Here is a 43,421-nt window from a genome sequence, read left to right on the forward strand (position 1 = left end):
GCGACATGCACGACGTGCTCGGCCACTCGCTGACCGTGGTGACGGTCAAGTCGGAGCTGGCCCGCCGGCTCATCCCGGTCGATCCGGGCCGCGCGGAGGACGAGTTGGCCGACATCGAGCGGCTCACGCGGTCGGCGCTCGCCGACCTCCGCGCGGCCGTCGCCGGCTATCGCGAGATGAGCCTCTCCACCGAGCTCGCGGCGGCGCAGGCGGGGCTTGCGGCGGCGGACATCCAGGCGCACCTCCCGCGCAACGGCGAGGAGGTCGCCCCCGAACTCCGTGAGCTGTTCGCCTGGGTGCTGCGGGAGGGCGTCACCAACGTCATCCGCCACTCCGGGTCGCGCAACTGCTGGGTCACCGTCGAGCCCGACGTGCTGCGGATCGAGGACGACGGCCGTGGACCGGCGCCGTTCGGCTCCGACCGTCGCGACCTCGTGCGCGGCTCGGGCATCGCCGGGCTCGCGGCCCGCGCGGAGGAGTCGGGCGCGGAGCTCACCGTGGAGGCCGGGCCGCGCGGCGGCACATTGCTCACCGTCCGGAGGCTGCCATGACCATCCGCCTGCTGCTCGCCGACGACCAGGCGCTGGTCCGCGGGGCGCTCGCCGCCCTCCTCGACCTCGAGCCCGACCTGGAGGTCGTGGCCCAGGTGGGGCGCGGAGACGAAGTGCTCGACGCGGCCCGCGCTGCTGCGGCCGACGTCGCGTTGCTCGATGTCGAGATGCCGGGCCTCGACGGCATCCAGGTGGCGGCGCAACTGCAGGCCGCGCTGCCGACGTGCCGCTCGCTCATCGTGACGACGTTCGGGAGGCCCGGCTACCTGCGCCGGGCGATGGAGGCCGGGGCCGCCGGATTCATCGTGAAGGACACCCCGTCGGGCCAGCTCGCCGACGCCGTGCGGCGGGTCGCTTCGGGCCTCCGGGTCGTCGACCCCGCGCTCGCCGCCGAGTCGCTGGCCTCCGGGGCCTCGCCGCTGACCGCGCGTGAGGCCGAGGTGCTCTCGGTCGCCGGGCAGGGCGGCACGATCACCGACATCGCCCGGCGACTGCACCTCAGCGACGGCACCGTGCGCAACCACCTGTCGAACGCGATCGGCAAGACGGGCGCACGCAACCGCTCGGAGGCCGTCGCGATCGCCACGCGTCAGGGATGGCTGTAGCGCGACTGCGGGGTCAGCGCGCCGCATTCATGACGAATGACGCATACGAGCGGACGTGGGCGACATTCGTGATGAAGTCGCCTCCCGCCGCAGTCGCCGTTCAGGCGCGCTTCGGCGTCTCGGTCTCGGTGTCTTCGTAGTCCTCGTCGCCGTCGTCGTACTCGTCGGCGCCCTCGGGCTCGTAGTCGGCCCACGCGTCGTACTGGTGCTCGTCGTCGTGGTGGGAATGCCCGGTCAGCTCGCGCTCGAGCGCGTCGTAGTTGACGTTCGGACTGAACGACTTCAACTGGCGAGCGATCTTCGTGTGCTTTGCCTTTTGACGGCCGCGCCCCATGCGTGACCCCCTTTTGGTCGTGCCCGGGGAATGGCACCCGGGGATCCAACAGAAATAGTGAAAACTAGCGTCGAGTTTAGCATGGTGGCCCCTATGGACCCCGAGATGTCGCACAGCGTCGGATGATGGAATGAGCGCGTGATCAGTGGAATGACCGAGACCCAGGTGGTGATCGTCGGCGCCGGGCAGGCAGGGCTCGCGGTCGCCTACTACCTGCGCCGGTTCGAGCTGACCCCCGGCGAGGATTTCGTGGTCCTCGACCGCGGTCCCGGCACCGGGGGAGCGTGGCAGCACCGCTGGGACGCGCTGCGTCTCGGCAGCGCCCACCACGTGAACGACCTTCCAGGGATGTCGGAGCTGGGTCTCAGCTTCGACACCGCCGACCGCACCCTCCCGGCGAAGGACATCGTGGGCGGCTACTACCGTCGCTACGAGGACCATTTCGGCCTCGCGGTGCAGCGGCCGGTCACCGTCTCGCGGATCTTCGACCGCGGCGCCGACCTGGTCGTCGCGCACGACCGGGGCGAGACACGCACCCGCATCGTCGTCAACGCGACCGGCACCTGGGGCGCCCCGTTCATCCCGTGGTATCCGGGCATGGGCGACTTCGCCGGGCGGCATCTCCACACCTCGTCGTACGCGTCGGCCGAGGAGCTCGCGGGGCAGTCTGTCGTGGTCGTCGGCGGCGGCACCAGTGCGATCGGCTTCCTCCTCGAGCTGGAGGGCGTGGCCGGCGAGCTGACCTGGGCGACGCGGAGGCCGGTGGACTTCCGCGATGAGTCGGAGCTCACGATAGAGGGCGGCGTCGCGGCCGTCGCCGCGCAAGACGCCGCGGCCCGTGCCGGGCAGGCCCTCCCGAGCATCGTCAGCGGCACCGGCGTGCCGCGCACTCGGCGTATCGCGGCGGGCATCGACCGCGGCCTCCTCGTGGAGCGCGGGATGTTCTCCCGCATCGAGCGCGACGGGGTCGTCTGGGACGACGGGTCGACCACGCGCGCCGACGTGATCATCTGGGCGACGGGGTTCCGGCCGGAGCTGCGGCACCTCGCCCCGCTCAAGCTGCGCGAGAAGGCCGGAGGCCTGACCGTCGCGTCCGGGGCCTCCTGGCAGGACTCGCGGATCTTCCTGGCCGGCTACGGGCCCCAGGCGAGCACCATCGGCGCCAACCGCGCCGGCCGCGTGATCGCCCGCCAGATCATGGCGCAGATCTGACGCGCCCCCGTCGAGCAAGCGCGGGATCGAGGGGGCACGTAAGCGCCCCTACCCGCGCTCCTTTCGGGCACTTACGTGCCCCTCGCGCCGCGGGAGACCCACGAGGGGCACGTTGTTGTCGCTTTCGGGGCTAAAAAGTGACAACTACGTGCCCCTCGCGGGTGCGCGGGCGGGTTGCGCGGGCGCGGGGTTCGCGGCGCGTCAGACCTCGATGTCGCGAGGTGCGCCCGCGAAGCGGAGGCCACTCACGCTGATGCTGCCCGCGCCCGGACTCGGTCGCACGTCGAGCGAGCCGGCCTGGGCGTCCGCGCGGAGGCCGAGCCGGGCGGCGAGCACAGCCACGGCTGCCGCCGCCGACCACGCCTGCGGCCGGCACGCCGCGGGATACGGTACAGGCGACCCGGTCTCGGCGTCCGAGTCGCCCGAGTGCAGCTCGGGCATCCGATAGCCGAAGCCCGACGCGGCGGCCAGGAGGCCATCGGCCAGCTGGTCGGCCTCGGCGACGTGGCCGTCGCGCGCGAGCCCGGTGATGGCGATCGCCGTGTCGTGCGCCCAGACCGAACCGCCGTGGTAGCTGAGCGGCCAGTAGCCTCCCGCGTCGGTCGACATGGTGCGAAGGCCGTAGCCGGACGACAGCTCGGGCGACGCCAGCCGGCGCGCGATCAGCTCGGACTGCTCGGGCGTGAGGATGCCGGTGCCCAGGAGGTGGCCGATGTTGCTGGTCACCGTGTCCACCTTGCGCTTGGCGGCGTCGAGCGCGACGGCCGGGTAAGCGCCGGCGGGGTCGTCGATCCAGAAGGCGTCGGCGAAGCGCGCCTTCAGATCAGCGGCCCACGTCCTCCACTCGTCGGCGCCGGGCAGCCCGAACGCCTCCAGCAGCTCGGCGCCGCCGACCGCCGCCTCGTAGGCGTATCCCTGCACCTCGCAGAGCGCGATCGGGCCGTCGGCGAGCGTACCGTCCTTCCACTGGATGGAGTCTCCTGAGTCCTTCCAGCCCTGGTTGGCGAGACCGTGCCCCGTGGTGTCGACGTACTCGAGGAAGCCGTCGCCGTCGCTGTCGCCGTAGTCGCGCATCCAGGCCAGAGCGGCCTGCATCGCCGGGAGGAGGTCACGCACCTCGTCGTCGGGCAGGCCCCATTTCCACGCGTCGTGCAGGAGGCCGATCCAGAGTGCCGTCGCGTCGACCGTGCCGTAGTACAGCGGAGGCAGCACGACGCCCTCGCCGGGAATGGTCAGCGCGGCCGGCCGCAGCTCGTGCATGATCTTGCCGGGCTGCTCGGCGGTCGCGGCGACGTTCTCGGCGCCCTGGAAATGCGCGAGCACACGCAGCGTGGAGGCCGCGATGTCGGTTCCGAGCGGCAGCAGCATGCGCGCCGCCCAGAGCGAGTCGCGCCCGAAGAGGGTGAAGAACCACGGTGCGCCCGCCGCGAGGAACACGTCGTCGGGTCGTGCCGTGGTCGACATCCGCAGCGACTGGAGGTCGGCCAGCGCACGGTCGAGCCACGACGCGAGCCGGGAGTCGCCAGTGGTCGCCCGGAAGGCGGCCCAATCGGCCGACGGCGCCGCACCCGCCACGACCGCGGTCGGGTCGTCGACCTCGACCGTCCACTCCAGCGCGACCTGACCGTGGGCCGGTACCTCGACGTCCCAGTCCATCCAGACGTCCGCGTCGTCGAGCGCGACCCGCGCGCCGACGGCGGTCAGCCGCGCGGTGACCTGACCCGACCGGAACTCGACACCGTCGTCGACCGCGGAGAGCGATACCGGGTGCTCGGCGCCGCTCAGCCCGGCCTTGATCGTCTGCATGGGCGTGAAGTCGCCGCGCACCGACACCGTGACGGTCGTCGCGATCGGGCTGCCGAGCGCGTTGCGGAGTTCGATGCGCTCATGCAGCCTCCCCTCGCGCACCGTGCGGGTGCGGTCGACGCGGACGCGCGGGTCCGCCCCCGCGTCGTCGATGCGCCGGGCCAGCGCGGTGAAGACCGCCGTCGCCGCGTCGGGTCCCGCCGTCGCGATGTGCTCGGGCTGGTCTCCCCCGATGGTCAGGAGGACGCGGTCGAGCACGCGCAGGTCGGAGTGGTAGAACCCGTGGATCCCGTTGCCGTCGATCGTGCCGTCCGCAGCGGACCAGGCTTGGCTGGGCGCGGTGAGCAGAACGACGCTGTCGTGCAGCAGGGGTTGGAGCGGCTGGGTCATCGTGGCGTTCGCGCCTCCTCGATCGTGGTGGTGATTGGAAACGATTCGTCCCGACGCGCCGTGTCGGCGGGGGTCGTGACGGCGTGTTGGGACGGATGGTTCGTGGGGGCGAGGACTCGTGGGGTGATGCGGGTCTCGTGGGCGGAGGAGGCGTCGCGCGTCACGCGCCAGACGGTGGCACCGTCGCGCTCGGCGACGACGTCGACGAGGGTGGTGCCCTGGTAGACCAGCCCGGTGCCCTCCTCGAGGGCGTAGCCGTCCGGCAGCTCCCCGGAGGCGACCGCCGTCTGGTGCGCGGGCCGTCGCCTCGGATCCGAGTCGTAGTGCACCGCCAGCGAGCCGGGCACGAGGCCGAGCCCGTCGCCGAGCGCCGAGATCTCCGGGCCGCGGGAGGCCGTGGTGCCGCCCTCGTGCCAGGAGAGCCCGCCCGCCGAGCCGCCGGCCAGCACGACTCCGCGCTGCCAGGCCTCGGTCAGGATTTCGTCCAGCCCGTGCGCCCGCCAGACCGCCAACAGGTTCAGGAGGCTGCCGCCGCTGACCCACACGACGTCCTGCGACAGCACGTGCGAACGGAGGTCCGGGATGTTCGGGTGCGGGAAGAACCGCACGTGGCTGGCGTCGACGCCGACCGAGCGGGCCGCCTCCAGCTCCGCGCCCTCCACGTGCCGCTGGTCGCCGCCCGCGGTGTTGATGTGGGTGACGCGCGGCCGTCGGTCGCCGACCTGCGCCAGCTCGATGGCGTGGTGGAGGAGTGGCCCGTAGAGGGAGTCGGTCCAGTCGCCTGCGACCAGCCCGCCGCAGGTGGCGAGGATCGTGGGTGCGATCGCTGTCACTCCTTCACCGCCCCCTCGCTGGAGTTCATGATCCGGCGCTGGAAGACGAAGAACAGCACCGCGACCGGGATGGTCATGATGGCCGCCGCCGCGAGCTTGAGCGGGTACTGACTGCCCTGGCTGAGCTGGCCGCTCGCGAGACCGGCGACGCCCTTCGTGAGGGTCGTGAGCGCCGGGTCCTGCGTCGAGATGATGAAGTGGGCCAGCTCGTTCCACGAGCCCTGGAACGACAGGATGATGATCGTGATGAGCGCCGGCCGTGCCATCGGCAGCACGATCGACCAGAACACCCGGAAGGTCCCGGCGCCGTCGATCCGGGCCTGCTCCTCCACGCTGGCCGGGATCGCCTCGAAGAACCCCTTCATGATGAACACGCCGGCCGCGTCGGTGAGCAGCGGCAGGATCATGCCGGTGTACGAGTCGTACATCCCGAGCTGGTTGATCACGAGGAACTTCGGGATGAGCAGTACGACCATCGGCACCGACATGACGGCCACCAGGGCCGCGAAGACGAAGCTGCGGCCACGGAAGTGCAGGCGAGCCAGGGCGTAACCGGCGAGCGAGTCGAAGAACACCCGGCCGAGCGTCACGAACACGGTGACGATCGCGGAGTTCATGAACCAGATCGGGAAGTCCGAGTTGAGGAACAGCTTCGTGTACGCGGCCGTGGTCCACACCTGGGGGATGAGGGAGACCGGGTTCGCCGTCGCGTCCGCGTCGGTCTTGAACGAGGTCAAGACCTGGATGAGGAACGGCATGATGTAGACGACGGCGAGCACGATGAGGACCGCGTAGGTGATCGAGGTTCCGACGATGCTCCCGGTCGACCGCCGCCGACGTCCAGCTGGACGCGGGGAGGCCGGGTGCGATGACGACTGTCGCGGCGATACGGCCTCAGGGATCAGTGCGGTGGTGCTCATCACAGGCCTCCCTTCGAGGCGGAGCCGGACGAATTGCCGGGGAGGGCGGAGGCGAGGGCGACGGCCTCGTAGGGCCGCATCCGCCGCTTGGACACCTTCCGCTCGCGCAGCACCCAGCGCTGGAAGATCGTGAACAGCACGATGATGACGAAGAGGATGAACGCGATCGCCGCGCCCTGGCCCCACTCCTGGTTGCCGAACGAGGTCTGGTACGAGAGGTAGGCCGGCGTCAGCGTCGTCTTGCTCGGCGCGCCCTTGCTGCCGGTGTAGATCTGGTCGAAGACCTGCCAGCAGCCGATGAGACCCAGCGTCAGCACGGTGAACAGCGTGGGCCGCAGCTGCGGGAGGGTGATCCGCCAGAACCGCTGCCAGCCGTTGGCGCCGTCCATCATCGCGGCTTCGGTGATGTCGCCTCCGAGGTTCTGGAGGGCCGCGATGAAGAGCAGCATGAACGTGCCGCTCGTGGTGAACACGGCCATGACGATGTATGCGGTCATGGCGACGGACGGGCCGCCCAGCCAGTCCCACCAGGAGACGCCGAGCAGCGTGTTCTGCGTGAGTGCCGCCGGGCCGGTGGTGACGCCGAAGAGGCCGAGGAAGTTGTGGATGATCCCGTTCGGGTCGTTGAACCAGTTGGGGCCGTTGACACCGAACCAGGCGAGCACCTGGTTGACGGCTCCGGAGGTGCTGAACAGGAACAGCCAGAGCACGGTGATCGCGACGGAGCTGGTCACCGAAGGGAAGTAGAAGGCGGTGCGGAAGAAGCCGCGGCCGCGGAGGATGGCCCGGTTGACGAGCACGGCGAGGAAGAGCGAGACGGCGGTCTGGATGGGGACGACCAGCACGACGTACCAGGCGTTGTTCTTCAACGACATCCCGAAGTCCTGCTCGGCGAGCCCGCCGCCGGCGAGCAGGGTCGAGTAGTTCTTGAGCCCGACGAAGTTCACGTCGGAGGAGAAGGGGCTGCCCCGCCCGCCCCAGTCGGAGAAGCTGACCCACAGCGCCATGAGCACCGGGATGACCAGGAAGACGCCGAGGAGCAGGATGACCGGGGCGGTGAACAACCACCCCGAGGCGGCCTCGCCGCGCCGGATTCCGGAACGGCGAGACCGACTCGTGGCTTGCGACATGGTGGCTGCGGTCCTTACTTCAGCAGCGCTTCGAGGTTCTTCTGCGTGGCGTCGAGGATCGTCTTGGGATCGCTCGTCGCCAGCGTCTCGAGCTTGCTGTTGAGGTCGGTCACGACGTCGGCGGAACCCTTGGCGGTCGGGACGCCCTTGGCGTAGTCCGCGGCGGACAGGAACGGGACGAGGTCGGGGTTGGCCGACTTCCACTCCGACGCGGCCGACTTGATCGACGGCATCGGACCGAAGGCCTTGGAGAAGGCGAGCTGGTCGTCCTTGCTGGTCAGCTTCTCGACGAGCTTGAGCGCGGCGGCCTGGTTCGGGCTGTCGGCGGCGATGCCCCAGCAGTTGGTGAACTGGAGGGTGCCCGCGCCGGCCGGGCCGGTCGGCAGTTCGGCGACCTGGTACTTGATGCTCGGGTAGTCCGACTTCATGGCGCCGGTGATCCAGTTGCCCTCGATTGTCATCGCGGCCAGGCCCTTGCCGAACGCCTCACCGCCCCAGCCCGCGCCGAGGTCCTTGGCGTACTTGAGGTCGCCCGCGGTGAGCATCTGCTTGACGAAGTCGAGCGCCTTGACGTTCGCGTCGCTGTTCGCGGTCGCCTTGGTGCTGTCGTCGTTCATGAGGTTGCCGCCCGCCTGAACCATGAAGGACCCGACGCGGGCGTACTCGCCCGAGATGCCGAGACCCACGTGGCCGTTCGCGGTCAGCTTCTTGGAGACGGCCTCCAGCTGGTCCCAGGTCTTGGGGATGTCGCTGTCGGTCAGGCCGGCCGCGCTCCACATGTCCTTGTTGATGATGAGCTGCAGGGTGGAGAAGTCCTTCGGCGCGCAGTAGAACTTGCCGTCGTACGTGAACGACTTGACGAGGCTGGGGTAGAAGTCGCCCTTGTTGGAGAGCTGGTCGCCGTACGCGAGCAGCGAGCCGTTGGAGGCGTAGCCGGCGAGAGCGTCGGTCGAGAGGTAGAACACGTCGGCCGGCTTCTTCGCCGCGAACCCCTGCGAGAGCTGCTGGTTCAGATCGCTGGCCGCCACCACGCTGGCCTTGGTGCCCGAGCTGTTCGACCAGTCGCTCACGGCGGACTTGACGGCGGCGGTCTCGGCGTCGCCGGACGAGCCGATCATGACCGTCAGCGCCTTGTTCGAGGATGTGAGCTTTCCGGTGTCGCTGCTTCCGCTGCCTCCGCTGAAGCCGGAGCCGCAGGCGGTGAGGGCGAGGGCGGCTGCGGCGGCGACGGCGCCGCCCGCGAGCCAGCGGGATGTGATTCTGCGCATGTGTTTCTCTCCTTGGTGTGAGTGTGCCCGAAGAGACGGGCCCACGCGGTCGGGGCGTGGAGGTCGCTCGTTTGAACGATCAAATTCGTCGATGCTACAGTGCACTTTGAACGATCAAACGGGAACGTTGTCACCATACGCACGGCCTTCGGGAGGTGTCAAGCGCGGCAGCGGACGAGCACGACGGCACGGCTGTAGGGTCTGAGACAGCGTTCTCAGGGCAGCGGGAGCGCGTCGGGGAGGGAGCAGCATGGGCGCACTGCCGACGGTCAGCGACGTCGCCGATGTCGCCGGTGTCTCGCGCCAGACCGTCTCCAATGTGCTGAACACCCCGGAGATCGTGCGACCGGAGACCCGTGAGCGCGTCGAGGCCGCCATCCGCTCGCTCGGCTACCGTCCACACGCCTCCGCCCGCCGCCTGCGCACGCAGAAGAGCTCGACCATCGGGATCCGGCTCGACCCGCTGACCCAGGACGGCATCTCGGGCAGCGTGCTCGATCGGTTCCTGCACGCCCTCACCGAGCAGGCCGACCGCAAGGGCCTCCGGGTGCTGCTGTTCACGGCTGCCGGCCCGGAGGACGAGATCGAGCAGTTCCGCCGGCTCTCGGAGGGCGCGGATGTCGACGCATTCGTACTGACCTCCACGTTCCACGGCGACCCGAGGACCGAGTGGCTCATCGAGCACGGCCAGCCGTTTGTGACCTTCGGCCGGCCCTGGGGCATCGACGACATGACCGACCCGCTGCACCTGTGGGTGGACGTGGACGGGCGCGCAGGCCTCCGTGACGCGACGCGGCACTTCCTCGACCTCGGGCTGACGCGCATCGGCTACCTGGGCTGGCCCGAGGGATCGGGCACCGGTGACGACCGCCGGGCCGGCTGGCTGGAGGCGATGACGGCGGCACGCGCGGTCGACGAGGCGACTCTCGTGGCGCTCGAGGAGACGGCGCAGGACGGCGTCACCTTCGGCGCGGCCGCGATGCGCCGGCTGGCCGACCGAGTGGAGGTCGAGGCTGTCGTGTGCGCCTCCGACTCGCTCGCGCTCGGCGCGCTCACCGCGACCGGCGGCCGGGTTCCCGTGATCGGGTACGACGACACCCCGGTCGCCGCCTCCCTCGGCTTCTCGAGCGTGCGGCAGCCGCTCGACGCCGTCGCCGCCGGCGTGCTGGACCTCCTGACCGGTGCGCACGGCGGCCGCGTCCGGCCCGAAGCGGGCGTCGACGACCCGCGCCACCGGCTGGTCGCACCACACCTGGTCGTGCGCGAGGGCGGCTCGCTGATCGGCCCCCGCTGACGGGTGTCGCCCGGGCACCGCGTCGCGAACGGAGGATATCCAACCCCGATCCTCGCCGATCTCCTCCGTTGGCCGCTTTCAGGCCGCCCTCGACGCCGGATCTCCTCCGTTTACTCCTCCCACCGCGAAACGCCCGCGTAACCCGCACCGGCGACAATGGAGGCATGACTCCACAAGAGCCGCACCTCACTGAGCCGACCCGCTCCGGGCCACAAGCACACACCCCGAGCCAGGCGCACCGCATCCCCGTCACCGTCTCCATCACCCGCCGCGTCGATCCCGGCCGCCTCGCGGAGGTGACCCACTGGGTGCAGGACGGCGTCAACCTCGCGAACACCTACGAAGGCTTCCTCGGTTCCGGATGGGTGCGGGCGCGAGCCGATTCCCGCGAGTGGCACATGCTGTACCGCTTCGCGGACGAGTCGTCGCTCGACGCGTGGGAGGCCTCCGACGCCCGCGCCGAGTGGCTCTACGAGGGCCGCGAGCTCGTGGAGGTGTCGCGCGTGGAGCGCCGCACCGGCATCGAGGGCTGGTTCGACGAGCCGCAGCCCGGTGTCCCGGCCGCTCCACCGCGCTGGAAGCAGGCGGTGACCATATGGCTGGGGTTCTTCCCGCTGTCGCTCGCTTTCACCTACATCACCTTCTATCTCGTGCCCGGCTGGCACCAGCTCTGGCCCCTGGCGACCGTGCTCATCACCACGCTCTGCCTGACGCCGACGATGACCTACTTCCTCCTCCCGTTCGTGACCCGCCTCCTTCACCCCTGGCTGCGCCGCTGAGCACGGCGGGTCGGGGATGTCCCTGAGCCGACCCTGAGATTCGGGCGAAGCGCTTGCGCTCCTCCAACTCGCGATATATCGTGAATACGTCAACATCGCGATATATCGCGAGTCACCGAGGGCTCCGCCGGAGCCTCACTGCACGAAACGACGCAAGGAGCGCGAGAACCATGGCACAAGAGAAGTGGCTGATCCAGCCGGGCGAGAGCCGCACGATCGACGTGGAGCTCGTCCGCTCCCTCAAGGTCGGGCTGCTCGGCGGCCAGGTCGACATCATCGGGCACGACGAACCGGGCGCGCGGGTGGAGGTCCACTCGGTCTCCGGCCGCGACCTCAAGGTCTCGGTCGACGGCGACCGCCTCGAGATCGACCACCCGCAGTTGCGATGGGACAACTTCATCGAGGTCTTCAAGTCGATGAAGTCGAGCGCCCGCGCCGACGTCAGCGTGCTGGTGCCGCGTGACGTCGCTCTCAAGTTCGGGGTCGTCTCCGCTGGCGCCCTGATCTCCGGGCTGAAGACCGACGCGCGCCTCAGCACCGTCTCCGGCGACATCGTCATCGACGGACTGGTCGGTGACCTCGAGCTCAACTCGGTCAGTGGGGAGCTGTCCGCGCGCGGCCACACCGGCCGCATCAGCGCGCACACGGTCTCCGGCGACATCACGGCCACCGGATCCATCCCGCGGTTCAGCGCCGACGGCGTCTCCGCCGACATCATGGTCGACATCTCGGGCACTCCCGACGAGATCCAGGTGAACACCGTCTCGGGCGACACGACCATCCGCATCCCGGAGGCTCTCGGCGCCCGGTACCGCGCCAACACGGTCTCGGGCCGCGTGCAGCTCGACAACGTCATGGTCGTCGGCTCCGCGGGCAAGGGCTACACCGCCACCACCGGCAGCCTCGACGGCTACTGGGTCGACATCTCGGTCAACTCGGTTTCTGGCGCTGTGTCGGTGCTCCGCTCCATCAGCGAGAAGGAGGCGTCGGCGTGACCCCCGCGGTCTTCGCGCACGGCAGCCTCCGCCTCTACCTGTTGAGCCTTCTCGCGGAGGAGCCGCGCCACGGCTACGAGCTGATCCAGGCGCTCAGCGACCGCTTCGGCGGCACCTATGTGCCCAGCGCCGGCACGATCTACCCGCGGCTGGCCAAGCTGGAGGAGGAGGGGCTCGTCACCAAGACGACCGACGGCCGCAAGACGGTCTACTCCATCACCGAAGCCGGCCGCGCCGAGCTCGCGGCGCGCGAGCACGAGCTCGACGCGATCGAGGACGAGGTCACCGACTCCGTGCGCCGGCTGGCCGACGAGGTGCGCGCCGGCGTGAACGACGCGATGCGCACACTGCGCGCCGAGCTGGCGTCGGCCGCTCGGGAGGCCAAGCGCGACGCGACGCGGGTCGACCCGCGACAGGAGGCTCGTGATGCGACTCGCGACGCCCGTGCGGCGGCCAACGCAGCAGCTCGGGAGGCCGAGGTCGCGATCAACGACTTCCGACAGCAGCTGCGCACCGACCTGCGTTCCCAGGCCGCTCGCGGCGCACTCCCGGCGAACGTGGTGCCGCTCCTCAAGGAGGAGCTCACGCGCGTGCGGCGGACGATCGCAGAGGCGATCGGCCGGGGTTAACTCGCCGGTGAGACCGGGTTTCCGAACGAACGCCAGAAAGTCTCAGGCCATGCTCATCTCACTCCCAGTGAGGCCGATGACGACCCGCCTCCCGCGAGATTCCGCGGCAACGGGCCCCTCTCGGGGAGCGGATCAAGTGTTGCCAGAATCACATCCTGGTGACGACGCAACGCGCCGACTTGACAGTGTTTTGGCAGCGAGTATTCTCGACCCTCGTGACAAATGAGGGGAGATCCCCGAAGCGGTGGTTGATCGGCGACCCGCTTCCGAGCGAGAAACTCGAAGGACAGCTACTCCCGAAGCACCTCGCGCTACCGATCTTCGCCTCCGACGCACTCTCCAGCGTCGCCTACGCTCCGCAGGAACTCCTGATGATCCTGCTGCTCGGCGGCCTGGCGTTCCTCTCGTTCGCCCCGTGGGTGGCCGCGGCGGTCGTCATCCTGCTCATCACCGTGGTGCTGAGCTACCGGCAGCTGGTCAAGGCCTACCCGTCCGGCGGCGGCGACTACGAGGTGGCGCACAAGAACCTCGGTGAGAAGGCCGGACTGGTCGTCGCCTCCGCCCTGCTGGTCGACTACGTGCTGACGGTGGCGGTGTCGGTCGCCTCCGGAGTCGACAACATCATCTCCGCTCTGCCGTTCCTCTCCCCCTGGCGCGTCGAGCTCGCGGTGATCTGCGTGATCGTCCTCGCGGCGGTCAACCTGCGCGGTGTGCGCGAGTCGAGCAAGGCGTTCGCCCTCCCGACCTACATCTTCATCGGCAGCATCTTCGTGATGATCGCCACCGCGCTCGTCCGTACGGCGCTCGGCAACCCGCCGGTCGCCGAGTCGGCGGCGTACTCGGTGCACGCCGCGAACATCGCGCAGGCGGGCGTGGTGCTGCTTCTGCTTCGCGCGTTCTCCAGCGGCTGTTCCGCGCTGACCGGTGTGGAGGCCGTGGCCAACGGGGTGCCGGCGTTCCGCACCCCCAAGATCCGCAACGCCCGCACCACGCTCGGCCTGATGGGCGGCATCGCGATCGTGCTCTTCGCCGGCCTGACCGCCACGGCGCTGATCAGCGGCGTGCACTACGCCGAGAACCCGTGCGACCTCCAGGGCTGGGCGCAGTGCGCGACCTCCCCGCAGCGCTCGCTCATCGCGCAGATCGCGGCGGCGACGTTCGGCAACAACACGATCTTCTTCTTCATCGTGCAGGCGGCGACCGCGGTCGTGCTGCTCCTCGCCGCGAACACCGCGTTCAACGGCTTCCCCCTTCTCGGGTCGGTGCTCGCGCGCGACTCCTACGCGCCGAAGGCCCTCAACACCCGCGGCGACCGCCTCGTCTACTCCAACGGCATGATCCTGCTGGCGCTGGCCGCGACGATCCTGCTGCTCGTCTACCAGGCGAACCTCACGCAGCTGATCCAGCTGTACATCATCGGCGTCTTCGTATCGTTCACCCTCGGCCAGTCCGGCATGGTGAAGCACTGGATCACGCTGCTGCGGGGAAGCGGAAAGGACGGCGCTGCGACCATCGGCTCGCGCGAGCGCAGCAGCATCGTGCGCTCGCTCTGCATCAACGCCTTCGGCGCGACGCTGACGTTCATCGTTCTGATCGTCGTCACGATCACGAAGTTCACCCACGGCGCGTACCTCGTGTTCATCTTCATGCCGATCCTCTGGTTCCTCATGCTCGGCGTGAACCGCTACTACCGCGACGTCGAGAAGGAGATCGAGGTCGACCCGACCACGACCTTCGGCAGCGTCGGCGACCACGCCGTCGTGCTGATCGGCAAGATGCAGAAGCCCGCCCTCAAGGCGCTCGACTATGCGATCGCCGCCCGGCACGACTCGATCGAGGCGGTGCACGTCTCCATCGACGAGGAGGCGACCCAGAAGCTTCAGCGCCAGTGGATCGAGCAGAACATCCACGTGCCGCTCACGATCATCGAGTCGCCGTACCGCGAGTTCGGCGTGCCGCTCATCAAGTACCTCAAGCACCGCCGCGAGGAGCACGGCTCCGAGGTCGTGACGGTCTACCTCCCGCAGTACATCGTCGGCCACTGGTGGGAGTCGCTCCTGCACAACCACCGTGCACGCCGGCTGAGCAAGCAGCTCATGCTGTGCCACGGCGTCACGGTCGCGCTCGTGCCATGGCTGCTCGACTCGTCGTCGCTGATCTACGGCCGACGGTCGCGCCCGCTTCCGGGCCAGGACCGACGCGGCGAGCCCACCCGACCGATCGCCCGCCGCCCGCTCGCCCCGGCCTCGGCCGCGCGTGCGCGCATCCACATCCACTCGACCCCGATCACGCTGGGCGAGCCGGAGGGTGTCCAGCGCGAGTTCGCCGCGCCGGGGGAGCTGGCTGTGCCGCCGGTGGGCGGGGCTGAGTCGGCGGCGTCCGCCACGGAGCCGCAGAAGGAGCCGGCGAAGGCGAAGCGTTAGCTGTACTGCTCAGGGAGTGTGATCGTCCCGCCCGAATGCCCTGCGGGTGGTGTCGGTAACTCCGGAGGTCGCGTGTGCCACGCCGAAGAACGCTCCGTAACTCCGGACATCCGGCGGAGGTCGCTGCAGTCCTCCGGATCTGCAGACGTGGTGCGAGCGCTCCGCCGGTGTCCGTAGCTCCGGAGTTTTTTGGTCGCGGCCACGACGATCTCCGGATTTACCGTACTCTCGGCGGCACATCGTCCGGGTCACCGGATGTGCCGACGGGACCGGCTCTACAGCCGCACCGCCGGCCCGTGCCCGGGCAGCACCCAGCGTGCCTCGCACAGACTGAGGCGTTGCGCGCTCGCCTGCGCGCCATCGGCGTCGTGGTGGAAGAACGACGGCAGTTGCTGCAGCTCGCCGTTCTCGGCGAGGAGGGCGTGTCCGGTCACGAGCGCATCGCCCGTGATCAGGGCCTCGGCCTCCGGTTCGAAGAAGCAGGCGTGCCCGGTCGTGTGGCCGGGCGTCGGCACGACCTCCAGCCGGTGCCCGGTCGACAGCTCGAGCACGTCGGCCGTGATCGCCTGCGCCGACGGGATTCCGACGTCGCCCAGGCCGCCGGCCCGGATGGCAGCGACCGCCCAGGGGATGGTGCCGCGCTTCAGGGCGACAGGCAGCAGCTCGCCGACGGTCACCTGCTCGGTGATCTCGCGGCGGACGTTCGGCAGCTCGCTCGCCGTCGTGAGCACCTCCACGCCGTAGCGCTCGCTCCACGCCCGGGCGGCGCCGAGGTGGTCGGAGTGGCCGTGCGTCACGATGATGCGGGCGAGCGCGGAGAGGTCGAGCCCGACCGCCCGGATCGACTCCTCGACCAGGAGGCGGTCGGCCGGGTAGCCGCAGTCGACCAGTTCGACGCTCCCGTTGCCGTGGAACACCGTCCAGTTGGAGGCCGGCCCTTCGACGAAGAGGATGCCGGGGGCCACGGGGGTCAGGGAACGGATCGAACGCACACGGTAGACAGTACCGTCTGGACTTGACCTTGACGTAACGTCAACCTTTAACGTGGTTCGCACAGCCCACGTGAGAGGGGAACGGACATGGTGGAGGTCGTCGCCGACTGGAGCATCCAGGACATCGCGCGCATCGCCGGCACCACGAGCAGGACACTGCGTCACTACGACGATCTCGGCCTGCTCGTGCCCAGCCGCGTCGGCGCGAACGGCTATCGCCACTACGACCGCGACTCCCTCGTGCGGTTGCAGCGCATTCTGCTGCTGCGCGACCTCGGCCTCGGCCTCCCGGCCATCGCCCGAGTGCTCGACGACCGGCAGGATGCGGTGCCCGCCCTGCGCGACCACCTCAGCTGGTTGCGCAGCGAGCGGCAACGGCTGGCGCGGCAGATCGCGTCGGTCGAAGCGACGATCCACGCAGTGGAGGAAGGAGAGGAGATCGTGGCGGAAGAGATGTTCGACGGGTTCGACCACACCCAGTACAAGGAGGAGGTCGAGCAGCGCTGGGGGAAGGACGCCTATGCGGCTTCCGACCGCTGGTGGCGCAGTATGACCGCGGACGAGCGCGCCGACTGGCAGCAGCGGCAGAAGCAGCTGGCCGCCGACTGGACGGGCGCCGCGGCGCGCGGGGTCGACCCGGCCTCCGAGGAGGCGCAGGAGTTGGCGCAGCGGCACTGGCAGTGGCTGGCCGACATCCCGGGCACGCCGGGTCACGGCCGAGGTGGGCCGCCGGCCGCCTACCTGACGGGCCTCGGCGACATGTACGTCGCCGACCCGCGCTTCGCCGCCAACTACGGCGGCGTCGAGGGCGCCGCTTTCGTGCGCGACGCCCTGCACGCCTACGCTGCGGCCCACCTCGCGTAGTCTCCCGCGAGCCCTCGGCGCGGCGCGGCTACGCGCGGCGCGGGTGCGTGCGTCGGGCGCGACCCGTGAGGCGGTCGTCGAGCCAGTGCGCGGCGACGAGTCGCGACGGGCGCGGAGTGCGCGGTTCGGTGGGCGCACGGTCGGGCTGCGGACCACGGACCAGCGGGGAGGCCGCCCGGTCGACGGCGCGCGAGCGCGTCGACGCGTCGGACTCGAGCAGGATGCCGTCTCGCACGTCGAAACGGACGGCATCCTGCTCTCCCGCACCCTCTCCACGGAGGCCGGGGCCTTGCTCCGCCGTGCCTTCGAGTTCGCCCTCCAGCTCGGCGTCCGCGGGCGCGGGCTGCGGGAGCCGGATGGCGAAGAACGGGAGGGTGAGACTGCAGAGCGGGCCGACCAGCAGCGCGAACGCGAGCGTTCCGATGCCGACGTCGCCGCCGAGGAACCAGCCGATGATCAGCACCGTGATCTCGATGGCCGTGCGCACCGCCCAGATCGGCCGGCCGGTGCGGGCGTGGAGGCCGGTCATCAGGCCGTCGCGTGGCCCCGGCCCGAGCTTCGGCCCGATGTAGAGCCCGGTCGCGATCGCCAGCAGCACCAGACCCGACGCGAAGAGCAGCACCTGCGCCCAGAGCTGGGTCTGCTGCGGGATGAGCCAGAGCCCGAGCTGCGCGCTCGGCCCGACCAGGAGCACGTTCAGCACGGTTCCGAGGCCCGGCTTCTGGCGCAGCGGGATCCAGAAGGCCAGCACCACAAGGCCGACGACGTTCGTCACGAGCCCGAACGGGATGCCGGTCTTGAACGAGACCCCCTGTGCCAGCACGTCCCACGGCGACACGCCGATCCCGGCGCGGACCATCAGCGCGATCGCGATGCCGTACAGGAACAGGCCGACCAGCAGCTGGCCGACGCGGCGGACGAGGAGGAACCGGGACATAGTGACAATCCAATCGCTCGATTGGCCTTACAACAAGATGCCAATTCGGATAAAGTGGCCCGCATGTCCGACGCGCACCTGACCGCCCGCTCCCTCGAATCGCTCCTGGGCGACTGGCGTGGTGCAGCGCCCGGCTACCAGTCGCTGGCCGACCGGGTGCGTCTGCTCGTGCTCGACGGCCGCATCCCGATCGGCACCCGTCTCCCGGCCGAGCGCGATCTCGCGTCGCGGCTCGACCTCAGCCGCACCACCGTCAGTGCCGCCTATCGACAGCTGCGGGAGGGCGGCTTCGTCGTCAGCGTGCGCGGCTCCGGGAGCGTCGCGCGTCTCCCCGGGCCGACGCTCGCGCTGCCGCTCGCCGGCGGCGAGGGGATGCTCGACTTCACGAAGGCCGCGCTGCCCGCCGCCTCGTCCCTGCCGGCCGCCGCACGCGCCGCCGCCGAAGAGCTCCCGCACTTCCTGCCCGACTCGGGCTACGACCCCGTCGGGCTGCCGCACCTGCGCCAGGCGATCGCCGACCGGTACGCCGAGCGCGGCCTTCCGACCTCGCCGGACCAGGTGCTGGTCACGGTCGGCGCGCAGCAGGCGATCGCGCTCATCGCGCGCACCTTCCTGTCGCGCGGCGACCGCGCACTCGTCGAGATGCCCACCTATCCGCACGCGACGGAGGCCCTCAAGCTCGCCGGGGCGCGGCTCCTCCCGATCACCGTGACCCCGCCCGTCGACGCGCCGCACGCGCTCGGGGCCGAGGCCGGCGACGGCTGGGACGCCGACGCCGCCGAGCAGGCGATCCGGCGCTCGAGCCCCGCCCTCGCCTACCTGATCCCGGACTTCCACAACCCGACCGGCGCCTCCATGTCGCCCGCCACCCGGGAGCGCCTGCTCGCCGCCGCGGCCGCCCACGGGACCATCGTGGTCGGCGACGAGACCACGGCCGAGCTCGACATCGACCGCGTCGGCGAATACCTCCCGCTGCCGGCGTATGCCCATCGCAACGCTGGCGACCCGCCGGTGCTGCTCATCGGATCGGCCAGTAAGAGCCTTTGGGGCGGACTCCGGATCGGCTGGATCCGTGCGGAGCGTCCGCTGATCCAGCGGTTGATCGCCGCCAAGCCGTCCACCGACCTCGGCACCCCGATGATCGAGCAGCTGGTCGTGGCGCGGATGCTCCCGCAGACGCGCGAGATCATGGAGGAGCGCCGCGTGCAGCTCGCCGCGGGACGCGAGACCGTTCGACGCTTTGCGGCGCAGGTCTTCCCGGAGTGGCGCATCCCGAGCCTCCACGGCGGCCTCGCCGCGTGGATCGGCATCGGCGCGCCGGTCAGCTCGGCGCTCGCCCTCGCGGCGCGCAATCACGGACTCCTCATCGCCGCCGGGCCGCGTTTCGGGCTCGACGGTGCGTTCGAGCGGTTCCTGCGCATCCCGATCACGTACTCCGAAGACGAGACGCAGCGGGCGTTCGTCGCTCTCGAGCGCGCGTGGGCGCTCGCGTCGGCGGAGCCCGCCCCCTACTTCGAGGCCGCTGCTCTGCCCAACGTGGTCTGATCGTCCACGCCCGTCAGCTCCGCGGCGACCGCCCACAGCGAGGCCGGGAGGTCACGCCCGCGGGCGCTGCGCGGCAGGCGCGCACGGTGAGTCGGTCCGACCAGGGCCATTCGCGACGGGCCGTAGTACGCGCCCTGCTCGGCGGCCGGGTCGGCCGCGGCGAACAGTAGCGGCTCCGCTCCCTGCTCGACGCCCTGCGACGGCAGGAGGGTGCGGCTCGCCGGTTGAAGCTGCTTCTCGCGCCCGAGGTTGCGCCCGGCGGTCTGGAGGTTGGTGCGCGTGTAGCCCGGGTGCGCCGCGGTGCTGAGCAGGCCCCAGCCGTTCGCCCGCGAGAGCTCCGCGAGGTGCAGCATCATGAGGAGGTCGGCGAGCTTGGACTGCGCGTAGGCTCGCGCCGCGCTGTACCGGCCCCGGAACTGCAGGTCGCGGAAGTGGATCGACCCGAAGTCGGCCGTGCCGCTCGACATTGTCGCGACGCGCGGCGCTGCCGACTCGAGAAGGCGGGGGAGCAGCAGGTTGGTGAGCAGGAACGGGCCGAGGAAGTTGCTCTGGAACTGGAGCTCGTAGCCGTCGACGGTCTCGTTGCGCGTGGGCGGGATCATCACGCCGGCGTTGTTCACGAGCGTGTCGATCGGCTCTGCGTCGGCGAGCATCCCGTCGGCGAAGGCGCGCACGGTCGCCAGGTCGGCGAGGTCGATCCTGCGCAGCCGGAGGTCGGCGCCCGGAACGCGGGTCAGGATCTCCGCCCGTGCGGTTTCGCCCTTGTCGAGCGAGCGGACGGCCATCGTGACCGTCGCGCCTGCCGCGGCGAGCCGGGCCGTGGCCTCCTTGCCCGTGCCGCTGTTGGCGCCGGTGACGACGATGTGATGTCCGGTCTGGTCGGGAACGGTGTACACGGTGTCCTCCGCAGGTCGTGAAATAATGAACCGATGGTCTGTTAGGGATCACGGTAATAGACCGACGGTCTGTTAGCAAGAGGGAGGGACATGTCCCAGGCGACGTTCAGCAGGGCACGCAGCGAGGAGCAGCGCGCGCAGCGCAGGGAGGACATCCTCGCCGCCGCCGCGGAGCTGCTGGCCGATACCCGTGTCGCCGACCTCAGCCTCAACGAGCTCGCGCGGCGGGTCGGCCTCGCGAAGTCGAACGTGCTCCGGTACTTCGAGTCGCGGGAGGCCGTGCTGCTGGAGCTCTACGGTCGCGAATTCGCCGCCTGGCTCGATGCGCTCGAAGCACGGCTCGCCGCGACCGCCGCGCGGACTCCTGAGGCGCTCGCCGCCGAGGTCGCGGACACCACGGCCGAGCGGCCGGTGTTCGCCGAGCTGTGCGCCGCTGCCCCCGGCATCCTCGAGCACAACATCTCCGGGCCCGTCGCCCGCGACTACAAGCGAGCGCTGCTGGCCCACGTCGCACGGCTCGGCGCCCTGGCCTCCCCGTGGATCGGCGACGAGCCCGCGGACGTGCTCGTCTTCGTCGGCACCGTCACGCTCGGGATCGGCGGCATCTGGTCGACCTGCCGGCTCTCGCCGGGGATGGCGGAGGCCTACCGTCTCGACCCCGAGCTCGCACGCTTCCGGGTGGACTTCCGCGAGAGCCTGGAGGCGCTGCTGGTCACCGTGATCCGCGGGATCCTGGCGGGCCGAAGTGGTACCACGGCATGAGGAATTTGCACAGCCTGCAATGAGAGACTTCTGCAGCGCCATCGCCGCCGTCTGACCTGCACCCACTTCCGCCGAGGGGATCCTCCGTGCACTATCTCGCCGTCCTCAGCATGAGGAACCGTGCTCTGATCGCACTCGTCACGATCGTCGCTGCGATCTTCGGCGGCATCGCGCTCACCAACCTCAAGCAAGAGCTCATCCCGTCGATCTCCTTCCCGCAGCTCGTCGTGCTGTCCTCCTACCCGGGCGCCTCGCCCGAGGTGGTCAACAACGACGTGAGCACCCCGGTGGAGGCCGCCATCCAGGGCGTGCCCGACCTCGACTCCACGTCGGCGGTCAGCAGCACGAACCAGTCGATCATCACCGCGAAGTTCACGTACGGCACCGACCTGGCGACGGCGGAGCAGAAGATCGACCAAGCCATCAACCGGATCAAGTCGACACTGCCCTCCGGCGTCGAGCCGCAGGTGCTCTCCGGCTCGATCGACGATCTCCCGGTCATCCAGCTGGCGGTCACCGGCGACACGGACCAGCGCACGCTCGGCGACGACATCACCAAGCTCGCGCTGCCCGACATCAAGAACGTGACGGGCGTCAACGACGCCCAGCTCGTCGGCGAGGTGGGCCAGCGCATCACGATCACGCCCGACCCGGCGAAGCTGGCCGCGGCAGGACTGAGCAGCTCGGCGATCAAGAGCGCCCTGCAGCAGAACGGCGTGCTGTTGCCGGGCGGTTCGCTGACCGAAGACGGCAAGACGCTCACGATCCAGTCAGGGTCGCAGCTGACCTCCGTGGCCGGCATCTCGGCCCTGCCGCTCGTGGCGACGCCGTCGTCGACGGGGGCTGGAGCGGCGGGATCGGCGGGCGCGGGCGGCGTGGGCGCGGCCCAGCAGAGCGCCACGACCCAGCAGGCGGCGGCGCAGAAGCCCGGGGCCTCCACCCCCGTCACGGTCGGCGACGTCGCCACCGTCGCTCAGACCGACGACCCGGTGACCTCCCTCTCGCGCGTCGACGGCAAGCCTGCGCTCACCATCGCGGTCACCAAGCTGCCGTCGGCGAACACCGTTGAGGTCTCGCACAAAGTCTCTGCTCTCATCCCGGACCTCGAGTCCAAGCTCGGCGATGGCGCCAAGATCACCGTCGTGTTCGATCAGGCGCCGTTCATCACGCAGTCGATCAACTCGCTCGCCGAGGAGGGCCTCCTCGGTCTCGCGATGGCGGTCATCGTCATCCTGGTGTTCCTGCTCTCGGTGCGCTCGACGCTCGTCACCGTGATCTCCATCCCGACCAGCGTGCTCATCACCTTCATCGTGATGTGGGCCAGCGGCTACACCCTGAACATCATCACGCTCGGCGCGCTCACGATCGCGATCGGACGCGTCGTCGACGACTCCATCGTGGTGATCGAGAACATCAAGCGGCAACTCGTGCCCGGAGCGGACAGAGCCGTCACGATCGTGCGTGCCGTGCGCGAGGTCGCCGGCGCGATCACGGCCTCCACCATCACGACAGTCGCGGTGTTCCTGCCGCTGGCGTTCGTGAGCGATGTCACGGGTGAGCTCTTCCGCCCGTTCGCGCTCACCGTCACCATCGCGCTGCTCTCGTCGCTGCTCGTCGCGCTGACGATCGTTCCCGTGCTCGCCTACTGGTTCCTGCGGGCGCCCAAGGCGCACAAGCACGAGGGCGGCGAGAACGACGACGCGGCCGCCCACCTCTCGGTGGCCGACGCGATCGCATCGGGCCACGACGAGCTCGAGCACCCGTCGCTGCTGCAGCGCGGATACCTGCCGATCATCCACTGGACCCTCAAGCACTCGGGGGTCACCATCATCGCCGCGGCGATCGTGCTGGTACTGACCGTCCTGTCGCTCCCGCTCCTGAAGACGAACTTCCTCGGCTCCAGCGGCCAGAACTCGCTGACCGTCACGCAGTCACTGGAGCCGGGCGCCAGCCTCCAGGCTCAGGACGACGCGGCGAAGAAGGTCGAGCAGAAGCTGCTCGACACCACGGGCGTCAAGACGGTCCAGGTGTCGATCGGCTCCAGCGGCTCGTCGCTGCGCGACGCGTTCACCGGCGGAAGCGGCGCGACGACCTTCTCGATCACGACCGACCCGAACGCCGACCAGGACGCGCTGCAGAAGACGATCCAGAACGAACTCGACGGAATCACAGACGCGGGCGACATCCAGGTGTCGGCCTCGAGCGGCTTCGGAGGCTCGAGCGACATCGAGGTCGACATCACAGCGAGCAGCAACGCCGACCTCCAGAAGGCCACCGACTCGGTCGTGGCCGAGCTGAAGAAGCAGAAGTCGCTCAGCCAGGTCACCGACAACCTGAGCGCATCGCTGCCCTACGTGGCCGTGACCGTCGACCGCACGAAGGCGGCCCAGGCCGGCCTCAGCGAGGTCGCCGTCGGCACGATCGTCTCGCAGACGATGCAGCCGACCCAGATCGGCTCGGTCGCGATCGACAACTCGACGCTCAAGATCTACCTGCAGAGCGACAACCCGCCGACCACGGTCGCCGGGCTCTCCGATCTGCCGATCCCGACCGCGGCCGGCGTCGTGCCGCTCAGCTCCCTGGCGACCGTCGCCGAGGCGAAGGGGCCGTCGACCGTCACCACCCAGCGCGGCCTGCGCACCTCCACGGTGACCGCGACGCCGGGCGACAACCTGACCGCCGCCAATCAGGAGGTCACCAAGGCGCTCGACGCGGCCGATCTGCCTGCAGGTGCCACGGCGAAGATCGGCGGTGTCTCGTCGAGCCAGTCGACCGCGTTCGGGCAGCTGGGGATCGCATTCCTGGCAGCGATCCTGATCGTCTACATCATCATGGTGGCGACCTTCCGATCGCTGCGTCAGCCGCTTCTCCTGCTGGTGTCCGTGCCGTTCGCGGCCACCGGAGCGATCCTCCTTCAGCTCGCCTCGGGGATTCCGCTCGGCATCGCCTCGCTCATCGGCGTGCTGATGCTGATCGGCATCGTCGTGACGAATGCGATCGTTCTCATCGATCTGGTCAACCAGTACCGCGCCAGAGGTCTCTCAGTGGCCGACGCGGTCGCCCACGGCGCCTCCCGTCGTCTGCGGCCCATCCTGATGACCGCGCTGGCGACGATCGCCGCCCTCACGCCGATGGCGATCGGCCTGACCGGCCACGGCGGCTTCATCTCGCAGCCGCTCGCGATCGTGGTGATCGGCGGTCTGCTCTCGTCGACGGTGCTGACACTCGTCGTGCTGCCGACGCTCTACAACCTGGTGGAGGGCGCCCGCGAACGGCGGATGGCCCGTCGCGCGGCCAAGGGCGGAGACGGCGCTGGTGGGTCCGGTGGCGACGGTGGCTCCGGCCCGGAGGGGTCGGGCCCGCGTGACGCGGGCGATGCGGACTCTCCCAAGCCTCCCGTTTTCACCCAGCCCGCGGGCGGCCAGCAGCTCTGAGTCGCTCGAGGGGCACGTGAACGCCCTCATTCCGCGCGGATGGGGGCGTTTACGTGCCCCTCGCTCGTGTCGGGCGGCCGGGTGTGTCTGGGATGGCAGACACGGGAGCCGGGACTTGGCGGTCCAGTCGGCGGGGGCGTTGCTAGCGTCGCCGGTATGAGCCTCTCCTCCGGTGCCCTCTCCATCGATCCGCTCTGGCCGCGAGCCGGCTCGTGGCCGTCGCTCGCGTCGCTGCCCCCGGGCGAGGCTGTCGATATGACGCTGGTCGGGCTCCCGACCTGGCGCACCTCCCTCTCGCCGACGGGCGCGCACGCGACGCCGGCGGCCGTGCGCGACGCCCTGCGACGCTATTCACTGCACGTGCCGGGCCTGGAGGTCGAGGCACTGAGCTTCGCCGACGCAGGCGACGTCGCGGAGCCGGACGGCGCCGACGGCGAGCAGCGAGCCATCGCAGCCGTTCGGGCGGCGGCGGAACGTTCGCGTGTGACCGTCGCCGTGGGTGGCGACAACTCCCTGACCGTGCCCGCTGCGCTCGGAGCGTGGGCCGAGCGGCTCCCGACCGCCGGACTGATCACCCTCGACGCGCACCACGACCTGCGCGACGGTGTCTCCAACGGCTCGCCGGTGCGCCGGCTCGTAGAGGCAGGGCTCGACGGGCGGCGGATCGTGCAGATCGGCATCGCCGACTTCGCGAACTCGGCAGCCTATAGCGCGCGGGCCGAGGAGCTCGGCATCACCGTCGTGCCGCGCGACGCCCTGCACGGCCGGCCGCTCGACGACGTGATGGCCGAGGCCCTGGAGGTCGCCGGGGCTGCGGGAGGCCCCGTGCACGTCGACCTCGACGTCGACGTCTGCGACCGATCGGTCGCGCCCGGCTGCCCGGCCTCCGTGCCTGGCGGTCTCGCCGCGTGGGAGCTGCGCCGCTTCGCCCGTCTCGCGGGCGCGTCCCCGCTGGTGCGCTCGATCGACATCGCGGAGGTCGACGCCACCGCCGACGCCGACGACCAGCGCACCGTGCGCCTCGCGGCGCTCCTCGTCCTCGAGGCCGCCGCCGGCCTCGCCTCCCGCTAGCCTCACGAGGCGGCGCATTCTCCACCGCCTCGCGTGCTCGCTCCCCATTTCGCGCCGTCTCGCGGCGCGCCCTGCGGCGCCGCCCGCGGGGCGGTCCGCGGCGCGGTCCGCGTCAGGCGACGCGGGTGCGGGCGACGAGGGGGACGCCGGGGCGGTAGGCGAGGTGCACGTACGACGGGGCGTCGAGAACGGCGTAGTCGGCGCGTGCGCCGGGGCGCAGGTGGCCGACGTCGTCGCGGCGCAGTGCCTCCGCGCCGCCGAGGGTGGCGGCTCGCAGGGCCTCCAGCACCGTCATGCCCATGTCACGCACCGCGACGGCGATGCAGAACGGCATCGACGACGTGAACGACGAGCCGGGGTTGCAGTCGCTCGCGAGCGCTACGCGCACGCCGGCGTCGATGAGGCGGCGGGCGTCGGGATAGGGGTGGCGGGTCGAGAACTCGACCCCGGGCAGAAGCGTGGCAACGGTTCGGGAGGCCGCCAGCAGGTCGACGTCGGCATCGGTCAGGTACGTTCCGTGGTCGACGCTGGCGGCGTCCAGCTCGACGGCGAGGGCGACGCCGTCGCCGGGCCCGAGCTGGCTGGCGTGCACGCGCACGCCGAGCCCGCGTTCGGCTCCGGCGGTGAGGATGCGGCGCGACTGCTCCACGGTGAAGGCGCCGGTCTCGCAGAACGCGTCGATCCATCGCGCGTGCGGGGCGCACGCGTCGAGCATGGCGCCGGTGACGAGGTCCACGTAGGCGTCGGGGCGGTCTGCGTACTCCGCCGGGACGACGTGCGCCCCGAGGAACGTCGTCTCGGGCGTGACCTCCCGGGCCAGGCGCACGATCCGCTCCTCGTCGTGCACGGTCAGCCCGTACCCGCTCTTGATCTCGAAGGTGGTCGTGCCTTGCGCGCGAAGCTCGGCGACGAAGCGTTCCAGTCGGGCACGCAGTTCGTCGTCCGACGCCTCCCGCGTGGCCGCCACCGTGCTGCGTATGCCGCCGGCGGAATACGCTCGACCGGCCATCCGGGCCTCGAACTCCGCCGACCGGTCCCCGCCGAACACGAGGTGCGTGTGACTGTCGACGAAGCCCGGGATCACCGTGGCACCCGCGGCGTCCACGATCTCGTCGGCGTCCGAGCGCGGCGCCGCCGAGGCGGGACCGGTCCACTCGACCCGCCCGTCGACCTCGAGCAGCGCGCCGTCGCGCACGACGCCGTTCGGCCCCTCGTGCGACGGGTCGAAGGTGACGAGCTCGCCGATCCCGGTCAGCAGCGTCGCGCGCGACATCAGACGGAGGCCTCCGCCGTCGTCGCCATCGGGCTGGGATTCATCGGGATGCGCAACCCGCGCTCCCGAGCGACCTCCGCCGCGTGCTCGTACCCCGCGTCGACGTGCCGCATCACACCGGTGCCGGGGTCGTTGGTCAGCACGCGCTCGATCTTCTCAGCGGCCAGCGCGGTGCCGTCGGCGACCACCACCTGGCCGGCATGGATGCTGCGGCCGATGCCGACCCCGCCGCCGTGGTGAAGCGACACCCAGGTCGCTCCGGAGGCGGTGTTGAGCAGCGCGTTGAGCAGCGGCCAGTCGGCGATCGCGTCCGAGCCGTCCCTCATCGCCTCGGTCTCGCGGTACGGTGAGGCCACCGAGCCCGAGTCGAGGTGGTCGCGGCCGATCACGATCGGGGCGGAGAGTTCGCCGGCGGTGACCATCTCGTTGAACTTCAGGCCGGCGAGATGCCGCTCCTTGTAGCCGAGCCAGCAGATGCGGGCGGGGAGGCCCTCGAAGTGCACCTTCTCGCCGGCCTGGGTGATCCAGCGGCGCAGCTTGTGGTCGTCGGGGAACAACTCGAGGATGGCGCGGTCGGTCGCGGCGATGTCGGCCGGGTCGCCCGAGAGCGCGGCCCAGCGGAACGGGCCGCGGCCCTCTTCGAACTGGGGCCGGATGTAGGCGGGCACGAAGCCGGGGAACGCGAATGCCCGGTCGTAGCCGCCGAGCTGCGCCTCGGTGCGGATGGAGTTGCCGTAGTCGAAGACCTCGGCGCCCGCGTCGAGGAACCCGACCATGGCCTCCACCTGCTTGGCCATCGACAGTCGCGCGGCGATGGTGAACGCCTCGGGGTCGGCGGCGGCGCGGTCGTGCCACTCCTCGACGGTGACGTCTTCGGGGAGGTAGCTGAGCGGGTCGTGGGCGCTGGTCTGGTCGGTCACGATGTCGATCGGCGCGCCCCGGCGCAGCAGCTCGGGGAAGACCGTGGCGGCGTTGCCGACCAGTCCGACCGAGAGCGCGCGGCGCTCGTCCTTCGCGGCGGTCACGCGGGCGATCGCGTCGTCGAGGTCGTCGGCGAGCTCGTCGAGGTAGCCGTGGTCGACGCGGCGCTGGAGGCGCGTGCGGTCGACGTCGACGATCAGCACCGCGCCGCCGTTGAGCGTGACGGCGAGTGGCTGCGCGCCCCCCATTCCGCCGCAGCCGCCGGTGAGGGTGAGCGTGCCGGCGAGCGACCCGGCGTACCGTTTGTCCGCGATCGCGGCGAAGGTCTCGTAGGTGCCCTGCAGGATGCCCTGCGAGCCGATGTAGATCCAGGAGCCGGCGGTCATCTGGCCGTACATGGTCAGTCCGAGCGCCTCCAGCCGGCGGAACTCCGGCCACGTCGCCCAGTCGCCGACGAGGTTGGAGTTGGCGATGAGCACGCGTGGCGCCCACTCGTGCGTGCGGAACACCCCGACCGGCTTGCCCGACTGGACGAGCAATGTCTCGTCGGCCTCCAGGTCGCGGAGGGTGGCGACGATCGCGTCGAAGGCCTCCCAGCTGCGCGCAGCGCGGCCGGTGCCGCCGTAGACGACCAGGTCGTCCGGACGCTCGGCGACCTCCGGGTCGAGGTTGTTCATCAGCATGCGCAGCGGTGCCTCGGTCTGCCAGCTCTTCGCGCTCAGCTCGGTGCCGCGCGGGGCCCGCACCGGTCGTGATCCCTGCATCGTGATGGTCCTTTCGTCGGCGGTTCAGTGGAGGGGGGTGACGGTGGAGGCGGCGGTGCGCGCGGCTCCGGAGGCGACGAAAGCGACGGCGGCCTCGATCTCGGGGGAGAGGTGGCGGTCGGGGCCGGGCCCGGGCACGGTGGCGCGCAGTGCTGCGGTCACCGCGCCGGTGGCCGGGCCCTGCTGCAGCGGTGCGCGCAGCTCGGCGCCGCGCGCGGCCGTCATCAACTCGATCGCGAGCACGCGGCCCAGGCCGTCGATGGCTCGGCGCAACTTGCGCGCGGCCGACCAGCCCATCGAGACGTGGTCCTCCTGCATGGCCGACGACGGGATGCTGTCGGCGGAGGCCGGCGCGGCGAGCCGCTTGAGCTCCGACACGATGCCCGCGGCGGTGTACTGGGCGATCATCAGCCCGGAGTCGACGCCGACCTCGTGGGCGAGGAAGGGTGGGAGGCCCTGGTTGCGCGCCTTGTCGAGGAACCGGTCGGTGCGACGCTCCGACATGCTCGCGACGTCGGCGACGACGATCGCGAGGAAGTCGAGCACGTACGCCACAGGCGCGCCGTGGAAGTTGCCGTTCGACTCGACGCGGCCGTCGGGCGTGAGCACCGGGTTGTCGATGGCCGACGCGAGCTCCCGCTCGGCGACGGTGGTCGCGTGGGCGACGGTGTCGCGCGCGCCGCCGTGCACCTGGGGCGCGCAGCGCAGCGAGTAGGCGTCTTGCACGCGGGTGCACTCCGGTCCCTTGTGGCTCGCGACGAGCGGGGAGTCCGCGAGCAGGGCGCGGAGGTTCGCGGCCGACACCGCCTGGCCGGCCTGGGGCCGCAACTGCTGGAGGTCGGCGGCGAAGACCGCGTCGGTGCCGAGCAGGGCCTCCACGCTCATCGCCGCGGTGATGTCGGCGGTGGCGAGCAGGGTGCCGAGGTCGCTCAGCGCGAGGGCGAGCATCCCGAGCATGCCGTCGGTGCCGTTGATGAGGGCGAGCCCCTCCTTCTCGGCCAGCACGACCGGCTCGATGCCTGCTTCGGCGAGTGCGTCGGCGGCCTCCACGAGGCGCCCGTCGACCCGCACCTGGCCCTCGCCCATGGCGGCGAGCGCGCAGTGCGCGAGCGGGGCGAGGTCGCCCGAGCAGCCGAGCGAGCCGTACTCCCGCACGATCGGGGTGATGTCCGCGTTGAGCAGCGCGGCGTACGTCTCGACCGTGCGCCGCTGCGCGCCGGTGCGGCCGGTCGCCAGCGTGGCCAGTCGCAGCAGCATGAGTGCGCGCACGACCTCCCGCTCGACCTCCGGCCCGGACCCGGCCGCGTGCGAGCGCACCAGAGAGGCCTGCAACTGCGCGCGGCGCTCCTCGGGGATGAACGTGGTCGCGAGCGCGCCGAAGCCTGTGGAGATCCCGTAGTGCGGCTCGACGTCGTCGGCGAGCGCCTCGATGATCGCGCGGGAGGCCTCGACGGCCTCAAGAGCACCGGCGTCGAGGTGCACGGGAGCGTCGTGGCGGGCGACGGCGACGACCTCGGCGATGGTGAGGGGGCGCGCACCGACGGTGACGGGCGCGGTGTCGCCGTCGGTAGGTCGGGTGGTTGCGGGGGTGGAACCGGTGGTGAGGGCGGACATGCTCCGATCATGCGCCGATGCGCCGTCTCTGCGCCCCGGGGTTAGGCTCTTCAGTGTCCGGGATACCAGACATGATCACGACGGGAGGCCTCATGAGCAAGGTCCCGGCCGCGGACAACACGCTGCGGATCCTCGCCTTCCTCGCCACCCAGCGCGGGCCGGTGCCGGCCGCCGCCATCGCGACCTCCCTCGACCTCCCGCGGTCGACCGTCTACCACCTGCTCACCGTGCTGGCCGAGCACGGCTTCGTCCTTCACTTCCCGGAGGCGCGGCGCTACGGGCTGGGCGTGGCCGCCTACGAGCTGTCGAGCGGGTTCTCGCGGCAGCAGCCGTTGAGCCGGCTCGGTCGCCCGATCGTCGCCGCGCTGGTGGACGCGCTCGGCGAGTCCGGGCACGTCGCGGTGCTGCACGGCCGCGACGTCGTCTACATCGTGGAGGAGCGGGCGCCGCGCAGGCCCAGGCTGGTCACCGACGTCGGGGTGCGGCTGCCCGCGCACCTGACCGCGAGCGGCCGCGCTCTGCTCGCCTCCCTGCCGCCGGGGCAGCTGCGCGCCCTCTACCCCGACACCGACGCGTTCGAGGACCGCACCGGCGCCGGCCCGCATTCCTACGCCGAACTGCGACGCCTGGTCGCGGAGGCGAGGGAGCGCGGCTACGCGACCGAGGACGGCGATGTCACCCCGGGCTTCGCGTCGGTGGCGGTGTCGGTCCGAGACCACGCCGGCTGGCCCGCCGCCGGCATCGCGGTCACCTTTCCTCGCGAGAACGTGCCGCCCGCCGAGTGGGATGCGCTCGCCGACCGGGTTCGGGAGGCCGCCGCCGAGCTCTCCCGCCGTATCCGCGGGAGCTGAGCCGAGCCCGCCCTGCGCCGAAGGGCACGTAGGTGCCCGTGAACCGCCGTCTGAGGGACGTTTACGTGCCCTTCGACGACCCGTCGCGGCTACTCGAGCGTGAGGGTGGTCGTGTGCGCGGTGCCATTACGGAGGTACTCGACCTTCACTTCGTCGCCGGGCTTGCTGGTCACCTGGATCGCGGTGAGCACGTCGATGTTCGACGCGGTGTGCCCGTTCACCGACGTGATCACGTCGCCGACCCGGAGGCCCGCCTGCTGCGCAGGACCGCCCGAGACGATCGCCTGCACGAACAGTCCGTCGGTCACTCCGAACGCGGCGGCCGCGGCCGGCGGGATCGGCACGACAGTGAGGCCGGCGCTGGGGTGCGCGACCTCGCCGTGCTCGATCAATTCGTGCGCGATCGGCAGGGCGAGCGACTCGGGCACGGCGAAGCCGATGCCGACGCTGCCCGTGCTGCTCTGCCCCGCGGCGCCCGGAACGGTCGCGATGGCGGTGTTGATGCCGATCAGGCGACCGCCGCAGTCGACGAGCGCACCCCCCGAGTTGCCCGGGTTGATGGACGCGTCGGTCTGGATCGCGCCGGCGAGCACCGCGTTCCGGTCGTCGTCGCTCGGAACCGGGACGGTGCGGCCGAGCGCGCTGACGATCCCCGCGGTCACCGTGCTCGAGAGTCCGAGCGGCGCGCCGAGGGCGACCACCGGCTGGCCCACCGACAGCGATCCGGAGTCGCCGGTGTCGATGACCGGGAGCGGTTCGTCGTCGGACACCTTGATGACCGCGAGGTCGGTCTTGGGGTCGCGACCGGTGAGCGTCGCGGGCAGCGCGTGCCCGTCGCTGAACCGGACCGTCAGCTTGGCGCCGGACGCCGCGTCGGCGATCACGTGGTTGTTGGTCAGGATGTAGCCGTCGTCGGTGATGACCTCGCCGCTGCCGTTGCTCGTGCCGCGCTCTCCGGCGACCGCGATCGTCACCACACTCGGGAGCACCCGATCGGCGACCCCTGCGGAGTCGCACGAGCCGCTGCGACCCGCGGACAGCGCGGCGACGGCGAAGGCCCCGGCGATCATCCCGCCACCGATGAGCACCAGCGCTGCGCCGACGACGAGCAGCGCGACGGTCCAGGAGCGCAGGGCGGGTTTCGTGTCGGTCACAGGCGGCCTCTCTCGACGGTGCAGACAGGTTAGCGGGAGCATCGCGGCCGCACCAGGACTGTTCTCTCGGCGCAGGGAGGCCGCTACCCTTCGTCCATGGTGAGATTCCTGATCCGTGCGGCCATCTTCGTGGTCACCGCTGCGCTCGGCCTCCTGGTCGCGTCGTGGCTCCTCCCCGGCTTCCATCTGGACTGGGAGGGCCTCCTCATCGCCGTTGTGGTCTTCGCCGCCGCGCAGAGCATCCTGGCGCCTTTCATCTTCAACCTCGCCCGCAAATACGCGTCTGCCGTCCTCGGAGGCATCGGCCTCGTCTCGACGCTGATCGCGCTGATCATCGCGTCGCTCTTCCCCGGCGGCATCCGGGTGGACGACTTCGTGACCTGGATCCTCGCCGCACTCGTGGTGTGGGTCGTCACGGCGCTCGGCGGCTGGCTGCTGCCGTTGATCTTCCTGAAGAAGAAGGTGACGGGCCGGGGCGCTCCGGCGCGCGGCTGAGGCGAGCTGTCAGCCGTCAGGCGGTGACGAGCGTCTTCGCGTAGCAGACCGAGTGCGGGTCGCCGACGTAGTCGCCGAAGTTCGGGATGCGCGCGTAGCCGCGGCTCTCGTAAAGGGCGATCGCGGCGTGCTGGAGCGGCCCCGTCTCCAGTTGCAGCACGGGGATGCCGGCGACGGCGGCCTGCGCCTCCACCGCCCGGAGCAGACCGGCGGCGAGACCGCGGCCGCGGGCGTCCGGGTGCACGAACATCCGCTTGAGCTCCGCGGTGCCGTCGCCGTTCTCGACCAGCGCGGCCATGCCCAGTGCCCGTCCGCCCTCGTCGCGGCCGACGAACACCGTGACGCTGTCCCGCTCCAGCTCGGAGACATCGAGCAGGTAGCAGCTCTCGGCCGGGTAGAGCGCGAACGTGAACTCGTCGCTCAACCGCAGCAGCTCCTCCACGCCGGGGGACCGGGCGGGCTCGACCGAGACACTCGTCATCATGCGGACGATGCTAGCGACCGCGTGTGTCGGGGAGGTTACGCTTCCGCCTTCGACTTCTGCCGGCTGATCCCCCGCGCCACCCATTCCAGCCGACGCAGCGCCTCCCGGTTGCGGATCCACAGGATCGGGTCTGCGATCGCCTTCGGGATGCGGGCGGCGATGCCGGTGATGGCCTCCTCCTCCATGCGCACCACGCAGCCGCTGCCCCGCGGTTGCACCTCGATCACGACGCGTTCGGTTCCGACCGGCCGCGTCTTCGCCTCGATCTGAAACCGTCGCGGCGGGTCCCAGACCTCGACCGACGTCTCGTCGTTCAGCACGAGCGGCCAGATCCCGATCGAGTGGTGGAGGCGCGACCCCGGCTCGGGGAAGTGACCGTCGGCGCCGCGCATCCGCGACGCCCCCACCACCCAGGTCGGGAACACCCAGGGATCCGCGAGCGCGGTGAAGACCTCCTCCGGGGTGCAGGCGAACCGGCGCACGTTGACGGACATCAGGCGACCTCCTCCTCGATCGACGGGCTCGCGGACGGGCTCGCCGCGGACCGCTCGGGGGCGAGCGACGGCATCCGCGTCACCCCGAACTCATGGCGCAGCGCACTGCGCGCCGCGTAGTAGCCGGCCAGCCCGTGGACGCCGGGTCCCGGAACCGCGGACGACGACGCCAGGTAGAGCCCGCGGCCGGGCATCCGCCACGGATCCGTCGACAGGACGGGGCGCATCACGAGCTGCGAGAGGTCGGGCATGCCCGACGAGATGTCCCCGCCGATGTAGCTCGGGTTGTAGGCCTCCATCTGGTGGGCGGTCTTGGTGGCCGTCGCGAGGATAAGGTCGCGGAAGCCGGGCGCGAAACGCTCGATCTGCGCGATGACGGCCTCGGAGCGGTCGGAGGTCGAGCCGCGCGGCACGTGCGTGTACGCCCAGAGCACGTGTTTGCCGGCGGGAGCCCGGCCGGCGTCGAAAAGCGTGGGCTGCGCGACGAGCACGTACGGGTCGTCGCTCTCGCGGCCGGCCGCGACGACGCGCTCGGAGCGGGCGATCGCCGACCGCTCGCCGCCGAGGTGCACGGTCGCGGTCTCCAGGAGCTCAGGGTTCGCCCACGGCACGGGGCCGGAGAGCGCGAAGTCGATCTTGAAGACGCCGTTGCCGTCGCGGAAGGCCGCGACCTTGCGCAGGTAATCGGCGGGGAGGCGGTCCTCTCCGAGCCGGGCCGCGATGGCCACGTGCGTGTCGAACAGCACCGCCCGGGCGTCGGGAAGCTCGCCGAGGGACTGGACCTCGGCGCCGGTGACGACCTCCCCGCCGTGCGCACGGAGGTCGGCGACCAGCGCGTCGGCGATCGACTGCGACCCACCGACCGGGATGGGCCAGCCGCGGCCGTGCGCGTATGTCGCGAGCGCGAGCCCGGCGGCGGCGCCGGCCAGGTTCGGCAGCGGGAGGGTGGTGTGCGCGATCACACCCGTCAGCAGCGCCCCGGGCTTCTGCGTGCGGAACGGGAGGTTCCACCAGGGGCCGCCCTGCGAGAGGGCGGCGAGCCCGAACCGGGCGGCGACGAGGGGATGCCGGGGGATCTGGAGCAGGTTCGACCCGGTGAACTGGGCCACCGCGTCGGCCCTGCGGGCCAGCGGGCCGAGCAGGGCGCGCCATGCCGGGCCGTCGGGGCCGAGCGCGTCGGCGGTGCGCTCTAGGTCGCGATAGGCGACGGCGACCTCGCCGCCCGGCAGCGGGTGGCCATAGGAGGCCGTCGGCGTGATGAAGGGGATCCGGTCGGCCAGCCCGAACCGCTGGAAGAACCCGGACGCGAACGCCAGCGGGTGCACCGCGGAGCAGATGTCGTGGCGGAAGCCGGGGAGGGTGACCTCCTCCGTCCGCATCCCCCCGCCCACCGTCGCGTTGCGCTCGTAGACGTGCACGCTCAGGCCGGCCCTGGCCAGCGTGACGGCGGCGGCCAGCCCGTTCGGTCCGGAGCCGATGACGATCGCGTCGACGGAGGTCATGCCTCTTGTATACCCCGCTCCGCGCAGCCCGACAGGGGTCGGCGGGATCGTCATCGTGTTCTCAGGCTTCTTCCTGTATCGTTGATCGGTCGGCTCTTGACACCGCGCATATTCGACGCGGATGGGTTTGTCAGTCAGGTGGGCCGGTTCCGCAGCCATTCGGCGAGCGGATTCATCACGATGTGAACGGCCCCGGGCGATGTCTGCCGGGGAATCTCCGGTGCGCTTCAGCGTGCCGCCGCGCATTTCTCAGAGCAACCCAGGAAGAACACGCATGCCCCCGTACAAGAAGACCGACCGACGATCCGCCCAGCCGCACAACGGCTCCTCCCACGGCGCCCCCAAGGGCGCCGGCAGCCGCAGCCCCAAGCACCGCGGCTACCGCGACGAGGCGCCGGCCGCCGGCAAGAAGGCCCGCTGGAGCGCCGAGGACCGCGCGGCCCGCGGCCGCGACACCTTCGGCAGCCGCGACTCCGGCCGCGGCGGCTCCGAGCGCGGCGGCTCGGCCGGGCGCAGCGAGCGCCCCAACTGGGAGCCGCGCGGCAAGGACGCGCGTCGCACCGAGCGCGAGTGGGACAGCCGCTCCCGCGCCGGCCGCGGCGATGACCGGCCGCGCCGTGACGACGACCGCCCGCGTCGTCAGTTCGACGACCGGGCCGAGCGCCCGCGCCGCGACTTCGACCGGGACGAGCGCCCGCGTCGTTCGTTCGACGACCGCGCCGAGCGCCCGCGCCGCGATTTCGACCGCGATGACCGCCCGCGTCGTCAGTTCGACCGGGATGACCGCCCGCGTCGTCAGTTCGACCGGGATGACCGCCCCCGTCGCGACTTCGACCGGGACGAGCGCCCCCGTCGTTCGTTCGACGACCGCGCCGAGCGTCCGCGTCGTGACGCCGACGACCGTCCGCGTCGTTCGTTCGACGACCGCGGCGACCGCCCGCGTCGCGATTTCGACGACCGCCCGCGTCGTCAGTTCGATCGCGACGACCGTCCCCGCCGTTCCTTCGACGACCGCGCCGAGCGTCCGCGCCGCGACTCGAACTTCTACCCGTCGCGCGACGACAAGCCCGCGTTCGACGCACAGGACGACGTCGTGCTCGAGCGTCTCCAGGCCGACGCCATCCAGGCCTCCGACGTCGAGGGCGTGACCTTCGCCGACCTCGGCCTCGGCGGCAACATCGTCCGCGCCCTGGCAGAGCTCGGCGCCGAGAGCCCGTTCCCGATCCAGGCCGCCACCATCCCCGATGTGCTCGCGAGCAAGGACGTCCTCGGCCGTGGCCGCACCGGCTCCGGCAAGACGATCGCGTTCGGCGCACCGCTCGTCGAGCGCCTCATGCAGCTGTGGGCCGAGCAGGGCAAGTCCGGCGGCAAGCGCCAGCTGGGCCGCGCGCCTCGCGCACTGATCCTCGCGCCGACCCGCGAGCTCGCCCTCCAGATCGACCGCACCGTGCAGCCGATCGCCCGCAGCGTCGGCCTCTTCACCACGCAGATCTACGGTGGCGTGCCGCAGGGCCGCCAGGTCGGCGCCCTCCAGCGCGGCGTCGACATCGTGATCGGCACCCCCGGCCGCATCGAGGACCTCGTGGAGCAGGGGCGCCTCGACCTCAGCGAGGTCGTCATCAGCGTGCTCGACGAGGCCGATCACATGTGCGACCTCGGCTTCCTGGAGCCGGTGCAGCGCATCCTCCGCGAGACGTCCGACGGCGGTCAGAAGCTGCTGTTCTCGGCGACCCTCGACACCGGTGTGGCGAAGCTTGTCGACGAGTTCCTCGTCGACCCGGCCGTGCACGAGGTCGCCGGCGAGGACCAGGCGTCCTCGACCATCGACCACCGTGTGCTCGTCATCGAGCACCGCGACAAGCCGGCCATCATCGAGCAGCTCGCAGACCGCGACGGCAAGACGCTGATCTTCGCCCGCACCCGCGCGTTCGCCGAGATGCTCGCCGACCAGCTCGACGACGCCGGCATCCCGGCCGTCAGCCTCCACGGCGACCTCAACCAGTCGCGCCGCACGCGCAACCTGGCCCAGCTCACCAGCGGCCGGGTGAACGTCCTGGTCGCGACCGATGTCGCGGCCCGCGGCATCCACGTCGACGACATCGACCTGGTGATCCAGGCGGACGCCCCGGACGAGTACAAGACCTACCTGCACCGTTCGGGCCGCACCGGCCGCGCGGGCAAGCAGGGCACGGTCGTGACTCTCATCCCGCGTCAGCGTCAGCGCCGCATGAGCGAGCTGCTGCAGCGCGCGGAGATCGAGGCCGACTTCGTGCCCGCGATCCCGGGCGACCAGCTGGTCACCGACCTCGCACTGGCGGCCACCGCCGCCGACGAGGCCTGAGCCGCCTCTTCCGCGAAGCCCCCGTCTCTGCAGCTCCGGCTGCAGAGGCGGGGGCTTCGTCGTCGGGGCTGCTGATTCTCCGCAGTGTCGCTTACGCGTCCTCGCTGAGCTGGTCGAGAGTGTGACGTGCCAGTGCCGCCATGCGCGGGTTGTCGTCGGAGGACGTCGCGAGAGCGCTCGCCATCGTGACGGCCCAGCCGCGAGCGCGGCGCCAGGTCGCAGCGTCCGGAGGCGTCGGCAGCGCCGCGCGGAACCGCTCCCGGGCCTCCGCGTCGAACGTCAGCCACGCGGTCGCCAGGTCGGTCGCCGGATCGCCGGAGGTGACGTCGCCGAAATCGAGGACGGCCGCCAGGCCGCCGTCCGGCGTCAGCAGCAGATTGCCGGGGTGGAGGTCGCCGTGCAGCAGGAGCGGCGGTCCGCTCCACTCGGGCGCGGCGAGAGCCTCCCGCCACGCCTGCTCGAGGTCCGCGACCTCCATGCGTCCGGACAGCGAGCGCAGCCGCGCCCGCACGGCCTCCGCCCGGGTCGAGAGCGGCACGCCGCGCACCGGATTGTGAGGTGCGTCGGGCGACGGCACGGCGAGTTCGCCGACGAACGCGGCCAGCGGCTCGGCCAGCCCCGAACGTCCATCCGCACTCACGGAGGCGCCATCGAGGCCGTCGATCCACTCGATGATGCTCCAGGGGAAGGGGAACGCCCCGGACGGAACCCCCACCCGCACCGGCACGGGCACGGGCACGTGCACACGGGCGGAGATGCCCGGCAGCATCTGCTGCTCGTGCTCGATGAGGTGCGCGGCGACCTCGCGCCGCGGGATGCGGACGGCGTGCGCGTCGCCCAGCCGATACAGCTGGTTGTCCCACCCGTCGGAGACGAGTCGCAACGGGCCGGCCAGGTCGGGATGCTGCGCCTTCACGAGCGCGTCGACGAGCGCGGCGTCGGTCGGGATGTCGGCGGCAGGCGTCAGAGGCACCGTGCGACCTTAGCGCACCAGCCCCCGCACCGCCCACGCGCGGGCGACCAACGCGATCGACCCGTCGGGTTCGCGAGGCAGCGTCGTGTCCAGCCGCCGGCGCAGTGCCTCTCGTGACTCTTCGTCGAGAGACATCGCGTAGGCCGGAGCCGGCCCCTGGCCGCCGAGGAACGGTTGCCAGTAGTCGTCGAAATCCGCGAAGGTCGTGGGCACATCGAGCCCGGTGACGTCGACTGCAGCACAACCCGCGTCGGTAAACAGCGCCTCCAGAGCGTGGGGATGCGCGAGCGGGAACCGCGGGCCTTCGTCGATGTCCTCGGCGGCCCGGTCGAGCGCGATCGCCGCGTCCCAGAATCGCCGCATCAACTCCATGCGCCCCGCGTAGTCCCAGACGTAGCCGGCGACCATCCCGCCGGCGCGCACGACCCGCAGCGCCTCGGCCAGAGCTGCGGCCGCGTCCGGGACGAAGTTCAGGACCAGTCCCGACACCGCGCAGTCGACCGAGGAGTCGGCGAGCGGGAGGTCGTCGGCGCCCGCGACCGAGAAGGTCGCGCGCGTCCCCAGCCGCTCCATGGCTGCCGCGACGAAACCCTCGGCCGGATCGACCCCGATCACCCGCGACGGCTCCGCCCGGTCGAGGATGCACTCCGTCAGCGCGCCCGTGCCGCAGCCCACGTCGAGCCACGTCAACCCGTGCGGGAGGTCCAGCCACTCCAGGAACAGCGGCGCGACCCGGCTGCTCCAGCGACCCACATAGCGCTCGTACGCGCGTCCGCGTCCCCAGATCCCGCTCGAGTCGGCCATACGCGCACCCTAGTGCGCAGCTAATACGCGCGGGCCGTCAAGAACGCGCAGAAAAGCTGCGTCTGCGGGCGGAAAGGTGATGGGGAGCCTGTGTCAGCATGGGAGCGGAGGCCCCATGACTACCGATTCCGCACGCATGCACAGCGTGACCGCCGAGACCAGCGAGCTGGTCGATCTCGTGCTCGACTACTCGCGCCGGCGCATCCTCGCCACCGACACCCCGCTCGACAAGCCGCTGCCGGAGTCGGAGCTGCGCCGGCTCGCCGGGCGCACCGTCTCGGAGAGCGGGATGGGCGCCGAGCGTGCGCTCGCCGTGTTCGAGCACGTCCTCGCCCCGGCCTGCATCACGACCGACCACCCGCGCTACCTCTCGTTCATCCCGACGGCGCCCACCAAGGCCGCCACGGCCTTCGACCTCGTCGTCTCGGCGAGCGCGGTCTACGGCGGCTCCTGGCTGGAGGGGTCCGGCGCCGTGTACGCGGAGAACCAGGTGCTCACCTGGCTGGCGTCGGAGTTCGGGCTGCCTCCGGAGGCCGGCGGCGTCTTCGTGCAGGGCGGCACGCTCGGCAACCTGTCCGCCCTCGTCGCCGCGCGCGACAGCGCCCGCGCCGAACGCGGAAACCCTCCGGGCAGCTGGATCATCGTCTGCAGCGCGGAGGCCCACTCGTCGGTCGCCTCGGCCGCGCGGGTGATGGACGTGGAGGTGGTGACCGTCTCGCCGGGGGAGTCCGGTGTGCTGACCGGCGACGCCGTGCGGCCGGCGCTCGCCGAGCACGGCGATGCGGTCTTCGCGGTCGTGGCCACCGCCGGGTCCACCAACTTCGGGATCGTCGACGACATCGCCTCCATCGCCGCGCTGAAGGACGAGTTCGGTTTCTGGCTGCACGTCGACGGCGCCTACGGCCTCGCTGGGATGCTGTCGCCGCTGGCCCGCCCGCGCTTCGCGGGCGTCGAGCGCGCGGACTCGCTCATCGTCGACCCGCACAAATGGCTGTTCGCGCCCTTCGACGCCTGCGCACTCCTGTACCGCGACCCGGAAGCGGGCCGCCGGGCCCACACTCAGCACGCCGAGTACCTCGACACGCTGACCGACACCGTGGAGTGGAGCCCGTCGGACTACGCCGCCCATCTCACACGCCGGGCTCGCGGCCTCCCGTTCTGGTTCTCGCTGGCCTCGCACGGCGCGGGCGCCTATCGCGACGCCGTCACCGCCTCGTTGCAGCTCGCCCGACGCATCGCCGACGAGATCGACCGGCGCGACGGCTTCCACCTGGTGCGGCAGCCGCAGCTCTCGGTGGTGGTCTTCGAGCGCGAAGGCTGGACCAAGGAGGATTATGCGCTCTGGTCGGCCCGCCTCCTCGACGAGCAGCGCGCGTTCGTGACGCCGAGCTCGCACGCCGGACGCCCCAACACCCGTTTCGCCGTGCTCAACCCGCTGACCACGTACGAGGACCTCGTGGAGATCCTCGACACCATGGAAGGCTGATCCGCTCGGGAGGACGAAGCCCGAACACCACGAAGGCCCCCGCCGTGCGGCGGGGGCCTCCGTGTTTTCCGGGGGGATCAGACGATGTCGTCGCTGTCGCCCACCCGGCGGGTGACACGCTCGCCGTTCACCGGGTCGACCGCGGTGCGCGTGGTCGCGACGGTACGGCGGCGGCGGGTCATCAGGATGATGCCGAGGATGATGCCCACGGCACCGGCGATCATCAGGATGTAGCCCACGAGATGGAGGTCGATCCAGCTGACCTGCACGTTCAGGGCGAACGCCAGGATGGCGCCGATGACGAACAGGACGATTCCGGTACCGAGGCTCATGGTGGGCCTCCCCTAAACTCGGCGGCTGCCGGTCAGCAGCCGCACCAGCCAGACGATCACAGCGAGGACGAGCAGGATGATGCCGACCCACAGCAAGAAGTTCAGGGACTGCACGAAGCCGCCGGTGAGCAGCAGGATGACCGCGATGATAGCGATGATGATGAGCAGGATGTTCATGGGAGGGGTTGTCCTTTCCTTGACGCACACCACAGAACAACTACTTCGGTTATCGAACAATCCCCTTGACGTCAGGTCCTTTCAGGCCTATTCGCGTGTCGTTCCGCGCTGATGCGGTCGACGGTCTCCCGCATCTTGGTGAGGAAGCGCGTGACGGTCTGGGCGTCCTCCTCGCTCAGTTCGGCCGCCTGCGCCGCGATCTGCTCCTGCGCCGCCACCATCGGGCCGGTGTCACCGAAAGCGGCGCGCGTCGGCACCAGGTCGACGGAACGCCGGTCGGCGTCGTTGGTCCGGCGCTCGATGAGCCCGGCTTGCACGAGCCGGTCGATCAATGCCGTCGTCGAGGCGCTGGAGACTCCGACATAGGCGCTCACGTCCTTGGCGGCGGTGCGACGGCCGCCCGCGGCATTGTCGAGGATGAGCCGGAGCGCGAGGAAGTCGTTCTCGCCGATGCCCATGGCCGCTCCGGTGCGTCTGCGCATCGCGGTCTCGGCAGCCCGATACACCTGGAGCGCCTCGAGCACGCCCCGATCGGGCGCCGGCACATCCGGGGGCGGGGCATCCGATCGTTCGCTCACTCCTCTCAGTCATCTCCCGCTCGTCGACGATTTCAACGGGCAATCCAATGACTTTCGGCGGATTCACGGCATCCCTCGGTGCGCGTATGCTCGCGGAGTGCTACCCGACACCGTCCTGCTCGACCGCTACGAACTTCGCGACCGCCTCGGCCGCGGTGGAATGGCGACGGTCTACCGCGCCTACGATCGCGAGCTGGAGCGGTACGTCGCGATCAAGGTGTTCGCGCGGGGGGAGGCCGACGACGACGCCCGCCGCCGGGGCGAGGCGACAGCGCTGGCGCGGCTGTCCCACCCCAACCTGGTGAGCCTCCACGACGCGCACCTCTCGTCGGGCGACGACCCGCAACCGAGCTATCTGGTGATGGAGCTCGTCGACGGGGAGGACCTGGGCACGAGGCTGGATCGAGGGCCGCTGCCGGGAGAGGAGGTCGCTGCGATCGCGTCCGGCATCGCGGAGGCGCTGGTGGTGGTGCACTCCGCCGGGATCGTGCATCGCGATCTGAAGCCGGGGAACATCCTCCTCGCCGACTCAGACGTGCCCGGCGCGTTGCCGCACGCGAAGCTGGCCGACTTCGGCATCGCTCATCTGATCGGCACCGAGCGCCTGACCACGGCGGGCACGATCATCGGCACGGCGGGCTACCTGAGCCCCGAGCAGGCGAACGGGAGCGAACCGGGTCCGTCCGCCGACATCTACTCGCTGGGCCTCGTTGTCCTCGAGTCGCTGACCGGTGTCCGGGAGTACCCGGGGACCCCCGTGGAGGCCGTGACGGCCCGGGTCGTGCGCGACCCTCGCCTTCCGGCGTCGCTCCCGGAGGACTGGCGCGGCCTCATCGGCGCCATGACGTCGCGCGACCCCCGCATCCGGCCGACGGCCCTGGAGGTCGCGGTCATGGCCCGGGAGCTGGCCCCGCAGTTGGATGGCTGGGTGGTACCGGACGATTTCGCCGAGCCGTCGGGACCGGGATGGAATGGTCCGACGGTGGCGATGACGCCACCGGCGCTGCCTGTCATCGGTGCGGAGCGGGCGATGCGTCCGCGACGGCGTGCTGGGGCGGGCGGAGGTCGACGGCGTGCGGTCGACGCTGTTCTCCTGGCGTCGGGCGCGACAGCGATCGTGGCTCTCGCGCTGAGCCTCGGAACGTTCCTGGCGCCCGCCTCCTCCGAGCCGAAGACCGAGCCGACGCACCGACCTACTCCGACCGTGACGGCTCCTCCGCAGACGGTCGTGCCGGCCGAGTCGACCGCACCGGCCCAGCAGGTGGAGCAGCAGGCGCCCGCACAGCAGGCCCCCGCACAGCAAGTCCAGCCTCAGCCGAAGCCGGCGCCGCCCAAAGTCGACAATCCCAACAAGGGGCCAGGGAAGAATAACGGGAACGGGTCCGGCAAGGGCAAGAAGGGCTGAGCGCTAGCGGCCGAGGCCGCGGAATTGCCAGCCGGCGGTGCGCCAGGTGTCGGGGTGGAGGGCGTTGCGGCCGTCGATGATGACTTTGTGGGTGACGAGGTCG

The 43,421-nt window shown here is 71.0% G+C and carries 39 protein-coding genes (1 of these 39 only partly in view); 18 read left to right on the forward strand and 21 right to left on the reverse strand.

Going from position 1 to position 43,421, the window contains the following annotated elements:
- On the forward strand, positions 1-551 hold the end of the coding sequence (locus tag AC0HS0_RS09365; protein WP_472963455.1) for a sensor histidine kinase. Its footprint begins 592 nt before the window's first position; only the last 551 of its 1,143 coding nucleotides appear in the window; the start codon falls outside the window, past its left edge; the stop codon is at positions 549-551.
- Positions 548-1,156 (forward strand): response regulator, encoded by a 609-nt coding sequence (locus AC0HS0_RS09370; RefSeq protein ID WP_472963456.1) that lies wholly within the window; start codon positions 548-550, stop codon positions 1,154-1,156. The genes AC0HS0_RS09365 and AC0HS0_RS09370 overlap by 4 nt, the downstream gene beginning before the upstream one ends.
- A 100-nt stretch (positions 1,157-1,256) precedes the next feature.
- On the opposite strand, the gene AC0HS0_RS09375 is transcribed toward AC0HS0_RS09370, so the two are convergent.
- A complete protein-coding gene (locus AC0HS0_RS09375; RefSeq protein WP_472963458.1) occupies positions 1,257-1,490 on the reverse strand; it encodes a DUF3073 domain-containing protein in 234 nt (77 codons plus the stop codon).
- Positions 1,491-1,640: 150 nt separating this feature from the next.
- Between AC0HS0_RS09375 and AC0HS0_RS09380 the strand changes: the two genes are divergently transcribed.
- Positions 1,641-2,702, forward strand: a complete 1,062-nt coding sequence (locus AC0HS0_RS09380) for an NAD(P)-binding domain-containing protein (protein WP_472963460.1) — start codon at positions 1,641-1,643, stop codon at positions 2,700-2,702.
- A 201-nt stretch (positions 2,703-2,903) separates the two neighbouring features.
- Here AC0HS0_RS09380 and AC0HS0_RS09385 read toward each other — a convergent pair whose 3' ends face one another.
- Genes AC0HS0_RS09385 through AC0HS0_RS09405 form a run of 5 tightly spaced genes read right to left on the reverse strand, consistent with a single transcriptional unit; the run spans position 2,904 to position 9,049 of the window.
- A complete protein-coding gene (locus AC0HS0_RS09385; RefSeq protein ID WP_472963462.1) occupies positions 2,904-4,898 on the reverse strand; it encodes an amylo-alpha-1,6-glucosidase in 1,995 nt (664 codons plus the stop codon).
- Complete coding sequence (locus AC0HS0_RS09390) at positions 4,895-5,731, reverse strand: Type 1 glutamine amidotransferase-like domain-containing protein (protein ID WP_472963465.1); 837 nt, start codon at positions 5,729-5,731, stop codon at positions 4,895-4,897. Before AC0HS0_RS09390 ends, AC0HS0_RS09385 begins: the two co-directional genes overlap by 4 nt.
- Positions 5,728-6,651 (reverse strand): carbohydrate ABC transporter permease, encoded by a 924-nt coding sequence (locus AC0HS0_RS09395; protein ID WP_472963466.1) that lies wholly within the window; start codon positions 6,649-6,651, stop codon positions 5,728-5,730. Before AC0HS0_RS09395 ends, AC0HS0_RS09390 begins: the two co-directional genes overlap by 4 nt.
- A complete protein-coding gene (locus AC0HS0_RS09400; protein ID WP_472963468.1) occupies positions 6,651-7,781 on the reverse strand; it encodes a carbohydrate ABC transporter permease in 1,131 nt (376 codons plus the stop codon). The genes AC0HS0_RS09395 and AC0HS0_RS09400 overlap by 1 nt, the downstream gene beginning before the upstream one ends.
- Before the next feature lie 14 nt (positions 7,782-7,795).
- Positions 7,796-9,049 (reverse strand): sugar ABC transporter substrate-binding protein, encoded by a 1,254-nt coding sequence (locus AC0HS0_RS09405; RefSeq protein WP_472963469.1) that lies wholly within the window; start codon positions 9,047-9,049, stop codon positions 7,796-7,798.
- A 250-nt stretch (positions 9,050-9,299) separates the two neighbouring features.
- Between AC0HS0_RS09405 and AC0HS0_RS09410 the strand changes: the two genes are divergently transcribed.
- The 5 genes from AC0HS0_RS09410 (at position 9,300) to AC0HS0_RS09430 (ending at position 15,169) form a co-directional block, all read left to right on the forward strand.
- The gene (locus tag AC0HS0_RS09410; RefSeq protein ID WP_472963471.1) at positions 9,300-10,343 is read left to right on the forward strand and encodes a LacI family DNA-binding transcriptional regulator; all 1,044 of its coding nucleotides are present in this window, start codon (positions 9,300-9,302) and stop codon (positions 10,341-10,343) included.
- Positions 10,344-10,507: 164 nt separating this feature from the next.
- Complete coding sequence (locus AC0HS0_RS09415; protein ID WP_472963473.1) at positions 10,508-11,122, forward strand: antibiotic biosynthesis monooxygenase; 615 nt, start codon at positions 10,508-10,510, stop codon at positions 11,120-11,122.
- A 170-nt stretch (positions 11,123-11,292) separates the two neighbouring features.
- A complete protein-coding gene (locus AC0HS0_RS09420) occupies positions 11,293-12,117 on the forward strand; it encodes a DUF4097 family beta strand repeat-containing protein (RefSeq protein ID WP_472963474.1) in 825 nt (274 codons plus the stop codon).
- A complete protein-coding gene (locus AC0HS0_RS09425) occupies positions 12,114-12,746 on the forward strand; it encodes a PadR family transcriptional regulator (RefSeq protein ID WP_472963476.1) in 633 nt (210 codons plus the stop codon). Before AC0HS0_RS09420 ends, AC0HS0_RS09425 begins: the two co-directional genes overlap by 4 nt.
- Before the next feature lie 248 nt (positions 12,747-12,994).
- The gene (locus AC0HS0_RS09430; protein ID WP_472963557.1) at positions 12,995-15,169 is read left to right on the forward strand and encodes an APC family permease; all 2,175 of its coding nucleotides are present in this window, start codon (positions 12,995-12,997) and stop codon (positions 15,167-15,169) included.
- A gap of 275 nt (positions 15,170-15,444) precedes the next feature.
- Here AC0HS0_RS09430 and AC0HS0_RS09435 read toward each other — a convergent pair whose 3' ends face one another.
- Positions 15,445-16,161 (reverse strand): MBL fold metallo-hydrolase, encoded by a 717-nt coding sequence (locus tag AC0HS0_RS09435; protein WP_472963478.1) that lies wholly within the window; start codon positions 16,159-16,161, stop codon positions 15,445-15,447.
- Between the two features lie 87 nt (positions 16,162-16,248).
- Between AC0HS0_RS09435 and AC0HS0_RS09440 the strand changes: the two genes are divergently transcribed.
- Complete coding sequence (locus AC0HS0_RS09440) at positions 16,249-17,025, forward strand: MerR family transcriptional regulator (RefSeq protein ID WP_472963480.1); 777 nt, start codon at positions 16,249-16,251, stop codon at positions 17,023-17,025.
- A gap of 28 nt (positions 17,026-17,053) precedes the next feature.
- Here the strand turns inward: AC0HS0_RS09440 and yczE are convergent, their stop codons facing one another.
- Complete coding sequence (gene yczE, locus AC0HS0_RS09445) at positions 17,054-17,962, reverse strand: membrane protein YczE (RefSeq protein WP_472963481.1); 909 nt, start codon at positions 17,960-17,962, stop codon at positions 17,054-17,056.
- Between the two features lie 63 nt (positions 17,963-18,025).
- Between yczE and yczR the strand changes: the two genes are divergently transcribed.
- Positions 18,026-19,507, forward strand: coding sequence for a MocR-like transcription factor YczR (gene yczR, locus AC0HS0_RS09450; protein ID WP_472963483.1), 1,482 nt, complete (start codon positions 18,026-18,028; stop codon positions 19,505-19,507).
- Here yczR and AC0HS0_RS09455 read toward each other — a convergent pair.
- The gene (locus AC0HS0_RS09455) at positions 19,471-20,403 is read right to left on the reverse strand and encodes an SDR family oxidoreductase (protein ID WP_472963486.1); all 933 of its coding nucleotides are present in this window, start codon (positions 20,401-20,403) and stop codon (positions 19,471-19,473) included. The two genes, yczR and AC0HS0_RS09455, sit on opposite strands and share 37 nt — an antisense overlap.
- Positions 20,404-20,493: 90 nt before the next feature.
- On the opposite strand from AC0HS0_RS09455, the gene AC0HS0_RS09460 reads away from it, so the two are divergent.
- The 3 genes from AC0HS0_RS09460 to AC0HS0_RS09470 all read left to right on the forward strand — a co-directional run bounded on the left by AC0HS0_RS09460 (position 20,494) and on the right by AC0HS0_RS09470 (position 25,670).
- Complete coding sequence (locus tag AC0HS0_RS09460; protein WP_472963489.1) at positions 20,494-21,165, forward strand: TetR/AcrR family transcriptional regulator; 672 nt, start codon at positions 20,494-20,496, stop codon at positions 21,163-21,165.
- Positions 21,166-21,251: 86 nt separating this feature from the next.
- A complete protein-coding gene (locus tag AC0HS0_RS09465) occupies positions 21,252-24,599 on the forward strand; it encodes an efflux RND transporter permease subunit (RefSeq protein WP_472963491.1) in 3,348 nt (1,115 codons plus the stop codon).
- 156 nt (positions 24,600-24,755) lie between these two features.
- A complete protein-coding gene (locus AC0HS0_RS09470; RefSeq protein WP_472963493.1) occupies positions 24,756-25,670 on the forward strand; it encodes an arginase family protein in 915 nt (304 codons plus the stop codon).
- A gap of 112 nt (positions 25,671-25,782) precedes the next feature.
- Here AC0HS0_RS09470 and hutI read toward each other — a convergent pair whose 3' ends face one another.
- Genes hutI through hutH form a run of 3 tightly spaced genes read right to left on the reverse strand, consistent with a single transcriptional unit; the run spans position 25,783 to position 30,242 of the window.
- On the reverse strand, positions 25,783-26,943 hold the full coding sequence (gene hutI, locus AC0HS0_RS09475; RefSeq protein ID WP_472963495.1) for an imidazolonepropionase: 1,161 nt from the start codon (positions 26,941-26,943) through the stop codon (positions 25,783-25,785).
- Positions 26,943-28,628, reverse strand: coding sequence for a urocanate hydratase (gene hutU, locus AC0HS0_RS09480; RefSeq protein WP_472963496.1), 1,686 nt, complete (start codon positions 28,626-28,628; stop codon positions 26,943-26,945). Before hutU ends, hutI begins: the two co-directional genes overlap by 1 nt.
- Before the next feature lie 24 nt (positions 28,629-28,652).
- Positions 28,653-30,242, reverse strand: coding sequence for a histidine ammonia-lyase (gene hutH, locus AC0HS0_RS09485; RefSeq protein WP_472963498.1), 1,590 nt, complete (start codon positions 30,240-30,242; stop codon positions 28,653-28,655).
- Between the two features lie 92 nt (positions 30,243-30,334).
- Between hutH and AC0HS0_RS09490 the strand changes: the two genes are divergently transcribed.
- The gene (locus AC0HS0_RS09490; protein WP_472963558.1) at positions 30,335-31,093 is read left to right on the forward strand and encodes an IclR family transcriptional regulator; all 759 of its coding nucleotides are present in this window, start codon (positions 30,335-30,337) and stop codon (positions 31,091-31,093) included.
- Positions 31,094-31,182: 89 nt separating this feature from the next.
- Here AC0HS0_RS09490 and AC0HS0_RS09495 read toward each other — a convergent pair whose 3' ends face one another.
- Positions 31,183-32,247 (reverse strand): S1C family serine protease, encoded by a 1,065-nt coding sequence (locus tag AC0HS0_RS09495; protein ID WP_472963500.1) that lies wholly within the window; start codon positions 32,245-32,247, stop codon positions 31,183-31,185.
- A 96-nt stretch (positions 32,248-32,343) separates the two neighbouring features.
- On the opposite strand from AC0HS0_RS09495, the gene AC0HS0_RS09500 reads away from it, so the two are divergent.
- The gene (locus AC0HS0_RS09500) at positions 32,344-32,742 is read left to right on the forward strand and encodes a phage holin family protein (protein WP_472963502.1); all 399 of its coding nucleotides are present in this window, start codon (positions 32,344-32,346) and stop codon (positions 32,740-32,742) included.
- A gap of 16 nt (positions 32,743-32,758) precedes the next feature.
- Here AC0HS0_RS09500 and AC0HS0_RS09505 read toward each other — a convergent pair whose 3' ends face one another.
- The 3 genes from AC0HS0_RS09505 to AC0HS0_RS09515 are packed head-to-tail and all read right to left on the reverse strand — an operon-like array spanning position 32,759 to position 35,222.
- Positions 32,759-33,226 (reverse strand): GNAT family N-acetyltransferase, encoded by a 468-nt coding sequence (locus tag AC0HS0_RS09505; protein ID WP_472963504.1) that lies wholly within the window; start codon positions 33,224-33,226, stop codon positions 32,759-32,761.
- A gap of 35 nt (positions 33,227-33,261) precedes the next feature.
- On the reverse strand, positions 33,262-33,720 hold the full coding sequence (locus AC0HS0_RS09510) for an SRPBCC family protein (protein WP_472963506.1): 459 nt from the start codon (positions 33,718-33,720) through the stop codon (positions 33,262-33,264).
- Positions 33,720-35,222 (reverse strand): phytoene desaturase family protein, encoded by a 1,503-nt coding sequence (locus AC0HS0_RS09515; RefSeq protein ID WP_472963507.1) that lies wholly within the window; start codon positions 35,220-35,222, stop codon positions 33,720-33,722. Before AC0HS0_RS09515 ends, AC0HS0_RS09510 begins: the two co-directional genes overlap by 1 nt.
- A 274-nt stretch (positions 35,223-35,496) precedes the next feature.
- Between AC0HS0_RS09515 and AC0HS0_RS09520 the strand changes: the two genes are divergently transcribed.
- On the forward strand, positions 35,497-37,563 hold the full coding sequence (locus AC0HS0_RS09520) for a DEAD/DEAH box helicase (RefSeq protein WP_472963508.1): 2,067 nt from the start codon (positions 35,497-35,499) through the stop codon (positions 37,561-37,563).
- Between the two features lie 91 nt (positions 37,564-37,654).
- Here the strand turns inward: AC0HS0_RS09520 and AC0HS0_RS09525 are convergent, their stop codons facing one another.
- Together AC0HS0_RS09525 and AC0HS0_RS09530 are read right to left on the reverse strand one after the other, a co-directional pair.
- The gene (locus AC0HS0_RS09525; RefSeq protein WP_472963509.1) at positions 37,655-38,536 is read right to left on the reverse strand and encodes an aminoglycoside phosphotransferase family protein; all 882 of its coding nucleotides are present in this window, start codon (positions 38,534-38,536) and stop codon (positions 37,655-37,657) included.
- A 9-nt stretch (positions 38,537-38,545) separates the two neighbouring features.
- Positions 38,546-39,340 (reverse strand): class I SAM-dependent methyltransferase, encoded by a 795-nt coding sequence (locus AC0HS0_RS09530; protein WP_472963510.1) that lies wholly within the window; start codon positions 39,338-39,340, stop codon positions 38,546-38,548.
- Between the two features lie 115 nt (positions 39,341-39,455).
- Here AC0HS0_RS09530 and AC0HS0_RS09535 point away from each other — a divergent pair, with 115 nt between their 5' ends.
- The gene (locus AC0HS0_RS09535) at positions 39,456-40,826 is read left to right on the forward strand and encodes a pyridoxal phosphate-dependent decarboxylase family protein (RefSeq protein WP_472963512.1); all 1,371 of its coding nucleotides are present in this window, start codon (positions 39,456-39,458) and stop codon (positions 40,824-40,826) included.
- A gap of 77 nt (positions 40,827-40,903) precedes the next feature.
- Here AC0HS0_RS09535 and AC0HS0_RS09540 read toward each other — a convergent pair whose 3' ends face one another.
- The 3 genes from AC0HS0_RS09540 to AC0HS0_RS09550 form a co-directional block, all read right to left on the reverse strand.
- On the reverse strand, positions 40,904-41,158 hold the full coding sequence (locus AC0HS0_RS09540; protein ID WP_472963514.1) for a DUF6458 family protein: 255 nt from the start codon (positions 41,156-41,158) through the stop codon (positions 40,904-40,906).
- Positions 41,159-41,170: 12 nt separating this feature from the next.
- Entirely contained in the window at positions 41,171-41,335 is a 165-nt protein-coding gene (locus AC0HS0_RS09545; protein ID WP_426625509.1) for a hypothetical protein, read from the reverse strand.
- A 71-nt stretch (positions 41,336-41,406) separates the two neighbouring features.
- Positions 41,407-41,913 (reverse strand): MarR family winged helix-turn-helix transcriptional regulator, encoded by a 507-nt coding sequence (locus tag AC0HS0_RS09550; protein ID WP_472963516.1) that lies wholly within the window; start codon positions 41,911-41,913, stop codon positions 41,407-41,409.
- 97 nt (positions 41,914-42,010) lie between these two features.
- On the opposite strand from AC0HS0_RS09550, the gene AC0HS0_RS09555 reads away from it, so the two are divergent.
- The gene (locus tag AC0HS0_RS09555) at positions 42,011-43,318 is read left to right on the forward strand and encodes a serine/threonine-protein kinase (protein ID WP_472963517.1); all 1,308 of its coding nucleotides are present in this window, start codon (positions 42,011-42,013) and stop codon (positions 43,316-43,318) included.
- Positions 43,319-43,421 lie beyond the last annotated feature (103 nt).

It is taken from the genome of Leifsonia sp. PARNA 1/14, assembly GCF_055720965.1.

What these genes read in the sequence shown, in the direction of transcription:
- AC0HS0_RS09385 (WP_472963462.1), bottom strand. Translation starts at nt 4,898, where the DNA reads ATGACCCAGCCGCTCCAACCCCTGCTGCACGACAGCGTCGTTCTGCTC.
- AC0HS0_RS09370 (WP_472963456.1), top strand. Translation starts at nt 548, where the DNA reads ATGACCATCCGCCTGCTGCTCGCCGACGACCAGGCGCTGGTCCGCGGG.
- AC0HS0_RS09380 (WP_472963460.1), top strand. Translation starts at nt 1,641, where the DNA reads ATGACCGAGACCCAGGTGGTGATCGTCGGCGCCGGGCAGGCAGGGCTC.
- AC0HS0_RS09400 (WP_472963468.1), bottom strand. Translation starts at nt 7,781, where the DNA reads ATGTCGCAAGCCACGAGTCGGTCTCGCCGTTCCGGAATCCGGCGCGGC.
- AC0HS0_RS09470 (WP_472963493.1), top strand. Translation starts at nt 24,756, where the DNA reads ATGAGCCTCTCCTCCGGTGCCCTCTCCATCGATCCGCTCTGGCCGCGA.
- AC0HS0_RS09520 (WP_472963508.1), top strand. Translation starts at nt 35,497, where the DNA reads ATGCCCCCGTACAAGAAGACCGACCGACGATCCGCCCAGCCGCACAAC.
- AC0HS0_RS09500 (WP_472963502.1), top strand. Translation starts at nt 32,344, where the DNA reads ATGGTGAGATTCCTGATCCGTGCGGCCATCTTCGTGGTCACCGCTGCG.
- yczE (WP_472963481.1), bottom strand. Translation starts at nt 17,962, where the DNA reads ATGTCCCGGTTCCTCCTCGTCCGCCGCGTCGGCCAGCTGCTGGTCGGC.
- AC0HS0_RS09410 (WP_472963471.1), top strand. Translation starts at nt 9,300, where the DNA reads ATGGGCGCACTGCCGACGGTCAGCGACGTCGCCGATGTCGCCGGTGTC.
- AC0HS0_RS09395 (WP_472963466.1), bottom strand. Translation starts at nt 6,651, where the DNA reads ATGAGCACCACCGCACTGATCCCTGAGGCCGTATCGCCGCGACAGTCG.
- AC0HS0_RS09460 (WP_472963489.1), top strand. Translation starts at nt 20,494, where the DNA reads ATGTCCCAGGCGACGTTCAGCAGGGCACGCAGCGAGGAGCAGCGCGCG.
- AC0HS0_RS09505 (WP_472963504.1), bottom strand. Translation starts at nt 33,226, where the DNA reads ATGATGACGAGTGTCTCGGTCGAGCCCGCCCGGTCCCCCGGCGTGGAG.
- hutH (WP_472963498.1), bottom strand. Translation starts at nt 30,242, where the DNA reads ATGTCCGCCCTCACCACCGGTTCCACCCCCGCAACCACCCGACCTACC.
- yczR (WP_472963483.1), top strand. Translation starts at nt 18,026, where the DNA reads ATGTCCGACGCGCACCTGACCGCCCGCTCCCTCGAATCGCTCCTGGGC.
- AC0HS0_RS09440 (WP_472963480.1), top strand. Translation starts at nt 16,249, where the DNA reads ATGGTGGAGGTCGTCGCCGACTGGAGCATCCAGGACATCGCGCGCATC.
- AC0HS0_RS09515 (WP_472963507.1), bottom strand. Translation starts at nt 35,222, where the DNA reads ATGACCTCCGTCGACGCGATCGTCATCGGCTCCGGACCGAACGGGCTG.
- AC0HS0_RS09405 (WP_472963469.1), bottom strand. Translation starts at nt 9,049, where the DNA reads ATGCGCAGAATCACATCCCGCTGGCTCGCGGGCGGCGCCGTCGCCGCC.
- AC0HS0_RS09415 (WP_472963473.1), top strand. Translation starts at nt 10,508, where the DNA reads ATGACTCCACAAGAGCCGCACCTCACTGAGCCGACCCGCTCCGGGCCA.
- hutU (WP_472963496.1), bottom strand. Translation starts at nt 28,628, where the DNA reads ATGCAGGGATCACGACCGGTGCGGGCCCCGCGCGGCACCGAGCTGAGC.
- AC0HS0_RS09375 (WP_472963458.1), bottom strand. Translation starts at nt 1,490, where the DNA reads ATGGGGCGCGGCCGTCAAAAGGCAAAGCACACGAAGATCGCTCGCCAG.
- AC0HS0_RS09530 (WP_472963510.1), bottom strand. Translation starts at nt 39,340, where the DNA reads ATGGCCGACTCGAGCGGGATCTGGGGACGCGGACGCGCGTACGAGCGC.
- AC0HS0_RS09540 (WP_472963514.1), bottom strand. Translation starts at nt 41,158, where the DNA reads ATGAGCCTCGGTACCGGAATCGTCCTGTTCGTCATCGGCGCCATCCTG.
- AC0HS0_RS09490 (WP_472963558.1), top strand. Translation starts at nt 30,335, where the DNA reads ATGAGCAAGGTCCCGGCCGCGGACAACACGCTGCGGATCCTCGCCTTC.
- AC0HS0_RS09535 (WP_472963512.1), top strand. Translation starts at nt 39,456, where the DNA reads ATGACTACCGATTCCGCACGCATGCACAGCGTGACCGCCGAGACCAGC.
- AC0HS0_RS09510 (WP_472963506.1), bottom strand. Translation starts at nt 33,720, where the DNA reads ATGTCCGTCAACGTGCGCCGGTTCGCCTGCACCCCGGAGGAGGTCTTC.
- AC0HS0_RS09420 (WP_472963474.1), top strand. Translation starts at nt 11,293, where the DNA reads ATGGCACAAGAGAAGTGGCTGATCCAGCCGGGCGAGAGCCGCACGATC.
- hutI (WP_472963495.1), bottom strand. Translation starts at nt 26,943, where the DNA reads ATGTCGCGCGCGACGCTGCTGACCGGGATCGGCGAGCTCGTCACCTTC.
- AC0HS0_RS09545 (WP_426625509.1), bottom strand. Translation starts at nt 41,335, where the DNA reads ATGAACATCCTGCTCATCATCATCGCTATCATCGCGGTCATCCTGCTG.